This window comes from Enterococcus alishanensis (genome assembly GCF_019218635.1).
Taxonomy (GTDB): Bacteria; Bacillota; Bacilli; order Lactobacillales; family Enterococcaceae; genus Enterococcus_A; species Enterococcus_A alishanensis.
Window position 1 is genome coordinate 1 of sequence record NZ_JAHUZB010000007.1, and the last position, 57,305, is coordinate 57,305.

Annotated in this window: 64 protein-coding genes (1 of these 64 running past the window's edge); 27 read left to right on the forward strand and 37 right to left on the reverse strand. The window is 34.8% G+C overall.

Going from position 1 to position 57,305, the window contains the following annotated elements:
- Window positions 1-407 precede the first annotated feature (407 nt).
- Both KUA55_RS14815 and KUA55_RS14820 read left to right on the forward strand, forming a co-directional pair.
- Entirely contained in the window at window positions 408-1,535 is a 1,128-nt protein-coding gene (locus KUA55_RS14815; RefSeq protein ID WP_218327167.1) for an alpha/beta hydrolase, read from the forward strand.
- Between the two features lie 535 nt (window positions 1,536-2,070).
- Window positions 2,071-2,340, forward strand: coding sequence for a hypothetical protein (locus KUA55_RS14820; protein WP_218327168.1), 270 nt, complete (start codon window positions 2,071-2,073; stop codon window positions 2,338-2,340).
- A gap of 244 nt (window positions 2,341-2,584) precedes the next feature.
- On the opposite strand, the gene KUA55_RS14825 is transcribed toward KUA55_RS14820, so the two are convergent.
- The 8 genes from KUA55_RS14825 to KUA55_RS14860 form a co-directional block, all read right to left on the reverse strand.
- Window positions 2,585-3,670 (reverse strand): NlpC/P60 family protein, encoded by a 1,086-nt coding sequence (locus KUA55_RS14825; protein WP_218327169.1) that lies wholly within the window; start codon window positions 3,668-3,670, stop codon window positions 2,585-2,587.
- Window positions 3,671-4,553: 883 nt separating this feature from the next.
- Complete coding sequence (locus tag KUA55_RS14830; protein WP_218327170.1) at window positions 4,554-6,632, reverse strand: LTA synthase family protein; 2,079 nt, start codon at window positions 6,630-6,632, stop codon at window positions 4,554-4,556.
- A 340-nt stretch (window positions 6,633-6,972) separates the two neighbouring features.
- A complete protein-coding gene (locus KUA55_RS14835; protein WP_218327171.1) occupies window positions 6,973-7,608 on the reverse strand; it encodes a winged helix-turn-helix domain-containing protein in 636 nt (211 codons plus the stop codon).
- 876 nt (window positions 7,609-8,484) lie between these two features.
- Window positions 8,485-9,678, reverse strand: a complete 1,194-nt coding sequence (locus KUA55_RS14840; protein ID WP_218327172.1) for a DUF6179 domain-containing protein — start codon at window positions 9,676-9,678, stop codon at window positions 8,485-8,487.
- Window positions 9,663-10,106, reverse strand: coding sequence for a DUF6323 family protein (locus KUA55_RS14845; protein ID WP_218327173.1), 444 nt, complete (start codon window positions 10,104-10,106; stop codon window positions 9,663-9,665). Before KUA55_RS14845 ends, KUA55_RS14840 begins: the two co-directional genes overlap by 16 nt.
- A gap of 181 nt (window positions 10,107-10,287) precedes the next feature.
- A complete protein-coding gene (locus tag KUA55_RS14850; protein ID WP_218327174.1) occupies window positions 10,288-10,860 on the reverse strand; it encodes a TetR/AcrR family transcriptional regulator in 573 nt (190 codons plus the stop codon).
- Window positions 10,861-10,869: 9 nt separating this feature from the next.
- Window positions 10,870-11,538: an ABC transporter ATP-binding protein gene (locus KUA55_RS14855; RefSeq protein ID WP_218327175.1), complete on the reverse strand. Its 669-nt coding sequence runs from the start codon at window positions 11,536-11,538 to the stop codon at window positions 10,870-10,872.
- Window positions 11,539-11,553: 15 nt separating this feature from the next.
- Entirely contained in the window at window positions 11,554-12,621 is a 1,068-nt protein-coding gene (locus KUA55_RS14860) for an ABC transporter permease (RefSeq protein ID WP_218327176.1), read from the reverse strand.
- Between the two features lie 178 nt (window positions 12,622-12,799).
- Here KUA55_RS14860 and KUA55_RS14865 point away from each other — a divergent pair, with 178 nt between their 5' ends.
- The 3 genes from KUA55_RS14865 (at window position 12,800) to KUA55_RS14875 (ending at window position 14,458) form a co-directional block, all read left to right on the forward strand.
- Complete coding sequence (locus KUA55_RS14865; RefSeq protein ID WP_218327177.1) at window positions 12,800-12,958, forward strand: hypothetical protein; 159 nt, start codon at window positions 12,800-12,802, stop codon at window positions 12,956-12,958.
- 110 nt (window positions 12,959-13,068) lie between these two features.
- Window positions 13,069-13,839, forward strand: a complete 771-nt coding sequence (locus tag KUA55_RS14870) for a DeoR/GlpR family DNA-binding transcription regulator (protein ID WP_218327178.1) — start codon at window positions 13,069-13,071, stop codon at window positions 13,837-13,839.
- A complete protein-coding gene (locus KUA55_RS14875; protein WP_218327179.1) occupies window positions 13,832-14,458 on the forward strand; it encodes an HAD family hydrolase in 627 nt (208 codons plus the stop codon). The genes KUA55_RS14870 and KUA55_RS14875 overlap by 8 nt, the downstream gene beginning before the upstream one ends.
- Before the next feature lie 48 nt (window positions 14,459-14,506).
- On the opposite strand, the gene KUA55_RS14880 is transcribed toward KUA55_RS14875, so the two are convergent.
- The 5 genes from KUA55_RS14880 to KUA55_RS14900 form a co-directional block, all read right to left on the reverse strand.
- Window positions 14,507-15,148, reverse strand: coding sequence for a DUF4097 family beta strand repeat-containing protein (locus KUA55_RS14880; protein WP_218327180.1), 642 nt, complete (start codon window positions 15,146-15,148; stop codon window positions 14,507-14,509).
- 10 nt (window positions 15,149-15,158) lie between these two features.
- Entirely contained in the window at window positions 15,159-15,863 is a 705-nt protein-coding gene (locus KUA55_RS14885; protein WP_218327181.1) for an ABC transporter permease, read from the reverse strand.
- 3 nt (window positions 15,864-15,866) lie between these two features.
- Entirely contained in the window at window positions 15,867-16,778 is a 912-nt protein-coding gene (locus tag KUA55_RS14890; RefSeq protein WP_218327182.1) for an ABC transporter ATP-binding protein, read from the reverse strand.
- A 119-nt stretch (window positions 16,779-16,897) separates the two neighbouring features.
- Window positions 16,898-17,629, reverse strand: a complete 732-nt coding sequence (locus tag KUA55_RS14895; RefSeq protein ID WP_218327183.1) for a response regulator transcription factor — start codon at window positions 17,627-17,629, stop codon at window positions 16,898-16,900.
- Entirely contained in the window at window positions 17,626-18,888 is a 1,263-nt protein-coding gene (locus tag KUA55_RS14900) for a GHKL domain-containing protein (RefSeq protein ID WP_218327184.1), read from the reverse strand. Before KUA55_RS14900 ends, KUA55_RS14895 begins: the two co-directional genes overlap by 4 nt.
- A gap of 185 nt (window positions 18,889-19,073) precedes the next feature.
- Between KUA55_RS14900 and KUA55_RS14905 the strand changes: the two genes are divergently transcribed.
- Window positions 19,074-19,610 (forward strand): CDP-alcohol phosphatidyltransferase family protein, encoded by a 537-nt coding sequence (locus tag KUA55_RS14905; protein ID WP_218327185.1) that lies wholly within the window; start codon window positions 19,074-19,076, stop codon window positions 19,608-19,610.
- Window positions 19,607-20,041, forward strand: a complete 435-nt coding sequence (locus KUA55_RS14910) for a GNAT family N-acetyltransferase (RefSeq protein ID WP_218327186.1) — start codon at window positions 19,607-19,609, stop codon at window positions 20,039-20,041. Before KUA55_RS14905 ends, KUA55_RS14910 begins: the two co-directional genes overlap by 4 nt.
- Before the next feature lie 97 nt (window positions 20,042-20,138).
- Here the strand turns inward: KUA55_RS14910 and KUA55_RS14915 are convergent, their stop codons facing one another.
- A complete protein-coding gene (locus KUA55_RS14915) occupies window positions 20,139-21,584 on the reverse strand; it encodes an amino acid permease (protein WP_218327187.1) in 1,446 nt (481 codons plus the stop codon).
- A gap of 351 nt (window positions 21,585-21,935) precedes the next feature.
- On the opposite strand from KUA55_RS14915, the gene catA reads away from it, so the two are divergent.
- Window positions 21,936-22,583, forward strand: a complete 648-nt coding sequence (gene catA / locus KUA55_RS14920) for a type A chloramphenicol O-acetyltransferase (RefSeq protein WP_218327188.1) — start codon at window positions 21,936-21,938, stop codon at window positions 22,581-22,583.
- Between the two features lie 84 nt (window positions 22,584-22,667).
- On the opposite strand, the gene KUA55_RS14925 is transcribed toward catA, so the two are convergent.
- From KUA55_RS14925 to KUA55_RS14955, 7 genes are all read right to left on the reverse strand, one after another.
- Window positions 22,668-23,921, reverse strand: coding sequence for an acyl-CoA thioester hydrolase/BAAT C-terminal domain-containing protein (locus KUA55_RS14925; protein ID WP_218327189.1), 1,254 nt, complete (start codon window positions 23,919-23,921; stop codon window positions 22,668-22,670).
- Window positions 23,911-24,372 carry a MarR family winged helix-turn-helix transcriptional regulator gene (locus KUA55_RS14930; RefSeq protein WP_218327190.1) on the reverse strand — a complete coding sequence of 154 codons (462 nt, stop codon included), beginning with the start codon at window positions 24,370-24,372 and terminating at the stop codon, window positions 23,911-23,913. Before KUA55_RS14930 ends, KUA55_RS14925 begins: the two co-directional genes overlap by 11 nt.
- Window positions 24,373-24,495: 123 nt before the next feature.
- On the reverse strand, window positions 24,496-25,329 hold the full coding sequence (locus KUA55_RS14935; RefSeq protein WP_246601560.1) for an SDR family oxidoreductase: 834 nt from the start codon (window positions 25,327-25,329) through the stop codon (window positions 24,496-24,498).
- A 14-nt stretch (window positions 25,330-25,343) separates the two neighbouring features.
- The gene (locus tag KUA55_RS14940) at window positions 25,344-25,748 is read right to left on the reverse strand and encodes a MerR family transcriptional regulator (protein WP_218327192.1); all 405 of its coding nucleotides are present in this window, start codon (window positions 25,746-25,748) and stop codon (window positions 25,344-25,346) included.
- Between the two features lie 143 nt (window positions 25,749-25,891).
- Window positions 25,892-26,794 carry a LysR family transcriptional regulator gene (locus KUA55_RS14945; RefSeq protein ID WP_218327193.1) on the reverse strand — a complete coding sequence of 301 codons (903 nt, stop codon included), beginning with the start codon at window positions 26,792-26,794 and terminating at the stop codon, window positions 25,892-25,894.
- Between the two features lie 36 nt (window positions 26,795-26,830).
- Window positions 26,831-27,469 carry an NAD(P)H-binding protein gene (locus tag KUA55_RS14950; protein WP_246601561.1) on the reverse strand — a complete coding sequence of 213 codons (639 nt, stop codon included), beginning with the start codon at window positions 27,467-27,469 and terminating at the stop codon, window positions 26,831-26,833.
- 118 nt (window positions 27,470-27,587) lie between these two features.
- Window positions 27,588-28,232 (reverse strand): C39 family peptidase, encoded by a 645-nt coding sequence (locus KUA55_RS14955; RefSeq protein ID WP_218327195.1) that lies wholly within the window; start codon window positions 28,230-28,232, stop codon window positions 27,588-27,590.
- 133 nt (window positions 28,233-28,365) lie between these two features.
- Between KUA55_RS14955 and KUA55_RS14960 the strand changes: the two genes are divergently transcribed.
- The 4 genes from KUA55_RS14960 (at window position 28,366) to KUA55_RS14975 (ending at window position 31,416) form a co-directional block, all read left to right on the forward strand.
- Window positions 28,366-29,109, forward strand: a complete 744-nt coding sequence (locus KUA55_RS14960) for a class I SAM-dependent DNA methyltransferase (RefSeq protein WP_218327196.1) — start codon at window positions 28,366-28,368, stop codon at window positions 29,107-29,109.
- Between the two features lie 92 nt (window positions 29,110-29,201).
- Complete coding sequence (locus KUA55_RS14965; protein ID WP_218327197.1) at window positions 29,202-29,657, forward strand: MarR family winged helix-turn-helix transcriptional regulator; 456 nt, start codon at window positions 29,202-29,204, stop codon at window positions 29,655-29,657.
- On the forward strand, window positions 29,644-30,669 hold the full coding sequence (locus KUA55_RS14970; RefSeq protein WP_218327198.1) for a threonine aldolase family protein: 1,026 nt from the start codon (window positions 29,644-29,646) through the stop codon (window positions 30,667-30,669). Before KUA55_RS14965 ends, KUA55_RS14970 begins: the two co-directional genes overlap by 14 nt.
- A gap of 21 nt (window positions 30,670-30,690) precedes the next feature.
- The gene (locus KUA55_RS14975; RefSeq protein WP_218327199.1) at window positions 30,691-31,416 is read left to right on the forward strand and encodes an alanyl-tRNA editing protein; all 726 of its coding nucleotides are present in this window, start codon (window positions 30,691-30,693) and stop codon (window positions 31,414-31,416) included.
- Between the two features lie 35 nt (window positions 31,417-31,451).
- On the opposite strand, the gene KUA55_RS14980 is transcribed toward KUA55_RS14975, so the two are convergent.
- The 6 genes from KUA55_RS14980 to KUA55_RS15005 all read right to left on the reverse strand — a co-directional run bounded on the left by KUA55_RS14980 (window position 31,452) and on the right by KUA55_RS15005 (window position 37,936).
- Complete coding sequence (locus tag KUA55_RS14980) at window positions 31,452-31,943, reverse strand: cyclophilin-like fold protein (protein WP_218327200.1); 492 nt, start codon at window positions 31,941-31,943, stop codon at window positions 31,452-31,454.
- Window positions 31,944-31,963: 20 nt separating this feature from the next.
- Window positions 31,964-32,551, reverse strand: a complete 588-nt coding sequence (locus KUA55_RS14985; RefSeq protein ID WP_218327331.1) for a histidine phosphatase family protein — start codon at window positions 32,549-32,551, stop codon at window positions 31,964-31,966.
- Window positions 32,552-32,612: 61 nt separating this feature from the next.
- On the reverse strand, window positions 32,613-34,037 hold the full coding sequence (locus KUA55_RS14990) for a 6-phospho-beta-glucosidase (protein ID WP_218327201.1): 1,425 nt from the start codon (window positions 34,035-34,037) through the stop codon (window positions 32,613-32,615).
- A 13-nt stretch (window positions 34,038-34,050) separates the two neighbouring features.
- On the reverse strand, window positions 34,051-35,895 hold the full coding sequence (locus KUA55_RS14995; RefSeq protein WP_218327202.1) for a beta-glucoside-specific PTS transporter subunit IIABC: 1,845 nt from the start codon (window positions 35,893-35,895) through the stop codon (window positions 34,051-34,053).
- A gap of 202 nt (window positions 35,896-36,097) precedes the next feature.
- Complete coding sequence (locus KUA55_RS15000) at window positions 36,098-36,994, reverse strand: MurR/RpiR family transcriptional regulator (RefSeq protein ID WP_218327203.1); 897 nt, start codon at window positions 36,992-36,994, stop codon at window positions 36,098-36,100.
- 108 nt (window positions 36,995-37,102) lie between these two features.
- Window positions 37,103-37,936 carry a class I SAM-dependent methyltransferase gene (locus KUA55_RS15005; RefSeq protein WP_246601562.1) on the reverse strand — a complete coding sequence of 278 codons (834 nt, stop codon included), beginning with the start codon at window positions 37,934-37,936 and terminating at the stop codon, window positions 37,103-37,105.
- Between the two features lie 259 nt (window positions 37,937-38,195).
- On the opposite strand from KUA55_RS15005, the gene KUA55_RS15010 reads away from it, so the two are divergent.
- Window positions 38,196-38,390 carry a DUF4177 domain-containing protein gene (locus KUA55_RS15010; RefSeq protein WP_218327204.1) on the forward strand — a complete coding sequence of 65 codons (195 nt, stop codon included), beginning with the start codon at window positions 38,196-38,198 and terminating at the stop codon, window positions 38,388-38,390.
- Window positions 38,390-38,818, forward strand: a complete 429-nt coding sequence (locus tag KUA55_RS15015; RefSeq protein WP_246601563.1) for a VOC family protein — start codon at window positions 38,390-38,392, stop codon at window positions 38,816-38,818. The genes KUA55_RS15010 and KUA55_RS15015 overlap by 1 nt, the downstream gene beginning before the upstream one ends.
- Window positions 38,819-38,839: 21 nt before the next feature.
- Here the strand turns inward: KUA55_RS15015 and KUA55_RS15020 are convergent, their stop codons facing one another.
- Window positions 38,840-39,472 carry a pentapeptide repeat-containing protein gene (locus tag KUA55_RS15020; RefSeq protein WP_218327205.1) on the reverse strand — a complete coding sequence of 211 codons (633 nt, stop codon included), beginning with the start codon at window positions 39,470-39,472 and terminating at the stop codon, window positions 38,840-38,842.
- 375 nt (window positions 39,473-39,847) lie between these two features.
- On the opposite strand from KUA55_RS15020, the gene KUA55_RS15025 reads away from it, so the two are divergent.
- Window positions 39,848-39,994, forward strand: a complete 147-nt coding sequence (locus tag KUA55_RS15025; RefSeq protein ID WP_218327206.1) for a hypothetical protein — start codon at window positions 39,848-39,850, stop codon at window positions 39,992-39,994.
- A gap of 316 nt (window positions 39,995-40,310) precedes the next feature.
- On the opposite strand, the gene KUA55_RS18770 is transcribed toward KUA55_RS15025, so the two are convergent.
- Both KUA55_RS18770 and KUA55_RS15035 read right to left on the reverse strand, forming a co-directional pair.
- Window positions 40,311-40,484 carry a cysteine-rich KTR domain-containing protein gene (locus tag KUA55_RS18770; RefSeq protein WP_425514624.1) on the reverse strand — a complete coding sequence of 58 codons (174 nt, stop codon included), beginning with the start codon at window positions 40,482-40,484 and terminating at the stop codon, window positions 40,311-40,313.
- A 24-nt stretch (window positions 40,485-40,508) separates the two neighbouring features.
- A complete protein-coding gene (locus KUA55_RS15035) occupies window positions 40,509-40,871 on the reverse strand; it encodes a DUF1694 domain-containing protein (RefSeq protein ID WP_218327208.1) in 363 nt (120 codons plus the stop codon).
- A gap of 125 nt (window positions 40,872-40,996) precedes the next feature.
- Between KUA55_RS15035 and KUA55_RS15040 the strand changes: the two genes are divergently transcribed.
- From KUA55_RS15040 to KUA55_RS15060, 5 genes are all read left to right on the forward strand, one after another.
- The gene (locus KUA55_RS15040; RefSeq protein ID WP_218327209.1) at window positions 40,997-41,788 is read left to right on the forward strand and encodes a MerR family transcriptional regulator; all 792 of its coding nucleotides are present in this window, start codon (window positions 40,997-40,999) and stop codon (window positions 41,786-41,788) included.
- A gap of 303 nt (window positions 41,789-42,091) precedes the next feature.
- Window positions 42,092-42,280 (forward strand): hypothetical protein, encoded by a 189-nt coding sequence (locus KUA55_RS15045; RefSeq protein WP_218327210.1) that lies wholly within the window; start codon window positions 42,092-42,094, stop codon window positions 42,278-42,280.
- Between the two features lie 278 nt (window positions 42,281-42,558).
- Window positions 42,559-43,269 (forward strand): hypothetical protein, encoded by a 711-nt coding sequence (locus tag KUA55_RS15050; RefSeq protein ID WP_218327211.1) that lies wholly within the window; start codon window positions 42,559-42,561, stop codon window positions 43,267-43,269.
- Window positions 43,270-43,423: 154 nt separating this feature from the next.
- A complete protein-coding gene (locus tag KUA55_RS15055) occupies window positions 43,424-44,359 on the forward strand; it encodes a Rossmann-fold NAD(P)-binding domain-containing protein (RefSeq protein WP_218327212.1) in 936 nt (311 codons plus the stop codon).
- Window positions 44,360-44,427: 68 nt separating this feature from the next.
- Complete coding sequence (locus KUA55_RS15060; RefSeq protein WP_218327213.1) at window positions 44,428-44,673, forward strand: DUF3781 domain-containing protein; 246 nt, start codon at window positions 44,428-44,430, stop codon at window positions 44,671-44,673.
- 60 nt (window positions 44,674-44,733) lie between these two features.
- Here KUA55_RS15060 and KUA55_RS15065 read toward each other — a convergent pair whose 3' ends face one another.
- From KUA55_RS15065 to KUA55_RS15075, 3 genes are read right to left on the reverse strand one after another with little or no spacing between them, the layout of a single operon-like run.
- Window positions 44,734-45,375: a lactate utilization protein gene (locus KUA55_RS15065; protein ID WP_218327214.1), complete on the reverse strand. Its 642-nt coding sequence runs from the start codon at window positions 45,373-45,375 to the stop codon at window positions 44,734-44,736.
- Between the two features lie 54 nt (window positions 45,376-45,429).
- Window positions 45,430-46,281, reverse strand: a complete 852-nt coding sequence (locus KUA55_RS15070) for a GRP family sugar transporter (RefSeq protein ID WP_218327215.1) — start codon at window positions 46,279-46,281, stop codon at window positions 45,430-45,432.
- A 12-nt stretch (window positions 46,282-46,293) separates the two neighbouring features.
- Window positions 46,294-47,079, reverse strand: a complete 786-nt coding sequence (locus tag KUA55_RS15075) for a glucose-1-dehydrogenase (protein ID WP_218327216.1) — start codon at window positions 47,077-47,079, stop codon at window positions 46,294-46,296.
- Window positions 47,080-47,346: 267 nt separating this feature from the next.
- On the opposite strand from KUA55_RS15075, the gene KUA55_RS15080 reads away from it, so the two are divergent.
- The gene (locus KUA55_RS15080; protein WP_218327217.1) at window positions 47,347-47,895 is read left to right on the forward strand and encodes a VanZ family protein; all 549 of its coding nucleotides are present in this window, start codon (window positions 47,347-47,349) and stop codon (window positions 47,893-47,895) included.
- Window positions 47,896-47,959: 64 nt separating this feature from the next.
- Window positions 47,960-48,259, forward strand: coding sequence for a hypothetical protein (locus KUA55_RS15085; protein ID WP_218327218.1), 300 nt, complete (start codon window positions 47,960-47,962; stop codon window positions 48,257-48,259).
- Window positions 48,260-48,302: 43 nt separating this feature from the next.
- Here KUA55_RS15085 and KUA55_RS15090 read toward each other — a convergent pair whose 3' ends face one another.
- On the reverse strand, window positions 48,303-49,139 hold the full coding sequence (locus tag KUA55_RS15090) for an HAD family hydrolase (RefSeq protein WP_218327219.1): 837 nt from the start codon (window positions 49,137-49,139) through the stop codon (window positions 48,303-48,305).
- A gap of 144 nt (window positions 49,140-49,283) precedes the next feature.
- Here KUA55_RS15090 and KUA55_RS15095 point away from each other — a divergent pair, with 144 nt between their 5' ends.
- Complete coding sequence (locus tag KUA55_RS15095; RefSeq protein WP_218327220.1) at window positions 49,284-49,712, forward strand: hypothetical protein; 429 nt, start codon at window positions 49,284-49,286, stop codon at window positions 49,710-49,712.
- 32 nt (window positions 49,713-49,744) lie between these two features.
- On the opposite strand, the gene KUA55_RS15100 is transcribed toward KUA55_RS15095, so the two are convergent.
- The gene (locus KUA55_RS15100; RefSeq protein ID WP_218327221.1) at window positions 49,745-50,374 is read right to left on the reverse strand and encodes a FadR/GntR family transcriptional regulator; all 630 of its coding nucleotides are present in this window, start codon (window positions 50,372-50,374) and stop codon (window positions 49,745-49,747) included.
- Between the two features lie 164 nt (window positions 50,375-50,538).
- Here KUA55_RS15100 and KUA55_RS15105 point away from each other — a divergent pair, with 164 nt between their 5' ends.
- Genes KUA55_RS15105 through KUA55_RS15115 form a run of 3 tightly spaced genes read left to right on the forward strand, consistent with a single transcriptional unit; the run spans window position 50,539 to window position 52,549 of the window.
- Window positions 50,539-51,201 carry a type 1 glutamine amidotransferase gene (locus tag KUA55_RS15105; RefSeq protein WP_218327222.1) on the forward strand — a complete coding sequence of 221 codons (663 nt, stop codon included), beginning with the start codon at window positions 50,539-50,541 and terminating at the stop codon, window positions 51,199-51,201.
- Window positions 51,202-51,211: 10 nt separating this feature from the next.
- Window positions 51,212-52,363 carry an MFS transporter gene (locus KUA55_RS15110; protein WP_218327223.1) on the forward strand — a complete coding sequence of 384 codons (1,152 nt, stop codon included), beginning with the start codon at window positions 51,212-51,214 and terminating at the stop codon, window positions 52,361-52,363.
- Between the two features lie 42 nt (window positions 52,364-52,405).
- Window positions 52,406-52,549 carry a hypothetical protein gene (locus KUA55_RS15115; RefSeq protein ID WP_218327224.1) on the forward strand — a complete coding sequence of 48 codons (144 nt, stop codon included), beginning with the start codon at window positions 52,406-52,408 and terminating at the stop codon, window positions 52,547-52,549.
- A gap of 41 nt (window positions 52,550-52,590) precedes the next feature.
- On the opposite strand, the gene KUA55_RS15120 is transcribed toward KUA55_RS15115, so the two are convergent.
- The gene (locus KUA55_RS15120; protein ID WP_218327225.1) at window positions 52,591-53,412 is read right to left on the reverse strand and encodes a DNA-formamidopyrimidine glycosylase family protein; all 822 of its coding nucleotides are present in this window, start codon (window positions 53,410-53,412) and stop codon (window positions 52,591-52,593) included.
- 119 nt (window positions 53,413-53,531) lie between these two features.
- Complete coding sequence (locus KUA55_RS15125; RefSeq protein ID WP_218327226.1) at window positions 53,532-56,138, reverse strand: cation-translocating P-type ATPase; 2,607 nt, start codon at window positions 56,136-56,138, stop codon at window positions 53,532-53,534.
- A gap of 302 nt (window positions 56,139-56,440) precedes the next feature.
- Between KUA55_RS15125 and KUA55_RS15130 the strand changes: the two genes are divergently transcribed.
- On the forward strand, window positions 56,441-57,305 hold the 5' portion of the coding sequence (locus KUA55_RS15130) for a L,D-transpeptidase family protein (protein WP_218327227.1). Its footprint extends 314 nt past the window's final position; 865 of the gene's 1,179 nt are visible here — the first part of the coding sequence; its start codon is at window positions 56,441-56,443; its stop codon lies off the right edge, out of view.

The following is a 57,305-nucleotide window of genomic DNA, read 5'->3' on the forward strand; positions in this document are numbered from 1 at the left end:
TTTAAACCTACACATTCCCGCCAAATAGAATATGATGTCCGCTAAGCATTGATGTAGAGCCTTTTCTACTGACGCTTAGCGGATTTTTTTTGAAGGTCTTTTGAACACCCTTTGATTATTTCAATTTATTAATTTCTTTTAACTCGTAACTTACCCAAAAAAATATCTACCCAATTGATATAAGTTTGAGATAGGAAAGGCAGCGGATGTTTTTAATACGCTATCCATTAGAACGGTCATTCTAAATTTTTATCTAAAAAATAAAAAGTTGCCGTAACGTTACGGTAATTTTTTCCATTGTTCTTGTAAGCGCTATCTGATAAATTTTTTATAACGATCTAGATACTCGAAACTTTTAATTTTGATTGATTAAGAAATTAATAATTAAAAAAAGGATTGGTGATGTTATGAAAAAAGGAATGTTTTTTTGCCTCGCTGTTTGTAGTTTATTCTTTATTAACGGCTCAAATGCCCAAGCTACCGAAGATTTCTCACTGGATAATCGCGAAGAAATCATTAATGATTTTGAAGAAGAATTGTCAGAAGCAGAAGAAAATATTATTCAAGGTACCACATTATCTGAACAAGAAGCCCCTTCTATTGTAGCAAATTTGATGTTTCGAGTTATTTTTGAATCAGATATTCCAATTATGAATTTATTTGATGATTTAAAAATTAAAGAGAATCCCGAAATAGACAGTGTTGACTGGTATGTAAAAAATTGGTATGAAAAGTTAGAAAATACTAGCGATCGAACAATCACTACAACAGAAACATATCGAAAAGAAAATGGCGAAGAAGTAAGCAATCCAATAACGCTCCGAGGTCGTTATATTGATAACGGTTCTGATAAAACTGTTATCTTACATCATGGTTATCGTGCATTAAAATATGAGTTGATAAAACAAGCCAAATTCTTTTCAGAAGAAGGATTTAATGTCCTATTAATTAGCAGTCGCGCAGTAAACGGAAGCGATGGTAAATATATTACTTTTGGATACTACGAAAAAGATGATTTAAATATGTGGATTAATGATGAAGTCAATCGAACCAATAGCGATCAAAAAATCGTATTAATGGGCGTTTCGATGGGAGCATCCACCACGGTACTGTCACAAAATGTTCCACATCCTAATGTTGTTGCATATATTGAAGATTGTGGGTATGCTGATTTGCATGAGGAAATGCTACAAGCTTTTTCTTGGTTTTCAGAATTATTACCTATAATAAAAAATGTTGATTTTAAACAATTAGTAAATCAAATCAGTCAAAGAACTGAGTCTAGATTAGGTTTTAGTATCGATCAAATTTCTCCAATAGAAAGTGCTAAAAATACAGATGTTCCAAAATTATTCATTCATGGTGGTGCGGATGATTTTATACCTATTAGCCACATGGAAGACATGTATAATGCCAGTCCTGGATACAAAGAAAAACTAGTAGTTGATGGCGCTATCCATGGCAAATCATTTGATACGAATCCAGAAATATACACTGAAGGTTTACGACATTTTTTAAACAACGTCTTTCAATGATTTAGATTGTTGATTAAAATAAGTTATCTTCCCTTATTGTTATCCGTTTATATCATGGTTTCTCTTTTAAACTTAGTTTAATTGTTTATTGTAAAAAAACACTCGACGAACCTAATTCTACAAACGGAAACGCTCAAGCAATTAGCTTGGGCGTTTTAATATATTTCTTCTGTAAGACCTGAACCTTTATCTCCCAATTAAAAAATTTAGTTTTAACTAGAATTCCACATTACAGACAAACATAATTATACTCTCAAAAAATACGCTTAGAACTGTTTTATTAGGACGTCTAAATGCTTTTTTCGTCAAAATTATCAATATAATGTTTTTCAAAATATATTAAATAACAAAATTAAAACAACTTAAATCCTATTGCATATCTATTTTATATTCTTTCGTATCTATATAAAAACCATATAATAGTGATATTTACATATTAAAATAACTGATATTATTTTTTAATTTTTTTAAAAAAAACGTCTTATTACTTCAAAAAAATATTCTCATATTATAGAATAATTGACGAGGTGGAAATATGAAAAATTACGTTGGATTACTCACAAATGTCGAAATACGAGATTCTCTAGCAAGATTCACTTTAGAAACAGAATCTGGGACAATTAAGTGTGTCATCGGTAATTTTTTTGTCAGCATGAAATTTTTAATGTTGCATAATAACAAATATTTGATTTCTGTAAAAGGGTCTTTCGATCCTTCCAATGATGAAAACCATTTAATCGTCAAAGATTTTAAAATTATTAACGAAGATGAATTTGTTAGAGAACTAGATATTCGTATGCAATAAAAAGCCCAATTGTGGGCTTTTTATTGTACTCATTTATGACTGATGATTTTTTACATTTATTCGACAGACTGACAATTCCTGTTACTAGCACTACTAATCTCAAATCGGTCATCTTACTAGCTTTTTGATGTCCAATGATTCCTTTTTTCATTTTATCGAGCATAATTAAAACCTCTAAACAGGACGCAGTGAGTGCATCCTATTTTAGAGGCTTAAAAATTCGAGGACTTCTTTTTTTAATCTCTTATTGTAAAGAACGAACCGCATACCAAGCAGTTCCTTCATCTCTCCAACCTAAGCGAACCAAATTATTTTTTTCGCCAGCATTGGTTGTGTAAACATGACTATCCTGACTACCGGTTGCATTTGGATTGTATACACGATATACAGGAACGCTTCCGCCAGAATTCCATGACACACCTTCACTCTTCCAACCAACTGTTACTAACCAATCTCGTTCTGAAGCACTTAATGTATAGAAATGACGACCATTGTTTGGATTGTACAAACGGTAAACGGTATCGCCAGTCGTTGGTGCAGCCCAGCCAACACCTTCATAGTTCCAGCCAACATTTTGTAAATTCGTTGCTTCACCTAAATCTTGTGTGTAATGATGGTTGCCTTCGTAACCATTGTATAATCTGAAAACATATCTTTCATTTGCTTGTTGCCCATCTATACTTGGACGCTTTTTCGGTGTATCTGTCAAAACTCTCTTAGCAAAATCAGGTCGATACCAAGCAATTTGTCCAACTTTCACTGTTTGACCTGGTCCCGGCGAATGAATATATTGACCATTGTCAATATAGATGGCAACATTAGTAGAATTTCCTTTGTTCCCCCAGAACAATAAATCTCCTGGTTGTAAGGCGTTCATACTAACATCTCTACTAACTCTTTCTTGGGATGTAGTCGGAGCTGGAACGCTCATGTTAACCGCATTTTTAAAAACATATTGTACAAGGCCAGACGCGTCAAATGCATTTGGTCCAACAGCTCCCCAGCCAAAAGGTTTACCCACTTGTGCTTGAGCCATATTAACAACTTTTTGTTGATCGGTCGCTGCTGCTCGAGTAGTAGCAGAAAAAACTTGAGCGGTTGAATCTGAAGCAAAATCAGGTATTGCCATGATTGCTTCGAACTGTTCCAAAGTATAACCAGCTGTTAAAGCTTCCTGTTTCTCTTGTTCATAATTGCTTTGATTTTCTGTAATTTGTGGTTGTTGCTCGCTTGTAACTTCACTTGCATATGATTGAACTGCTCCCACTTGTACTTGTAATCCAACTAAACAAAGCCCGACTAATAAACCACTTTTCATTCCTAATCGCATAAAAATCTTCCTCTCTCCTATCTTATTTGATGCTTTAGTCACATCAATGAAATAATTGTAATCTAAATGTCATATTTCGTCTAGTCTTTTCTGAGATAAAAAGCTAATTCCGGGAATTTCTAATTTAAAATCATGAAATAGTCTATTTTTATTCACAATTAAACAAAATATACATATTATTTGAAACTTTTGTATTTTTCAAAGGTAAGTAATATTAGTAACAAAAGAAATACTTCTGACTTATAAAAAACTAGGCTGATAAAGTTTTGTCAATTATTTAGAAATTTAGCTTCTTCTTTAGGAGAATACAGTTACGTTTTTGTTTATTAGATCTAAAGCTATTTTTTCAATCCGATTGACCTATTCAAATGGAATCAATTGAATGATTGACTTATTGAGCTAATTTCCCTTCATCCAAAAATATATAAATTGAATACAAAAAAAGACAGCTTCAATTAAGAAGCTGTCCGAACCTACAGTTTGTTTTTGTAACGAAACAACAGGAGGCTTCTGTTATAATATGATATCTTTTAAAAAAAATCCAGTAAAACACTCAACAAATTACAATAACGAAAAAAAATTATTAACGATCCCTTAGAATTTTTTTTTATTCTGAAATGATCTCTATTTTTTAGTAATTATTCATTGAAGAATTACTAATTATTTCCTATGTACAAAAGATAAATTCTAAAAATTATAGCGTCAGCAAAAAATGTATTTATCTGTAAGGAAACTTATCACCAACAAACAATACTTCTATTATAAAAAAACGTTTATGTTTATTTATAATCTAATTTACAGAATAGTTATTTCTTTTTCCAAAAAAACTATATTGTTTTTTATTAAAAAATCAGCCTTTTATTCAAAGGCTGATTTAGCTATATTATTCTTCAGTACTATTATCTGTTGGATATAAATTAATAGTCGTCTGATCATTATTCTCAGAAAATATACTGGTGGATTTTGCGCCAAGCTGTTTTTCCTTGTCTTCATTTTGTTGATCTAGATTCTTGTAATTATAGGATTTAGGATCAACTGCTGTAAATCCTTCTGGTGTATAAAATCGTAACAAGTTTTCTTCATTTAACTTATCAGAAAGTTCTAGTTCTTTTTTGACATTTTGTTGCTCATTTTGGATCTCAGTTTCAATACCTGCAGCTTGTGAATCGATCAATTCGCCAGTATTGGTATCATAAGTTTTCCCACCTAGCTCAGTATATTGAGGCGTTACAAAATCCCCATTTCTAAAAGCAACAACTTGATCATGATTTTCAGAAAGCAAATCGCTCCCAAATTGAACATAATTTTTTGTATCAACACCAACTAAATGCAATAAAGTTGGCAACACATCAATTTCTCCACCATATTGGTGTTGAACACCTCCACCTGTATAGCCAGGTATATGAAACATCAAAGGCACTCTTTGCAACATTGCATTATCATAACTATCCCAGCTTGCTTTATCTTTACCCAAAGTTTCAGCTAAATCAGGGTTGTTCGTATCCGAAATTCCGTAATGGTCACCATAAATCATGAAAATTGATTTTTGATAAATTCCGGAAGCTTTTAAATACGTAAAAAATTGTTCTAAACTTTGATCAAGATAATGAGCCGTTCGTACATAATTATCGACTACCTCATCGCCAGTATTTAATGATGGAAAATCAAAATTACTATTATCGGTTAAATACGGTGTATGATTAGTGACTGTTAAAAATTTCGTATAAAAAGGTTGTTGTAAATGCTCAAGATGAGACACACTTTCCCGCAACAAGTCTTTATCTAAAATACCATAACCTAATGTTTCATCATCCGAACTAAAATAAGATTTATCAAAGAAGTTTTGGTAACCTAGATTTTTATAAACATCTTCCCGATTCCAAAAACTGCCAACATTTCCATGAAAAACTGCACTAGAATAACCTTCCGTTTGATTCAGAATGGCTGGTGCCGCTTGGAAAGTATTGTCAGAACCTAGCTGAGTAAATAATGAACCTTGTGTTAAGCCATAGGTACCAGTTTCCAACATGTTTTCTGCGTCACTAGTTTTCCCTTGTCCAACTTGATTGAAAAAGTTATCAAAAGACAACGTTTGTTGATCATCATTGTAGAGACTATTTAAAAACGGTGTAACTTCATGGCCATCAACCTTCATATTAATCAAAAACTGTTGGAAACTTTCTAAATGCAATACGATGATATTGCGGTTTTTAGCAATCCCAAATTTACTTTCATCTGGAGCAGCATAATGACTTTTCGTATAATTCAATACATCATTGATATCACCAGAAGATGCGTTAGCTCTCACTTCATTGGCTTTTGCTGTGTTAAAACCATCAACGGCTGTAAAAGTATCTAAACCTAAATATTTCACCAGATAATTTCGATCAAAAGTTCGTTGTAAAAGCTGAGGTCGATTGGCTTCGCTAACTGATAAATTAACTGTAAAAAACAATACTGAAAAGATACTTACTGCAACTGCGGCTGTTTTTTTGACTGGTTTTGATGTGATATCTACTTTTTTAACAAATAAATAAATAATTCCTGCTAATAATAGAAAAATATCTAACCAATAGAAAATATCGTGAATGCGCATCAAAGCTAAAGAACTACCCGATATTCCCTCAGAAACTTTCGAAAACCCTAAAATTGACTTAATTGTCACAAAATCAGTAAATTCACGATAATAAATAATATTGATGTACAACACCAAGGTATTCAATAAATCTGCTAGCCACAATACAATTAAAGCTGGTTTCAATTTTTTTATATATAAAAAACTACTAAATAGTAACAACATCGTGGCGATTGGATTAATCCATAAGATTGCCGTCTGAATCCAACCTTCGACACCTAAAGAAAAGTCAATATAATAAGCCAAAATTGTTTTAGCCCAAAAATAAATGCCGGCAATTAATAAAATATTCCAACGATTCTTTAAGCCTTGTTTGATTCGATTCACGTAAAACCACTTCTTTCTGCGATAGTATTCGAATGCCAAAATAACTATACCAGAAGTCATAAAAAAATCACTAATTTGGATCAACGAACACTAATTTTTAACTAAAATTCCTTAAATCTTTGCATATAAAATTTTCCATAACTTTTACCACTATAAAATCAAGCTTTTGCCTCTATACCAATACCAATTATTTTAGAAAAAATTCATACTTTCGTCATAGAATTTACGATGAAGTTTTAAAATAACAAAAAAAACTCGGGCAATACCCGAGATTCTTCGATTTATTTTATTAAAATAACTACTGATTTTTTACTACAACACATCTTTAACAAATTTACATTCAACTTGATCGTAACACATAACCTTCCCCACGAGCTGTTTGTAATAATGAGCTGTCGAAACCAGCATACTCCATCTTGTCCCTGATTTTTCTGATTAAAGTAGACATTTGGCATTTTGCTGAATTGTCTAACTGTTCTTTGTTCCAAATTTGATGTGCCAATTCTTCTTGTGAGAGAACTTTATTTTCAGCTCGAACTAATTCTTGTAGCAATTTTTGCTCTCGTTTAGTCAATGATAATTGTTGGAGAATTTCTTGACCACTTGGATAATTATTTTTTTTACTTTCTCCTAGATGAAGCATCTCTCGGACCTCCTCTAATGGTGCATTTGGCGAAAGGTAAGCAGTCACAGCAGATTTTTTTTGTTCCGCTTGATGATTTTTTTCACTTAGTTGAACAATTAAACTCGCTTTGTTTTGCAATTTTTCTACCACGGCAAAATTTTCACCATTGGTAATGGATTCGCTCAGCAAAACAATCTGAAATTCTTGTAAAAAACATTCTGGCAAACGTTCTTGCAGAATAGACTTTAATAAGCTTGTGCTAGATAGCACTTCATGTCCCAACTGACGGATTTTTTCTTCTAATTCTTGTTCAGCGAAGACACACTTGGTTAATAATAAAATTCGGCACATATCGGCCACCTACTTTCGTTTTTTTTAAAGGGCAGTTAAAATTACCCTCAAGTAATAAATACGCATTATTTTCCGTAAAGCGCGATTTTTTTTGATAATTACCCAAAATTAATTAATCAATTTATTGCAACTTTTCCCAATACATGATGATGACTGCCGGTATCACTGAAATTAAGATTGAAATTCGATAAATAGGATTATTTGATTAGCTGAAGCCCTCTCCTTCTTTTTATCAACCAGATTGAATGACCTACTTCAAATTTGGCTTGATTCATTGTGAAGAAACGCTCTCATGAATTTAGGTTATACCATCCGTAAATAATTTACCTTGTAAAAATACTCTCTTTCAAAATTATGACTAATGTTTCTATTATCCACATCAACTAGCACATTCAGAGCAAGTTTAAGTGAAATATTTTCACCAGTTGTAAATTTTTATTTGATAGATGCAGTTACAAACAGATGAACTGAATTGACAAAAAAACTGAACTTGCTACACTGATTAACTGACAATTTCAATCAAAGGACAAAAAAACAAGCTATTATTCCACAATATAATTCTAAAGCAAAACTAATAAATCCTTAATAAAAGCAAGCTAAAAAATGTATGCGTTATCATTTGTAATTTATTATAACACCTGTAATTAGTAAAAAACAGTGTTTTAATAAGAATATTTTCAAAAAATAAAATAAATATTTAAAATTTCGGAATATTAAAATTTATTTCCAAAATTTAAAATGGAAATCTGACAAATAAATATTTTACCACTAAAAATATTTATTCAGAGCTAACTTTTACTTGATCATTTCTCAAAAAAAAAGATTAAGGGCAACTTTCTCCCTTAACCTTTTAACAGAATGAGTAAAACAATTATTTTAATTAAAATCAGTCATATCTAATTCAAATTTTTGTAAGATTATCGTTAATCCCTCTACTTCCTCTAATTCTAGTTTTTCTGCTCGTGATTTTATACCGAGAGTAATTGTATCAATGTCTAACAGCTTTCGTAAATCAACTATGGTATGCCAATCTTGACGTTCTTTTTTCCGAATCAGTAAGACAAAAGCTGCAAATAAAGGAAAAGCAATTTCATTTATCAATGCAATTATATTTTTAGGAGAAATCGTTTCATCTTCTACCAGCTCCAATAAATCATAAGGACTTTCTAGAAAATTTGCTATTTCTTTTGTCGCTATACCTTTTTTTATTTTTTCTTGTAATTGATTGTATTTCACAGCGGACATCGGTGGATTAACCGATAACGTATTAGTTTCGGTTGGTAGTGTGATGAATAAATTTCCTAAAGCTGTTTCATTTTGCAAGCCAGTAATGAAAGCAACGAATTTTTCAAACACAAAGAAATAATATTCGTTATTTATTTCTTCCAAAAAAAGACGACTATTTAACAGAAAACTACTTTTATTCCCCCACAGATAGGCTATTTCAAATGAACTTAACAAAAATGAAGATTGATTCCCGACAAATTTTTTAGCTAAGAATTGGAAGAAGACCAACTCAAACAAATTGTTGACGTCAATTTGATAGTCGTAATCCAATTGGTGACTAGCTGTTTGAAATAGTAACAAAAGTCGCTCTTTGGGAAACTTATTTAAGAAATCAGCTTCTATGTTAAATCTTGTCAGGTAGTTTTCTACAAAATCAATTCCTTGATAGGTCTGATCATCAACTGGTTGCGCCAGCAAATAATCTAAAGATAGTCCATTGACTTGATGTGCTGTAAAATCTAGTTGGTACTGTTTAAAAAAATCAGCAAAACTCATGAGTGATTCTCTGATTGCCAAGACACCATAGTCTTCAAGATTCTCCATTATGTGCTTGTATAACTTTTCAGTGTCGGTGATTTTTCGCTGTAGTTCATTTTTACCTGATTCAAATTGTTGTTTTAAACTGTTTGACAATTCAACTTTACTTAAAACAAAATTTAAGGACATTTGAATATTTTGAATCTCCTCAATCGGTAAGACCGTCGAGCCACTTAATCGTTTCATGATTAATTCTTTTAATAAATCCTGATGTTCTTGGTCTTGGCGAACTAATCCATTTCCCATGACTCACCCTCCACTTCTAAAAAAGAATGGTCTTCAAAATAACCTTTTACACGATCCATATTTCCTTCATAAAAGGCTGCGACTTTACCAATGCCCTCAATTAATTCATCATCTGAGATAGACTGATTTTCGTTGCCTCTCAGATAATAAAAAATCTCCATTACGTCAGCTAATTTCTCTAAAAAATCACGCTTACCCCAGACTTCTTCTCTTAAAATTTCTTCAGCCAAATAAATCACATTGTCTAAGCCAAAATCAATCAGATGGTTTTCTAAAAAAAGTTGATTTCTTTCTACCAATAAGTTCTCTACCTCGGCTGCCTGAAGTGCAAAACCTTTTTTTACCGTTAATTGATTTAATTCGTCTTCAACTTTTTTAATAGTTACTGGCAAAACCTGATTAAATAACGTGATATCAAAATTCCCCATCTATCATCCCCCCATTCTACAGACTAAATATCATAAAACAAGAATTTATACAATCTTGAAATTCGGACAAAAATATGTTAATATAAAAGAGCAGAGAAGAAGATTTTATATTTTTCTTTACCTTTTCTTAATTATTAAAATAAAAACCGACCATCTATTAATAACAGATGGTCGGTTCTTTTTAGCTTTCAATAATACCGTGGAGAAAAAGGTCAACAATCGTCTGGCTAGATAAACCTTCATCAATAGCCTGCTCTTTTTGCGTGATATACGGAGATAGGACAAAGAAGAAATGTCTCGCCGCTAGCTCTGGTGAAATTTGGCTACGCATCTCGTGACCATACCTTTGAAACAAGTCTTCAAAAGGTTGGCGATAATTTTCTTTCCATAATGAGAAAATCTGGTAACGGGTAACTGGTGTGATATATTTCGCCAAATCCTGTAGCATCCGATTTAAATCGAAATAATGGGTAGTCATCAAATAATTCGCCATCGCTTCTAAGGATTGTTGAAAATCTAAATGTTGCTGGAGAATTCCGCTTAAATCTTCTCCTACTTCAGTCAATAATTTTTCAATTACTGCAACATACAAGGTTTCCTTGTCTTTAAAATAATGGTACAAATTCGGTTGAGTTATTCCAGCAGCTTTGGCAATTTGCCGGGTTGAGGTTGCATAATAGCCCTGCTCCATGAAAAGTTCGTTGCCTACCGCCAAAATTTTTTGTTCTGTATCTTTATTATATTTTTGAACCATCGTTTCCACTCACTTTTTCTCGGTTAAAACACCGTCTTTCATCACAAATACTTTATCACATTTTTCAATCAAACGGGTATCATGAGTAACCATTAAAGTTGCTTTATTTTTTTCTTTGGTTTCTTGTGCCAAAATATCTACGACTTCAAAGGCTTTTTCCGAATCTAAACTAGCAGTGGGTTCATCTGCTAAAATAATTGAAGGATCATTGTACAATGCTCGAACAATCGCTACACGTTGACGTTCTCCACCGGAAAGCTCTTCTGGATACTTATTTTTCAGCGAAGCAATCCCTAGTTGTTCAAACATTTTTTCACCAACCGAAATTTGACTAGCTTTATTAACTTTATCGACTAAAACTAATTGTTTTTTGACAGTTAAAAAAGGAACCAAATTTGAGGCTTGTAAAATGAAGCCAATTTCTTTAAAACGTAATTTCGCTCGTTCCTTTTCTTTCGTGTCGCTGAAGGCTGCGTCATTAATTAAGACTTCACCCTTTGAAGGTGTTTGTAGGCCACCTGCTAGAGTTAAAAACGTACTTTTACCAGAGCCAGAAGGTCCGATAATACCTACAAATTCGCCTTTTTCTACTTGAAAATTAGTTTCTTTTAAGGCTTCAATTTCTTGATCACCATCTTGAAATTTTTTCTCAACATTTTTAAATGTTATTGCTGCCATATTTTTTCGTCTCCTTTACCCGATCGCTTTTAGCGGATCAATTTTAACAATCGTTCGGACCGAGAAAAAGGCCCCCAGGATTGCTACTAATAACATCATCAAACTAATGCCGCCATAAAAGAGCCAATTTCCTTGAAATGGAACGGCTGTTGGTAATACTAATGATGTACCGACTGTACCTAATAATCCTAGCGCCACACCGACAAAAGCTAAGATAAAGGTTTGCGCCACCACCGAACGAGCAATAAATCCACTGGAAATTCCTTGCGCTTTTAAAACTCCGAAAATATTAATTTTTTGCATTGTTAAAACATAAATAAAAATCCCAATCACGATTGCCGCAATCACAATCAGAAAACCGATCATAAAGCCGAAAGTCAATACTTGTGCACTGTATCCTGGTAGATCATTGATAAAAGTACTCATTTTAACTTTTTCCAAATCATCCGGTAAATTTTTAACTTCTCCACGAGTCACAATCGCATTGACTCGCGGATTGTCACTAACGCCACTGGTTTCGAAACGAATCTCTTGATAAGCGGGAATCGTCGTATAAACCACAGGTGCTACATTAAATTTTGCATTGTCGGTAAATCCAACAATTTTTAATTTCTTATCATTACCTGAAAGCTTAATCGTGTCCCCTAGTTTGACATTGTATTCCTCTTTCAAACTAATATCAGCAACAGCTTGATTGTCGCCAGAGAAAGCTTTTCCGCTAACAATATTCGGCATCAGGAATTGATCCTTATTGATTCCAAAAAAACTAACATCAATTTTGTCTGCATTACTTCCCACCACACTTACAACTCCTGCGGTTTGCGTCAAAATTGCTGTTTTACCCGCTTCGACTTTTTCCGCCTCTTCTTGTGGAATCATCGACATTGCCAAAGTTCCATTGGCATCCTTTGCCAAAACAATTTCATCCGCCTGCCATTTATCTGCAGCGGTTCGATTATCTTGAGCTAATCCATAAGCCAATCCTGTTAGGAAAAAAACTAGATAAGCGATTAAAAACATCACACCGATTACTAAACCATACCGTAACTTGGCATGTCTAATTTCATTAATTGCTAAAAACATAAATATCCCCTCTTTAATCAAAAATTTATCACTCGATAAATTTAATATAACACTACCTTAAAAAAATCAATAAAGAATTGCTCATTACTAACAATCGCATTTTTCTGATGGAAAAAAATTGTGATTGTATCATAAATAAATTTCCGATAAAATTAAAAAAATAGAAGGGAGTTTTTTCATGCAAGTATACTTAGTAGAGAGTACCTGGGGTTCCAGTCGCTTAAACGTAAAAATAAATGAGGCGTTAAAAGAAATAGACACCCAGGGATTTGAAATTGTCGATATTAAATATCAACACAGTTTTTGGGGTTATTCGGCAATGATTCAATATAAATAATCAGCTTTTAATACTACATAACGTGTGTAGTATTTTTTTGTATCTTTTTAAGCTATTTTAGTTTATTATAAAAATATACTTAAATTAACTTAATAGAGATGGTGAATTTTATGAACCAGCAAAAAAGATTACAACTCATCATGGATCAATTGGTAAAAGAAAAATCATTGAGTTTACAAGACATTATTTCGCTGACTGGTGCTTCTCGTGATACCACCCGCCGAGACATGATTAAGCTTGCTGATAATCAATTAGTTACCAGAAACTACGGCGGAATTAGCCTAAAAGATTCCTTCAACAAAATCGACAGCTTTTTAGATCGCACCAACAATTTGACTCAAATAAAAAAAGAGATTGCCAAAAAAGCTGTAACATTCATCACTCAAAATCAAACTCTTTTTTTTGATGTCTCCACAACCGTTTCTTTAATGCCTCAGTTTCTACCTACAAAAAAAGAGTTGTACACTCTTACAAACGGGCTAGATATTTCCGATCAATTACTACGCAATACTCTCTATCAAACGACAATGCTAGGGGGAAAGCTTAATCGTGAAACACGGGCTGTTACTGGCGGGCTACCTCTTTTAGAACTATCGAAATATACAATTGAGGTCGCCTTTCTTAGTTGTGCCGGAATCGACGAAAAAGGCATTTATTATGCCCATGATGAAGACATTGCGATGAAAACCTTGATTCGCCAGCAAGCTAAAACAATCGTACTTCTTTGTGACCATACCAAAATTGGTTTGACCCATAACTTTTTAGTCTATCCTTTTAAAGAAATTGATTTTCTAGTGACCGATCAAAAAATCTCTAGAGAATTAGCAGAAAAAATTGGCAAAAATAAAATTATCTATACGAAGGAGTCGGAAAATGTTTAAAACTATCTTATTCGATGTTGATGGTACCTTGATTGATACTGCTTATGTTATGACCCATTCCCTGCAAAAAACCTTACTGGAAGAAATGCAACTGTCAGTAGAGATTGAAGATTTAAACTATATTTTAGGAATTCCTGGAAGAGCTGCTTTGGAAGAATTTACCGCTGATGAAGCAGAATTGGAAAAGCTGTTAAAAGCATGGAATAAAAATGTCTTATTGTACGCTGAACACGTGTCTGTTTATCCTGAGATTGAAGAAATTTTAAAAAAATTAAAAGCTGCAGGAATTAAAATGGGGGTTGTTACCTCTAAAACCAGTAACGAAATGAAAACTGAATTTGATATTTTTAATTTGAATCACTATTTTGATGTTTTTATCACGGCATCTGATACTGAAAATCACAAACCTCATCCTGAACCGATCCAAAAAGCGATTGATTTGTTGTCCGTCGAAAAAGGTGAAACGATTTATATTGGTGATTCGTTATATGATATGAAAAGTGCCAAAGCTTATGGGATAAAATTTGCTGTTGCTAATTGGGGGGCATTGGATTTAGCGATGTTCACAGAAGCAGATTACTTTTTAAAAAAACCATCCGATTTATTAAATTTAATATAGATAAAAGATCACAAAAAGTCAGCTAAACAATTGACTTTTTGTGGTCTTTTAATAGATGGTCATCGTTCCGTCAGGACAACGCAAATCTAATTGTTGTTTGCCTGAGTTAAAATCGTTCAAATCCTGTTCAGTATCAAGAAACTCAGCAGAAGTCTTTAATTTTAAATCAGTTGGCTTGGTTTTAAAAGACAAATCGATGTCGCCATTTTTGGTCTCGATGCTGGCATTTTCGTGTGCACTAATTTTATTTAAATAAATATCACCAGTGGAACTTTCAATCTTGGACTTAGCTAAATTGACTCGATTCAAAGAAATATCACCTGATTGAGTAGTCACTTGATAATTTTTATAATTATTCACAGGTATTTCGACAGTTAGCTGACTATTATTTTTAAAACTGAAACCACCGAATAAGCCATTTTTTGATGTTCCTTGTTGAATTTTCAAGGTGCCATCGACTAATTTCGCTTTTGCCCCGTCACCGTGATTTAAGTTTTCGGCTGAAACTTTGATTTGTTGGCTATTTGTTTCGACTAAATTTACATCCCACTCTTCCGTATCAATTGAGATCATTTCAACCTCAGATAAATTAAAAATATCATTTTCTTGTGAAGATGACACTTGATTCCAAACGAAAAAGCCGGCTACAATCATTAAAATCCCACTGATTATTAACATCTTTTTATTCATTGTCTTCCTCCTATAAAATATCTTGGTTATTGATTTGTCGAAATGACAAATAAGCAATCAATAATCCTACACAAGCTAGTATCACTGGTACCACCAGCATTTGCCCTAAATTCACCGTAGAACTACCATCAGACACTGTCGCATTCACTAATAATCCAATAATGACACCCCACGTAATTGTGGTAGAAGTGGATTTTTTCTTCATGCCAAAATATAAAGGAATCAGACTCAAACAAGCAGTCATTAATGAAACTAACGCCAGACTTGGAATTGTTTCTACGATATCCTGGCTGGTCATAGCTTTTGGAAATAATTCTAAAGTTGGATTTAACAATAAAGTCAGACAACTGATCACCAACGTCGCAAATAAAATACTGAGAAAGCAAAAGCCAACAATTAAATATAATTTACTTTGCATTACCTTCAGACGATTAACCGGATAAGTAAATAGAACTTGAATGGTCTTATTTTTGTATTCATCCACTACTAAACGAGACAATAAAACCGCTGAGAAAATCACAAATACTACTCTAATGATAATATTTACAAAAGACATATAAGTTGTAAAATCAGTGAACATTAACTCCGACTGATTTTTTGAAACAATCGCCATAAAAGCCGTAACTGCAAAAATCACAATTGTGCTGATCACGGTTGTTTTAATATATTTTGCCAAATGATTTTTCTGCCATTCTAGTTTCATTATTTTTATCATTTTTTATTTCCCCTTACCAATCATATTTAAGAAGTATTCTTCCAGAGATTCTTGATTTTGTTCTATTTTCAAAATACGGATATCTGCTTTAACTAACATTTGAGTGACTAGTGATTGATCGACTTGCTGGTCATAGATTTGGATCCTGCTATGTGTTTGTTGCATATCTTGAATACCTAACTTTGTTTGTAGGATTTCTAATGCTTTTTCTGGTTGATCGACTTCTACCATCAAATGAGAGGTATTTTGTGCCCGTATATCTGACATTCTGACTTCTTTTAATAGCTGACCTTGATCAATCACACCAATCGTATCAGCAATCCATTCAATCTCAGATACAATATGACTAGAGATTAAAATAGTCATCCCCTTTTCTTGCTTTAAATACAATAACAATTCACGAATCTCCTTGATACCAATCGGATCTAGACCGTTAATTGGCTCATCTAAGATCAATATTTTCGGTTCAGTTAAAATTGCACGGGCGATTCCAAGACGTTGGCGCATTCCTAATGAAAATTCTGTGACTAACTTATTTCTTACTTGTTCTAAGCCAACAATTTTTAAAACTTCTGAAATCTTGGCGGAAGAAGTTTTACCCATGTATTCTGCGTGAAGAGATAGATTTTCCTCAGCCGTTAATTGCTGGTAAAAAACCGGTGTCTCGATAATATTGCCAATATTTTTGAGATACTGATAAGAGTTTTTCTGAATCAATTCATTTTCTACCCGAATTTCTCCTGTGGTAGGTTTAATTAAATTCAAAATCATTTTCATGATGGTGGTTTTACCCGCGCCATTTGGTCCTAAGAAACCGTAAATTTCTCCTTCTTTAATAGTCATATTGACTCGAGAAACTACTTGTGTAGCTTTAAAATTTTTACTCACTTGATTAATTTGAATCATGCCTGTCATTTTTTCTCCTCCTCTTGCTTGAACCTAGCATAGCTAAGAAGTATTAGAGAAAATAGCTTACTTCATAAACGGTCAGTCAACTTGCCTGAACAGCAAAAAACCAGCAAAGTTTTTCAACTTTACTGGCTGATTTTCTGAGCAACTTCTTTCATCAAACGGCGTGATACAAGGCATTCATCCCCATTTGGAAATAACACCGTTTTATTGCTGCGGTCAAAAGATACGACATTAGCTAAATTAATAATAAAAGCCCGGTGGCAACGCATTAAACGCTGATCCATGGCCTCAATCTCTGCTAATTCTCCATAAAATTCAAGCATTTTTTTTGCCGTCACTAGCCGTAATTTATGAGACGTCCCTGTCGTTTCAAAATAATAAATATCTGAATAAGGTACTTGTAGATTACTGTATTTGTTTTTAAGAATAAAAGCATCATCACTGACACTTTTTTCGATCCTTTCCTCAGCAAGTAGTAAACATTCTCGAATCTCATTTCTAATGTCTACAGCGGATTGGTCCTTTTCAATAAAATCTAAAGCTGAAACCTTATAAGAAAAAGTCAGCGGTGCCATTTCAGAATGAGTTGTTATGAAAACAATCGTTCCAAAAGGATCCTTCTTGCGGATAGCTTGGGCGACTTCTAAGCCGGTTTCTTTATGGTCTTCAATCTCCATATCTAAAAAATAAAGATTATGGCGACTAGCTAAGGCAATTTTTTCTAGTATGATTTCTGGCTTTGCAGTGACAATCAGATGCTGATAGACAATTCTTTCTTGTTGGCACAGTTCTTTAATGGTTCGTTGTAGGTTTTGTTGCTGAATTAAATCATCTTCTAAAATAAATATATTCACTTTTTGTCCCCCATAATTTTTAACACTTGTGAAAACTTCATCGTTTCACTGCTAGTTTCTAGCCAAACATAAGGAGTTTCAGCCAGTAACATTTTTACAGTGTATAAACCAATCCCGCGATTCATTCCTTTAGAAGAGTAACCTTTGTCGGCAATTTTTTTAATATTCACCATCTCAGGACTACTATTTTCGATTACAATAATTTGTGTGTCATCCTCTTCAAAAATTGCTAACTTCAACCAAGGATTTTCAGTTAACTCTGCGGCTTCAATCCCATTATCCAATAAAATTGATATTATTCGAATCAAAGACAATAAATCCATATTAAATTCGGTAATTGGTGCCACCACTTCGATTTGCACCTCAATATTTTGCTGTTTGGCCAGCAATAGTTTGGCTGAAAGTAAGCTTTTAATTTCTGGAACTAGAATATTACTCAAGCGAGCAATCATAAAGTGATTATTTTGGAAATTTTGCTTAGTTGGCGCAATCACAGTCCGATAAGTTTGCGTAATTTTTTTCATATTTTTTTCTCTGATACCGTCATCCAAGCTACTTAAAATATTGATATAATCATGCTTGAAATGATTCATTTCTTCATATAATGCTTCGATGTGTTTGGTGTATTCTTGCAATTGGCTCAATTGTACTTCTTTTAAGGCGTGAATTTCTTGTTTTCTTTGCCGTTGATAAAAGGTATTTAACAAAAGTAGTGAAAAAATCACCACCATAAATAAACTCATAATAATTAAGTTGTTCCACCAAGTACCTGCTTGATTCTGATTTTCCACCGTCAAAATTGTGTATAGTAAGCCAGTTACCGAAGCTAAAATTAAAGTCAAAATTCCCATCGCAAAATTACTCACTTGCCGTAAAGACTTAATGGCATACTCTGGCAGCCAATGATTTAAAGCCGCCAATATCAAATAATTTAAAATTGCTGGGGTAACTGCAACTGACAAATACAAGAAGTCTCGCGGTAAAAAATCCAAAGTCGAAAATAAATACTCAAAAGGTTGGGCAACGATATAACCTAAAAAAGAATTCATCAGTAAAGCATATAATGCGTAAAAAACAATAATAAACTGAAACTTCCCTTCTTTTTTTAAGCCAATCAAAATAAACAGCACAAAAAAAAGCAAGGCGCTCCAAACACCGAATCTATTACTAAAAATCAAACCTAAACCAATCATCATTAAAGGATAAATAATGAATTCTCCAATGGTAAATGAATAAGCCGAAACTTTTTTAAAAATCAAAAAGAAACTTACAATCTGAATACAGACAATCAAGCTATAAATTTTCCCAACCTCCCCTCGCTACTTTCAGTTAAGTATAGCAGATAAAAACAATCCCTTCATTTTTCTGCATTTTTTTACAGTTAATACAAGATAGTTTTAAGGGGCTACGTTATACTGAAGATAATTATTTTAAAGGAGTCTTTATGAAAAATTTGCCAAATATTTTAACTATCAGCAGAATAATATTAACCATTCCATTATTCGGACTGCCTTTTTTTAGTGTCACTTGGCTGATACTTTATTATCTTTGTGGTCTGACAGATATGGTAGATGGTTGGATGGCTCGAAGGTTTGACTTCATTTCTGAAAAAGGGGCTATATTAGATAGCTTAGCCGATTTCATTTTTGTCTGTTCTTTACTGCTGATGGTCATCACACAAGCTTTGTTTCCAATAAATTTTCTACTATTTTTATTGCCAACTTTTTTTGTTAAAATTTTATCACTTCTTATTGGGTTTTATAAGTTTAAAACTTTGGCATTTTTACATACTTATCTAAACAAACTAATGGGTCTAACAATTTTTATGCTATTTCCTTTTTCTCTAAAATATGCGACAATTTTCTATAGTTTAGCTCTTTTAAGCGTAGTTCCAGCAATCGAAGAGTTATTTATTTTAATTAAATCAAAAAAACTTGATTTAAATAGCAAATCTATCTTTCAAAAGGAGAATAAAATATGACTTTAACTTGGCGTTTAGCTGAAAAAAATGATGAAGCAGCCTTAATCAATTTATGGCGGGACTCCGTCAGAGCCACCCATGATTTTTTATCAGAAACAGATCAAAGAACCATCGAAAAAAATTTGCCCCACTATTTCGAACATGTTCAATTAAAAGTTTGGCAGGAAGAAAATCAGTTGATTGGTTTTTCTGGAACTGCTGAAAATAGTTTAGAAATGCTATTTCTATCACCAGAATACTTTGGACGAGGATATGGTAACCAAATTTTGCAACAACTAATGGAAGATGATGGTATCACCAAAATTGATGTCAACGAAGACAATCCGCGGGCGTTACGTTTTTATCAAAAAAATGGTTTTAAGGTAGCTAGTCGTTCGCCACTTGATGATGATGGACGACCTTATCCGATTTTACATCTTGAAAAAGCATGAATGAAGTAACAGCTTCATTCATGCTTTCTTTTTTTGGAGATCCCAATGCAGCTATTACTAAAAAAGCTACCCAACATTTTTGTTGAGTAGCTTAATTTTATTCGATTCCTTTTGCTCGTTCGCGTTTGGCAATCATTGGTAAAATCATCCCTAAAGCGATTAAAACAAATGGCGTAATAATATTTGAAGCTAATTGGAACATCCAAGAACCTGGGTTTGCAGCGTATTCGATTTTTGGAATCATTCCTAAAATACAAGCAAGTGCTGTAAATAAGAAACACCAAAGACCAACGACAAAGGCAATTTTCGGATTCTTAATGAATTTGTATTCAGAGTTGAATTTTTTCGCTTGTTTAACCAACATCATGTAGGCGAAGAATACCCAAACGTAACGCATTGGCATCACAACTGAGTTTAAGTTGGTCAACCATTTAACCAATTCACTCATGTTTTCAATACCAAAGATTGGCAAGATGATGATAATAATTACTAAGACACCCGTTAGTAAATATCCATTGACTAGAGTACCTTTGGCATTCCGTTTTCTTAACCAACGAGGAACAAATTCTGGATCGGCATCATTTAATAAAATTTTCAATGGTGCATCGATTGAGAAGGCTAACGCAGCAGATTGTCCAGCTGCATTTGCCAAACCATAAATAATCATAAATAAGTTACCGACACCAAAGTAATTTCCTAAGATTTGGAAAGCGCTATATGCCCCGTTTGCCATTAAATCATCGGGAATATTGTTGCTGTCAAACAACATAGCCATTGCTACTGAGCCTAGAATAGCACTGATCGCAATCATTAATGCCATAAAAATCATGGCTTTCGGGAAATTTCTAGCGGGACGATCAATTGCATTTACATAAGGTGAAATCTTTTCAGCCCCACCAACCGCAAATACCAGCATCGAAATCGTTGCGAAATAACCTAAGTTAAAATCTGGTATATAGGTGCTGGCGCTAGTCAAATCTGGCGTAGCTGCTTCAAAACCTGGAGTAATGAATGGTACAGCTACTGCTAAAATGATAAATAGAATTGACATCACCAACATTGCTGTACCGGCCAAACTTCCGATAAATTTCAAGGTATTCAAACCTTTTGTTGATAGAAATAGGAAAATTAAAAATATAACTAAAGAAATAATTGCTACGGTTTGGACGCTCATATTAGTCGCCACATTGCCGTTGCCTCTAAATACCCAACCTAACGCGATTAACACTGATTGCGGTTTTTGCGCTAAATAAGTGATGTGCACCACCCAATAAGTCCAAGCCGCATAATAAGCCAACCTTTTCTTACCAGTCGTTTCTTTTACCCACGAGCTTACCCCGCCAGAACTGTCTTTGAATGTAGAACCTAATTGTCCGACAATCAACGCATAAGGAATAAAGTAAAGTACCATGATTAAAATCCATGATGTGACTACCGAAGTACCTTGTTGCGCATAGTTGTTTACGACATTACCAAAGCCCCATACCATACTAAAGGCAATCATTGATACCGTAAACCACTTGATCCGTTTGTTCTCCTCCATTGTCCATACTCCAATCTAATGTTTGTATTTTCACATGAATCTCCTGAAACCGCTTACCACACTGGCACCTCCCTCTTCTCATCATAATTCTAGTATAATTCTTTTTGATACCGTTTTCTGAAACTTATAGATTTTTCATCAAATATTTCTTTAAAATTCATAAAAAAATCAGAGTAATTTTGCCGTTTTTCCATTATCACTGTTTCTAATGGCCAAAACGCTAGTTATCTTTTGTATGATTTGACCACGGAAATTTTGTGCTCCGCCTGCTGTTTAGTTCAAAATTTTGCTACAATCAAAGTAAATAGTACACAACTACAAATTTTGATTTAAAAATTAGGAGGTTTTATCATGGCATTTATTCCTATCGACATAAAAAACTGGGATCGCAAAGAAATTTTTGACTATTATTTCCAACAGCAAACTACTTTCAGTTTGACCAAAGAAATTGACGTAACTCCCTTATATCGCTATCTAAAAAAACACGAATTTTCTTTTTATGCTGGTTTTCTTTTTTTAATCATTAAGATTGCCAATCAAAAAGAGAATTTTAGAATGGCATTGAACTCTAAGGGAGAACTGGGTTATTACGAAACGGTAAATCCAATGTATACTTTATTTAATAAAGAAACGACAAAGTTTTCATGCTTGTTAAGTGAGTACTCTGGAGACTTTAAAGAGTTCCATCGGCAATACCAAGCTGACGTAGCAAAATATGGCAACAGTAAAAAACTTTTCCCACAATCAGACCGAGCTGAGAATGTCATTAATCTTTCGATGATTCCTTGGACCAGCTTTTCTAGTTTTAATTTAAATATCGGTAACAATCCTGATTATCTGTTGCCGATTGTTACAGCGGGACAGTTCATTTTTTCTGCTGATAAAGTTTATTTGCCGATTGCTTTACAAGTTCATCATGCAGTTTGTGACGGCTATCATGCCGCAGAATTTTTAAATATTTTTACTGAAATGGCAAGCAGGCCGAAGGAATATTTATAAGTAGTAGCACAGTATAAGAAAAGTTATTCAATAAGAAACCCCATCAATCGCGAAATTGATGGGGTATTTTTGTAAAGCTTTTATTTAGAGGTTTTCTTTGAAAAAATCAACGGTCTTTTGCCAAGCGTCCAGCGTCTCTTCCATGACTATGACATTGTTTTTCTTTTTATAACGATTATTAGGCTGAAACGGCAGTGTTAACATATGTCCGCTATTGGGATAAAGCGCTAATTCAAATTTATATGGAAACTGATTCAAGTTTAAACGATTTTGAATCATCAGACTCGCCGAATATGCCGGCCAAATTTCATCTTTTATAGCGGAAATTAACAGGATATTACCTTTGATTTTTTCTACTGGAATTTCTGACTCCATCTTTTTAGTGTTGTCTGGATAGTCTTTTCCCTTAATTTTTGCAAGAATTGCACTACCAAATTTAAAAGGGACATACTGAATTGGCATTGTTTGAAAAGTCCAGCTAGATTTTTTTGCTGGTAAATGTTGCTTAATTCCTTCGTAAACTACATTTGTGGGAGAATTTGCTACGACACATTTAATTTTTGCGAAATAGCTAGCTGCCAAAAGTGCCAACTCTGCCCCTTTTGATCGACCGTAAATCCCGATTCGATCTTTATTCACTTCCTCTTGCAACGCTAAAAAATTAAGCGCTTCTTCAATTATTTCTAGCGGTATTTCAGCTAAATTAACGGCTAGTTCATCTAGTCCAAAATAACTAATAGCCAGTGTTGCAAAACCATGACCAGCTAGTAATTGTGCGATAGCTTGAGCTTTTTCAATACCGCCCTCACTACCACTTACAACAATTATTGCAGGTAAATTGGTTGCCTCTTTAGGATAAAAATATCTTCCTTTACTAGCAGAAAAAGCGACTTGCTTAAAAGCTATTTTTTCATTCATAAAATATCGTTCAATCACATATGAATCAATTGGAATTTTGTCTAAATAAACTTCTAGTTTGATTGAAAAGGCTGCATTCAATGAAATATTATCTAAATTAGTTTCTTTCTTTTGCTTAATGATTTTCTTTGCTGACAAAAAAGACAGACATCCCATAGGGGAAACACCTTGATAGCTTCCAGAAATAGCTGGAGCTGTATTTAGATCTAAATTACCTTTTTCATCACTCAAATATTTATTTTCGGCAATCCACTTAGTTTCAGTCGAATAGTTTAAAGGTGCATTAATACAATAATAAGGACCCTTTGTTTCTGTTCGAATCATCATTTCTGTACAGGATGGCAAATCTTTCAGCTTCAAATTTATTATTGCATCAGCCGCTGAACTAGTTTCAGTTATCAAAAAATGCTTATTTTCCATTTACTTTACCTTCATTGATCCAAGGAAGTTCGGTCCAGACTTTTTCAACGTTCTTCATAAAATCAATAATTACTTGCAATTGTTCCTCACTGTATTGCTTAAAAACATCGTTTAGTTTTTCCTCTAGATAATGCTGTTGCGCTTGATGGGTAGCGTATATTTCTTCACCTTTGGGAGTCAAAGATAGGCGAACGGCTTTATTATTTTTCTCCGTTGTCTTACGTTGCAGAAATCCTTTTGTCTCCAATTTTTTTGTCAATTGAGAAGCGGCACTGCGAGAAATTTCTCTTAAAAGTGCTAAATTGTTCACATTGATTTCCGGTTGCTTACCAATCAAGACAATGGTGTGGATTTCTGCCAAATTCAAATCTGAAATAACATGTTGTGTTTTCTCCAATTCTTTATACGCAGTCATCAAATGATTAAATTGCTGTAATAATTCTGTATTCATTTCTTCTCCTTATTGTTAAGTTGCTTTACAATAAGTTATCATAATTATTTTTAATGTCAATCTTTGATTTTATTAATCTACTCTATTTCATCAAAAAAACTGAGGAGAATCTCCTCAGTTTAGTTACTCCACAATATCTGTTGACGCGGCTAGTTCTCTTTGTGCTTCAAAGTCTGCGATTCTTTTTTCCAAAACTTTAATCGTATCATTTAATGCTTGGGAACCTAACATTAATCGCAAAGGTGCTGGTGTGACTTCGACACTTTCAATCATTCGACGGACCATTTTTTTCGGATCGCCCACTGCCAAACCATTATTTTTATCTAACATCGACAAAAAAGCATGAGCAGGATTACCATTGTATTCTGTCATTAAATTAGCCACCTGGGCACTACCATAACGAAATTCTGTTCGAGCACCACCTGGTTCCACAATAGTCATTCCAACATTAAAAGGCGCCATTTCTTGGGCAACAGATTCTACAAAACCTTCAATCCCCCATTTTGCGGCATGATACATTGAATTGCCAGCAAAAGCGACCTGTCCGCCATAGCTTGAGATTTGAATGATACGTCCAAATCCTTGTTTACGAAAATAGGGTAACACTGCTCGAATCAAATAAATTGAACCAACTAAATCAGTATTTAAAATTTTATCTACTTCATCATCTGTCAACTCTTCAGCAGCCCCAAAGAGTCCATAACCTGCATTACTGACAATCACATCAATTTGACCTAATTTATCAAAAACTTTTTGAACTAAAGCTTGGACTGCTTTCGTATCAGTCACATCTAAAAACTTACGAAAAAAAGTATCTGGATACTTATTCATCAATTCCTTCACATTTCTATCATTTCGAACGGTTCCGACAACCGTATCGCCTTTTTCCAATAATTGTTTGGTCATTTCCAAACCAAAACCGCTGCTTACTCCTGTGATTAACCATGTTTTACTCATTATTATTCCTCCAATTAAGATGCCACACATTGACTAGGATCAAAGCAAGGCAATTTTTCTTCTATTTTTTCAACAAATTCTTGATGATGATCAATTCGTTCCGATAAAAAATTTAATGTGGTAGTTAGTTCGTCAATTTTATCCACTAATAACTTTTTCTGTTGTTGCAATATTTCTTTACGCTCAATTTCTGTGTCTTCATGTTTCCGATATAAGGCAATATAATTTAAAATACTATCAATCGATAATCCTGCTTGCCGTAAATCTTTCGTAAATAAAATCCACTGCAAATGATTTTGGTTAAAATCACGAATCCCTCCACTGGTTCGCGTAATCGGTGGAATCAACCCGATTTTTTCATAATACCTTAACGTATCAGCGGTTAAAGCTGTTTTTTGACTGACTTCTTTTATATTCATTTTGACTCCTTCCTTGGATAAAAAGATCAAATTCATTAGCTATTCTGATTGACTACTCTTAGTATTTTACCTGTTTTATTTGATCAAACAATTTCGAATACTAATCTCATGGATAAGTATAACTAATGCAAAAAAAGAAGCCTTTAAAAGACTTCTTCATTCGTAATGATTAATTTTTTCAATATTGCAGCGAATTCTTCGATAAAATAATTGGTTCGCTCTTTTTTCCAAAAGGCACAATAATTCCGCACTACAGCTTGATGGTTTTTTTCTAAGGGAATACGTCTAATGGAGATTTCGGTTGGAGTCAAGGTACCCACGCTTTCGATTGGTAAAAATCCTTGATTCCCTGCCACCATTAAACGGCCTTCAGCTAAATTCTCGGCAAATAAAAATTTGCCACTGAAGCCTAATGTATCCCGGTAAAAATTTTCTTCATGGCTTTGCTGCTCTTTTGAAGTAATTAAAATACAGGGCAATTGTGCCAATTCATTTATTTCAGTTTTGTCTTGCTGACTTAAAGGATTTCTAGCAGAAATTTCCACAAAGGTTTTGGGCTGAATCAATTCAAAATTCACGTACTCTTCCGAAAAGGCTCGGCGTTGATCACTTAAAACAATGTCTACCGTATTTTGTCGTAGCTCTTGATATAATTCTTCATGGGTTCCATTAATTATATTAATGGCGATCTCTGGATAAATTTCGTTGAATTCGGCGATTGCTTGATGTAATTCTTGGCCTCCATAAACTCTTAAATAACCCACCCGCAATTGGGTTTCGGGATCTTCACCAATCATTTTAGTTTCTTTAACCACTCGATCGAGCTGTGTTAATAATTGTTGACTTTCCTGATAAAAATGCTGACCTGCTGGTGTCAAAGAAAATTTGCGGTGTTGCCGAACGAACAAAGCTACTCCCAACTCTTCTTCTAATGCTCGAATCTGTTGAGAGATAGCAGACTGGGAAATAAATTCTTCAGCAGCTGCTTCAGTAAAACTATTATGATTGACAACTGAAACAAAATACCGCATTTGTTTAAACAACATGACCTCACCTCTTTTGTTTCATTATAGCAAAATCAATTAATAAAAAGAGGGTTTAGCAAAATCAGTATTTGGTTCACTGACGCCTAAGCTAGTTTTTCGATATTTATTTGGGTCAGATACAATATCCAAGATTAATTGAGTAACTGCTTCACGAGAAACTTGAGCACCAATAAATGGTTCACCTTTTTGGGTAATCATATAATTCAAATTACCGACTTCATTATATAACCAAGTCAGACGAAGTAAACTATAATCCAAACCGGATTTTTCAACAATTTGAGCTGATCTTTTGTGGCGATTGGTTCCTGTTTGACCGACCATTCGCGCATTCCATTTGCCAAAAGGACCGGCTACTTCATCATAAATTCCTAAGATAGTCGCACCAATTAAGAATGGTTGTTCAGCTTGTTCAGCAGCTTTGACGATTGCCTCCGTCGCTTCAAGGGAATTCATATCATTTAAATAAATGAAATCTGCGTCCTTCATAGCTTCAACTAATTTTGCTTCTTCATTAAAATCACCATCTACAATCTTTACACGATTTTCATCAGGATTTTTTAATCGATTTGTTGCATTTCGGGCATATAATACTAATTCAGCATCGCTTTCTTGAATCAATCTGGTAGTCAACATTCTGGCAATTTGACCTGCCGCTCCTAAAATGATTATTTTCATCATATTTCCTCCAATTTCTTAATTAAAATTAGCATATCACCTGGAGTAAACTCCAAGTCAATCATCTTTTTTTAATTCAAAAAAAGTGCCTGCTGGCCCATTTGCTGATAAATACTGGCTAAATCTTGATAACTGATTGCACGATTTTTTCACCATATGGGTCATTAAGATAGACTGTTTGACTGCTTTCATCAAATCCAGTCACCACTATCGCATGAATCAGTGGCGTGACCGTCAACTCGGCCTCGGCTGTCGGCCATGGTAGAAAGTCTGATGCCGTTGGTACCTGTAAATCAACCGTTGCCAGCATCCAAACTGGATTGCCTTGTGCAACCTGATTCAAAACTTTATCAAAAGACAAATCACCATTACTAGTAATAATTTTTTCGTCAGTCACAACTTTTTTTGCCAATTCTTCAATCGGCTCTACAAAAACACCCATGGCTTGTCGACCTTCCTTAATATTACCTACAAATCCTAAATGAGGATTGCCATACTGATTACTACCAGTTCTAAAAGATTGATAAGTCAGTTGATCGGCCAATTGATTTTTATTGACGCCGTAACCATAATAATTTAACAGCATTGACAAAGCAGTAACTTCGCAACCATTTTGTAACCTTTCGCCTTCAAATTGATTTTCCAGTGGTACATCTAATAAAACCTGTTGAGAATTGATTGGATTTTTGATAGTTGTTTGTTGACTCTTTGTCGTATTGGAATAAACTTGTTGAAAATTTCCGCTTAAAGCTACCAATATCAATGGTAAACTTAGTAAAATTATTTTTTTTATACTACTCAGCTCTTCTCGATTTTTTTTGAGTTTACACCTTCGAGCTAACTTTAAGTCAAGTAAAAATAAAAAAAATGTTATAATTTGAAAAAGAGGTGGTTGGATGAAAGATTTATATCAAAATTTTGCCCAGGATTATGACGAATTTGGCGAAATTAGTGGGTACTTAGGAGCAGAAGAGCTGTTCTTTGAAAAATTATTTACTGAAAATCAAGTGGAGACCGTTTTAGATTGTGCTTGTGGAACGGGTCAGCATCTTTATATGTTGAATAAGCTAGGTTTTCAAATGATGGGTTCAGACTATTCACCAGCTATGTTGGCAGTAGCCAGTAAAAATTTAACCGAGCGTAAAACAAAAATCCCATTGCGCCAAGCCGATTTTCGTTTTTTAGAGGATGCTTTTAATGAAACTTTTGACAGTATTATTTGCTTAACCACTTCCCTGCCTCATCTTCACAGCGATGAAGATTTACTTACAGCCTTAAAATCTATGTATCAACGATTAAATCCAAATGGTTTATTGGTTTTAACCCAAGGAATGACCGATTTCACCTTAGCTTTGCCACCAGTTGAAGTCGTCGTTAATCGACCTGATTTTTCTCGAATATTTATAAAAAGTCATGATGAAAATTTCCAAAAAATTCAAGTATTAGATTTATATCACAGTCCTGAAAGATTAGAAGAAAATCAATATGACATTATTTACAAAATTATTTTAGCTGCTGATTATCGCAAATTATTACGTCAAGCTGGGTATTCAGATGTCCAAATTTATGGTGATTACCAAAAAACAGCTTATGATAAAAATAGCCCTCGAATGATTGTTGTGGCACGGAAGAAAGATTGAAACATTTTGTTTCAATCTTTTTTAGTTGACAATGGAAACTTTCTACTTTATATTTAGTTGACAAAGTAAACTATTTAGAAAGGAGTTTTCTTTTGGAGACTGAAGAAATTAGAAGATTTAATCGTTACTATACAAGAATCCTCGGCGTTTTCGACAAAAATGTTTTTGATTTGGATTATTCGATGTTAGAAATGCGGATTATTGGAGAAATTGGTCGGAATATTGGTATCACGGCAAATGAATTAACCAAATGTTTGAATATTAACAAAAGTTATTTGAGCCGAATTTTAAGTAAATTAGAGAAAGCTGGTTATTTAAAACGCGAAAAGGATGCTCAAGATAGCCGGATCTTTCACCTATATTTAAATGATCAAGGGTTAGAATTAAATCAATATGTTGAGGCCCAATCTGATCAAAAGGTCATTGACTTATTAACGCCACTACCTGAAAAAGATATTTCGGAATTAAAAGCTGCTATGAAAAAAATTGAAGAAATCCTATATCAAGTTGTGCCAAATGAATTGGAGGAAAAGAATGATTTCATTTGAAAATGATTATTTAGAGGGTGCTCACGAAAGAATTTTGCATCGTTTAATTGCAACAAACATGATTCAAGAAGCTGGTTATGGTGAAGATGATTTTTCTGCACAAGCAGCTGAAAAAATTAAATCAGCTATCGCATGTCCAGATGCAACGATTCGATTTTTAGTTGGTGGAACACAAACCAATCAAATAGTTATTGATTCGGTATTACAACCATATGAAGGAGTTATTGCAGCCGAAACCGGTCACATAAGTACACATGAAGCAGGTGCCATAGAGTTTAGTGGTCACAAAGTTTTGAGTTTACCAGCTAAAGAAGGAAAGATTAAGGCTGAGGACGTTGATAATTTGGTGGAAACATTCTATCAAGATGCCAATTATCAACATATGGTCTTTCCTGGAATGGTATACATTTCTTATCCAACCGAATACGGTACTTTGTACAGTAAAAAAGAACTAGAAGCTTTAGCAGCTGTCTGCCAAAAACACAAGATACCTTTATATTTAGACGGTGCACGCTTAGGGTACGGTTTAGCAAGTCCTTCAGCAGATGTTACGATTCAAGATATTGCTAGACTTTGCGACATATTTTATATTGGTGGAACAAAAATTGGTGCTCTTTGCGGTGAAGCAATTGTTTTTACTAAAAATAATGAACCAAAAAATTTTACTACTTTAATTAAACAACACGGTGCATTACTAGCTAAAGGTCGTTTAATTGGCATTCAGTTTTTGGAATTATTTTCGGATAATTTATATTTTGACATTAGTCAACACGCCATTGATATGGCAATGAAATTAAAGACGGGAATGTTAGCTAAAGGCTATCAACAATATTTAGATTCTCCTACCAATCAACAGTTTTTCGTAATGCCTAATGAAAAAATCAATGAACTACAAGAAAAAATTAAATTTGCTCGTTGGGAAAAATACGACGACACACGACAAATCGTTCGCTTTGCTACTTGCTGGGCAACAAAGGAAGAAAATATAGATGCATTACTAGCTCTACTATAAATTTTTACCAAAGGAGAAAAAATGACGACCGAACTTTATTTAACAGATAGTTACCAAATGACTTGTCCAAGCGAGATTATCTTTATCAGTCCTGATCGGAAAACCGTCGCACTAAATCAAACGATTATTTATCCTGGCGGAGGTGGACAACCAAGAGATATTGCTTCACTATGGATTGATGACGCCGAATATCCGATTGAAGATATTACTAGAGATCAAGATTATAGCTATCTATATCATTTGGCTGAGGCTTTACCTGAAAACGTGCAAGAAGTAACAATAAAAATTGATGCTGCTTACCGCTTAAAAAACATGCGGTACCACACTCTCTTACACTTAACTTCTGGATATTTTTACAAACATTATGGTGCTTTAGCTACTAGTAATCAAATTGAAGAAGACCATGCCCGTTTAGAAATCAAATTTCCCGAAGAAACTGTGCCTGAGAAATTAGAAAAAGAATTTTTACAAGCAGAACTGGAAAAATTAATTCAAGCAGATTACCCTGTGACGATTGAACATACCACCCGCGAAAAATTGACTGAAAATCACGACTTGGTGCGCACTTACGTTAATTTAGTGCCAGAATTTATTACGGATATTCGCTTAGTCAAAATTGCAGATGTCGATGTGCAAACTTGCGCTGGAACACATGTAACTAGTACCAAAGAAGTTGGTCAAATTTCTGTCGAGCAACTTAAAAATAAAGGTCGTTTGAAAAAAAGAATCAAAGTTACTTTAATTTAAAAAACAACCACCGAAAAAAATTTTCGGTGGTTGTTTCATTCATTCAATTGTGAAAAGGTAATCTCAACATTTTGGTTCAAATTCCTTAACATATCTGCGCCTTGATCAATTTCACCTAAAATAACTAAACCTTCTCCGTATCTAAAATCTTGATAAAAAATTGCTAAATTCTCCCAAGGTGCATAATAAGCTAGCTGTCCTGACTGAGCTGCTGCTCCGCTGGGTGAACCGTCAATTCGTAAACTTTTTGGTAAGTCAGCCACCTTTTCAGTCTGATTAAAGTCTGACAAAGTTAAATCAAGTGGCATCATTTGATAAAAATCTATTGCCGCCTGAGAATTATTTAAGGAGATGGTATAATTCTGCTCGTTTATTGTTAGCAAAAGTCGCATTACATTTTCCTCCAAATTATTTCGTGATTGAATCGTTCCTGTTTGAGATGTACTCTCCTCAATATTTTCATAGGTATTTTGATTGACAGTACAACCTGACAATAGTAAAAACATAAGTAAGAATAACCTTTTCAAATAGTGACCACCTTTCTGACTTACTTTTTAAGTGCTAACAATTGTTCTTGGTGAGAAATGATTTCAGTCAAATGAAATATCTCTGCCTCAAATTGATAGATAAAAATACAACAATTGTCGATAGTCGCCACTTTTCTTTCTGTCAAACTATGGGTCTGCCAATATTCTCGAAATCTGCCACAAAAAGCACCGTGACTAACAATTAGGATCTGCTCTCCATCTTTTTGCATAATCTTTTGACATATTTCAATTGCTCGTTGCTGAAATGCTGTTTGTGACTCGCCTCCGTAAGAAACAAAAAAATCATTATAGGGTAAAGGTGGATTAATCCGCTCGTTCTCTCCTTCTAGCCTACCAAAATGCCATTCCCGCAAATCTTTTAAACAAGTAGAAGGCTGATCCGTTATGAGTGCCAACGTATCACGCGCTCTTTCAGAAGTGGACGAATAAGCTTTATCAAAAGTCAGCTGTCTTTTAGCAAAATAATTTTTTACCGTTAATGCTTGCTGAATACCTTTTTCAGTCAAAGGGGCATCACACCAACCTTGGATTTTATTTTGCTGATTAAATAAGGTTTCACCGTGACGTACTAGATATAAAGTTTTTATTTAAAACACTCCTTTAACAAAAAGGTTGTACCTTAAATTTAAGATACAACCTAATCTGTTTTTATAAAACTTCTCCATTTGAGGCAATTACTTGGCGATACCAGTCAAATGATTTTTTCTTTGAACGTTTCAAAGTACCGGATCCATCATCTTGTCGATCGACATAAATCATGCCATATCTTTTACTCATTTGTCCTGTGCTCGCTGAGATTAAATCAATGCAACCCCAAGTGGTATAACCCATTAGCTCAACCCCATCAATTTCAACGGCAGCTTTAAACGCTTCAATATGTTTTTTTAAATAATCAATCCGATAATCATCTTCAACATAGCCGTTTTCATCTGGTGTATCGATAGCCCCCAGACCATTTTCTACAATAAATAATGGTTTTTGATAGCGATCGTATAATTGATTCAATGAATTGCGTAATCCTAAGGGATCAATTTGCCAACCCCACTCAGTCGACGCTAAGTTATCGTTTTTAATTGATGCAAAAATATTTCCAGTTGCTTGCTCATAATCTTCAGAATGGGCACTGACAGTTCGTGAACAATAGTAAGAAAAAGTCACAAAATCAACTGGTGCAGCTGCTAAAATTTCAGTGTCTTCTACTGCCATTTGAATATTCAACTTCTCTTGCTCAAATTTTTTCAGTGCATAATTCGGGTATTTCCCACGAGCCTGCACATCAATGAAAAAGTATCCTTCACGGTCTCGTCTAATCGCTTCTTGATAATCTTCTGGCCGACAAGTATATGGATAATGACTACCACCTGCCAACATACAACCCACTTGATTTTCTGAATCCACCTCATGAGCTATTTTGGTCACTAATGCGCTGGCAACTAATTGATGGTGGGCCGCTTGATATTTTATTTCTTCTTTATTATCGCCTTCTTTAAAAACAATCCCACCGCCAACGAAAGGTTGATGGAGTAATATGTTGATTTCATTGATAGTCAACCAATATTTTACTAATCCTTGGTAACGTTTTAAGACAGTTTCAGCATAACGGGTATAGAAATCTATCAATTGACGATTTTTCCAGCCACCATATTCTTTCACTAAATGAATCGGAACATCAAAGTGTGCAATTGTTACTAACGGTTCAATCTTGTGTTTTCTTAGTTCTTTAAATATTTCTTCATAGAAAACTAAGCCAGCCTCATTTGGTTCTAGCTCATCTCCATTTGGAAAAATGCGTGACCAAGACAACGACATCCGATACACTTTAAAGCCCATTTCAGCAAATAATTGAATATCTTCCATATAACGATGATACATATCAATCGCTTCTTGCGCTGGATAATAATAATCTTCTTGCCATTCCAACATCTCTAATTCGCCTAAACCGACTGCTTTACGATCTTCGCCGTAAGGTAACAAATCGATATTAGAAAGTTTGCGTCCACCTTCTAAGACACCACCCTCAACTTGATTCGCAGCAGTTGCGCCACCCCATAAAAAGTTTTTATCTAAAGCCATTGTTTTCATCTCCTTAAACTTTCACAGCTAAAATAGCTTGATTACAATCGGTTAGTCCTATTGAGATTGTTTCAACTGATGCATATTGTGGACTGTTAGTAACTACGACTGGCACTTGTGTTTCATAACCAGCAGCTTGAATTTTTTCTAAGTCAAAGTATAATAATGGTTGTCCTTTTTTTACCACATCATCTGCTTCGACTAATGCATCAAAATATTGACCATTTAATTCAACGGTGTTTAAACCAACATGGATCAAAACTTCCACTCCAGTATCGGAAACTAAACCAATAGCATGTTTGGTTGGGAAAATAGCAACGACTTTCCCATCAAATGGTGCGACAACTTTTCCTTCAATCGGTTCAATAGCAAAGCCTTTTCCTAAAGCTTCAGAAGCAAATGCTTCATCCTTTACTTCACTTAAGGGAATCACTTCCCCTTTTAACGGACTAACAACTAAAGTATCTTCTAAAATGATTTCCTTTATTTCTGGTAGCTCATTTTTTTCAAACTTAAAACTTAAAACATACGTTAAAACAGCTGAAACAGCGGCTGAAATAATCAATGCAATCACGATATTCCAGAAAAAACGCATCGAATTATCACCAATATAAAGTAAAATTGCCGGCAAACCTGAAGAGCCCGTGGCAAAACGATGAGTGTTCGTTAGTCCCGCATATAAACCACCGGCGGCTCCACCAATCATTGCGGCTACTAAAGGATATTTTTTAGGAAGGTTAACACCATATAAAGTTGGTTCAGTAATGCCCATGTATGCTGTGATCGCACCTGAGGTTGCAATTTGACGCAATTTTTTATCCTTCGTACGAAAAGCGACAACAGTTGACGCCGATGCTTGTGCAATATTTGAACACACACAACCTGGACCAAAAATACTGTCATAGCCGAGTTCAGCCATCTGCATCACGCCTAAAGGAGCTACACCGTTGTGTAAACCAAACATCACCATGATTGGTAGCAATCCACCCACTAAAACTGCTGGTAACCAGCTGCCATTAACACTTAGGAAAGTAAAGAACGTCGCTAAATAGCCTCCTAAAACACTGCCAATCGGTCCTAACACTGCAAATGCTAAAGTTCCCATAATTAAAAATGTTAGCATAGGTACAAAAACTAGTTCGACAGCCTTTGGAATGATTCGATTTAAGAACCTTTCAACATATGACTGTACAAATATAACTAATAAAATTGGGATGACTGATCCGGTATAAGTCGCTAAAGTAAATGGAATAATTTCAAAAAAATGAACTGGTTCTCCCGCGCTGACTAAAGCACCCCAGTTTGGATGCATCATAATTGCCGCTACAGAAGCTGCCAAAATCGGATTACAGCGTAACTTCTGTGCTTCCGTAAAGGCTAAAATAATCGGTAGAAAGAAGAAGACGCCATCTGCGAACATATTTAATAAATAATAGGTTTGTGAATCTGTCGAAATCACTTGGAAAACGACTAGTAAAGCTAACACTGCTTTGACCATCCCTGCACCTGATAAGGCGGGAATTACTGGTTGAAAAGCTCCAGCGACAAATTCAATAATCGAGGTGATGATACTTTTCTTTTCAGTTTCTACCTGTTTATTTGGATCAACATCAATATTTTTTTCGATTTCTTCAAATACATCTTTTACATGCGTACCAATCACCACTTGATGAACACCAGCATTAAAAATATATTTAGTCACACCGTCTAAAGCTTCCAATCCTTTGACATCAATTTTTGAATCATCCACAACTTTAAAACGCAAACGTGTCTGACAATGATAACCATCAGTAATGTTATCTTTGCCTCCTAATTTTTCAACGATGTCATGAGCTAGGGCTTGATATTTCTTACTCATGGTGTACCCCTTTCCAATTACAAGATGCTTTATTTGAATCAACCGGTTATTCTTATCTTGTCTATGGCTAAACTTTAGCATGAATAGTTAGCGTTTCCAATAGCTTCAGAACAGCTCGAAACAGATTCCACTTTTTTTGATCAATCATTTATTTAAATGGAATTTATTCCACTAAAAAAGTATCTAGGAATTTCCCAGATACTTATTTAAAGTCTTCTTCCAAATCCTTAAAGGTAGCTTTTCTTTTAGATTCTAGGACTGTTGAGTTACTAATTTTTTTAGTTTTGTTTGCTTCATAATCCAAAGCAAATAATTTTGCAAATAAGGCATCTAAAATCAGCAATATCGACTCTTGAGTAGCAAAATTAGCTATTTTCGAATAAAGCTTTTCTTTACTAGAGATATTTAGAACCAAGTCGGAATAGTCGCGTAAATAATTTTGTCCGCCACTAGTAATACTGATAATTGGGACACCATTTTGTTTTAAGATCTTGACGTTGCTGATAGGATTTTCATCCGGATTGTTCCCTGAATAGGAAATAAAAATTGCCAGATCATGTTCACCTAGTGTATGTGAGATAATGCCAGTTTCTCCAGATTTTGCCATGAAAGCTTTCTTATGCACTGTTAACAAATTGCGTTTAAATAATTCACCATAATAAAGATTAGGGCTGGTCCCATAAATAACAATATTTTCAGCATTTTGAAGCATTTCTGCTGCTCTATTCAAATCCTCCATTGCTAATAGTGAGACGGTATCTTTAATACTCTGCATTTTTAAATTAACTAAATTTCCCACAATTTCTAGTGAATCATCGTTTGCTACAAAAGGAAAATTGGGATCAACGTCATGATAGGCGGTGTCATCATGGTAGGCGACTTCATGGGTGAAAGCATACAAAAATTCTTTCCAACCTGAATAATCAAAATATTTAGCAAATCGGACCAGAGTAGGTTTAGAAGTAAAGGTTCGCTTCGCAATTTCATCCATCGAATACTCTTGCAAATGATCGCGATTCTCTAAAATAAATTCACCAATTACCCGCCGAGCATCATTTTTCTTAAAAACAGCTTCTTCAATTCGCTGAAATAGATACATGATCCAATCCTCTTCTCAGTTTCAAATTTTTCTTCTATTATACATGAAGGATTAGAATCATGGGTTTGAATATAAAAATAGTCGGAGAAATCTCCGACTATCAATCAACTATTTTTTCGCAACAAAACACATGGTTTCAGAATGTTGCTTAAGTTTTTCACCACGGATATCACTATATATTTCGATCTGACTAAAGCCAGCTTCAGATAATGCTGCTTTTATCTGCTGTTGATTAAAGACACTTTCCCAAATAAAAAATTCTTTATGATGATCTGGATAAAGTAAATAATGTTGAGCAAGATAAGTTTGCTTGTCTGGATAGCGTTTGTTCGCCTCTAAATGCAGACAACTTTCGACAGTCCAAAAATTATCTTCTTCAATTGACCATGTTTTAGTAGGAACAAAATTTTGATATTTCTCAGAAGTAAAGACGTCAAAAATAAACTGTCCACCATCAGCTAAAGATTCATATACTTGCTTTAACAATTTTTTGCGACTTTCTGGGGCTAGAACGCCAAAATCACAATAAATTAGTAACACCAGCTGATAGTTCTCCTTAGAAAAATTCGTTTGTAAATAATTTCCCACTTGATAATCAATCAACAAATTTTTTTCTGCCGCCTTCTTTTGTGCATAGGCAATACTATTCGCTGAAAAATCGATACCGGTCACTTGATAACCAGCCTCAGCCAAACGCTGACTGTAAATACCTGGTCCACAGCCTAAATCCAAAACTTTTGTAAATTGTTTCACCGGAAATTTTTTCTTCAACCACTGAAGCGATGCCTCCACAAATGCTAAGTTGCGAGTCGCACCATCACCTTTAATATCCAAGTGGGCCATCAACATCTGCTGAGCAATATGCGGATCTAACCAAATAGAATCGCGACTTTGACTAAATACTGGGACCTCTTCTTTAATAAATTCAAACAGGTTACTCATCTATAACTCCTGACTGGAAAATCCGCTAGAAGTTTATACGGAACTTCACGACTTGCGTAATTTCCCGTTTTTTTATCGATTATTTCACCGATATTTCGCGCTCTTAGCGCTTTTTAGCTGATCTGTTCGGTTAAACAGTTCGCTATCGAGTCATTGGATTTCCTCCTTAAATTGCCAATTTGATGAAATTATATTAAAATTTTACATAAGAAGGAAAGCGTTGTCAATTTGCTTTGCCTTTAAAAAAGGAGGAATTTTTATGTATCAATACGAATTTGTTACTATCAATGCCGAAGCAAAAAAATTAGTAATGGGAACAATAACAGAACATCAAGAAATCATCAACGACTATGGCAAAAAAGGCTATCGTTTTGTGACAGCAATTCCAGTAGAAACCAATACTAACGGTTATCCTCGCAAATTTGATTTGGTTTTTGAAAAAGAAGACAAATAATGTTCACCTTCCATCACTTACAAGTAACTGTGCCGGATGTTTATCAAGTAGAAGATTTTTATGACGAACTTTTTGGTTTATTAGGGTTTGACGTTAGTAAAAAATTCAAAGGCTACTTGCCACATGCCGAGATGGATGTAATTGAATACTTGAGTCCAACCTTTGATTTCGGAATTTGTTCCCCTAAAAAAGTTTTTGCTCATGACACAGTCGATTCCCGCAAACCTGGTGCTCTACAACATCTTGCTTTTAAAGCCGATAGCCGCGAAGCTATTGATCAGATTTTTTTGCAAATCAAACAGTTAGATGTCAACATTTTGCATAATGAACCACGGGAATACAAAGAAAAAATTGCGCCCAATTATTACGCACTATTTTTTGAAACCCCCGACAAATTACGCTTTGAAATTTTTCATTATCCAGATTAGAGAATGATTGCGGTCATTCTCTTATTTTATTCGTACTCCTAACAATTGATTCGCTAAAAAAACCGCCTGCGATTGATTAATTGTCGCACCTCGCAAATCTTCTTGGGTCACTGATAGTTTTTCAAATTCACAATCACTCAAATCAATTCCTTTTAATTTGGTTCCCCAAAAATTACTATCTTCTAGCTGACAACGAGAAAATTTTAGCTGCTTTGTGGTTAAACCCGCTAACTCCGTCTTAGTCATTTGATTGTCCTCAAAGCTTACAACTTTCAAACTCCCATCATTAAAATTAGCAAAATCCAGACGTGACTCTTGAATAACCACATTTCCTAAATAAGCTTCAATCAATTGGGTCCCCAATAATTTGCAATTGATAAAAACAACCCGATGAATGGCTGCTTGAGACAAATCACAATTAGAGAAATCACAATTTCTAAAAATACAATCGGTAAATTCTCCTCGTGAAAAATCACTATTGTTAAATACCGTTTTCTCAATCACGCAACGATCTAAAAATAGATGTGGTAGCTTCTGATCCTCTACTACTTCCCCACTAATTTTCAAATCAGCCAAAGAAAATTCCTCACTATCGTATATTTCAAAGAAACTTCCAGACTTTAATTGCTCTTCATTTACTTTTGGTTGTAACATTTTCATCACTCCTCTTCTTCATTGTGCCTGTTTTCAAAAAATTTGCATGAGAAAAAAATGAGGAGTTTTGCGACCTTCTTCGACCACGATAGTTCCTCAAATAAACGAAAACACCGTAGAATCCTCCTCAGCGAACATCAATCAAAGAAATCCTCATTAAATTATTATTCAAAATAATCTTGATAAACAATTTATACTTGCATTTATTAGAGGAGTGAATTTAATGAACAAAAAATATACAAAAATTGACCCTGTAAACTGGTCCAGACGAAAGTATTTTTATTACTTCACCAAAATGAATCCGATGAGTTTTAATTAGACAGCAAATTTGAATATCACTCAATCTATCATTACGCAAAGAAGTATGGCTATCAGATGCCTTTGTCATTTACAACGTCGCATGCAGTAACTGATGGTTTTCACGTCAGCCGCTTTTTTGAAGAATTACAACAAGCCTTTGATCAGCCAGAAATTTATTTGGGAAATGAGACAAAAAAAGGGCCTGCTAGTTTGGAGGACTAGCAGGCTAGGAGTTAAAAATGAAAAAGTGTTAGGGTTGTTTGTTGGTATGTATATAATATAGCAGGCTTTTATGAATTTAGTTTGAACAAAATGCAGGGAAATTATAAAACTTTTTCTTTTCAAATAAAAAAGGGCCTGCCAGTTGGGGGACTGACAGGCTAGGAGTTAAAAATGAAAAAGTGTTAGGGTTGTTTGTTGGTATGTATATAATATAGCAAGTGTTTATGAATTTAGTTTGAACAAAATAGCAGGAATCTATAAACAATTATTAAGGAAATCTAAAAAAACAAGCAACTAAAAGCTGCTTGTTAGTGGACTATTTTGAATGGCTGATGGCGGTGATTTTACAATCACATAAATCGATCAGAAAGGATTTTTGGCATTTGGTGCAGTAAAGTGGGTATTGGTACAATTTGACTGAGTTTTCAATGATTAATTTCGTTGGTTCACTACATTGTGGACAGCAGATATTTGTCGTCTTTTGCATCATGCTCACCTCGTTATCTTTTAATTTTTATTCAGTTTCTTCTATAATAACAGCCAAGTCTTGGGCTTTATTGACATCATCAGTAATTGATAAATTGTAGCCGTCATTTACCACCACGATAAATTGACGATTTTGGATTTGAGACAGTTTAATTAATTTTGAAATCACTGTCTGAGTTAAATTACCGTTGATAACTAGATTGCCTTTGACATTGGCTAGGATTTCTCTGGTTTTTTCCAAAGAGTTTTCGACATTTTGATTGAATTCCTCACAGGTGACAAAGTGACAGATTGCTTGCTTCTTACTTCCTAACAAAATCGCTTGTTCACTGGGACATTTCTTTTCAGTAAAGCGTCGCAACAAATAATTTAACAACTTTTTCAAATTCATGATTTCACCTCTAACACTTATTTACGTTTTTATTTCACATCTCACGAAATTTTTTTATTGTTCCGCTGAAATATGCTACCATTAGTTATAAACTATCCCTTCAAGGGAAGGTCAAGGAGATTATGATGTTTGATAAGAAATTTCTCACAATCGGTAAACTATCCGAAGCTTCCGGGGTTCACGTCAAAGCTTTGCGCTATTATGATCGGATTGGTGTTTTACCGCCAGCTTATGTGAATCCAGAAAATGGCTACCGCTATTATTCCGAATCTCATATTTATTTAGTAGAAATGATTCGTTTGTGTGCTGAATTGAGTATTCCTTTAAAAAAATTAAAAGACTTTATGACAGCTGACGGAGAAATTGTCGATGTCGAGCAAATTATTGATGAAGGTATTCGCATGGTCGAAACCAAAATTGAACTATATCAAAAGCATCGACTTTTTTTAGCGGATTTAAAAAATGAAATGCAGCGTGGTGAAACGCTGAAAAAAGGTCTGCAGGAATTAACCTTGACCCTGGAAGCAACCGATTATTGGCTGGAGCCTTTTGATGGGGCGCTTGGCTCGGAGGAATTTCACCGGGGTCTAACAAAATTAATTAAGAAAGTATTTTCATTGGGCTTAGATGTCATTTATGAAATGGGGACACTATATTTGTTTCGTGAAGGTGCCTACCAATCTTATTTATTTCTGACTTTGACTCCAAATGAAAAAAACGCCCAGCATCCAGAAGTTTTGCAACTACCTAAAACGACTTATCTAACAAAATTAACAAACCATGCTAAAATCGACGAAGCAGTTAAGGACTACCCTGGTCTTACCGAAAATGAGCCGCCAATCTTTTTCGAATTAGATATTTTAACAGGAAAAAGCGGATTAGGTGCTAACCTATTTGAATTGAGAAAATCCCTTTAAGTTATCGCGAATCAGCGATAGCTTTTTTTTAATCTTTTTTTTATAGGTTCCCCGTCTATTCATCTTTCATCACTATCAAAAAATAATTTAATCACTTCGAATAACGAAACCCTTTCATTTTTTAAAGACTAAAAAAATAGAATAAATGTTCGAAAATGAAAATACCATCGACATTACCGACAAGATTTCTTTATTCGCTGCACCAAATGCTGAGACTGTTAAAAAAGTCAGCGAAGAGGATGCCGCTTTGAAATAGATCCTGCTGATGATTTTATGAAAACATCCGTTAAGATGAGAAACGTCATGTATGAAATCACGATTGAGAATACTTCTTCTGGCGATTTTGAAACACTATTTTCTTCTGGCGTCTGGGCTGTAACCGATATGGAAGAAAAAAGTTTTGACCATACTGCTTCAGAAGCCCTTTCTACTTTAGCAACTTCTGGAAAGAGAGCTGATCTTTACCACATGGTTGAAAAAGATATGGAATAGCCTCCTAAAACACAAGTGTCTATACTCCCAATCTGTGCTGTTTGTATTTTATTGAAAGATTCTTTACCCTTTCTTTATAACTGATATTCCATGGCAAATTTACTCAGCTAATTCATTTTTTATGGCAAAATTCGCACGATTCAGTCGAACAAATTAATAAAAACAAAACAATGACTATTGTTATTTTAATTGTGAAATTCAATTAATTGCCTAAACCATTTTTTCGGCATAAACTACAAAACGAATTGAAATATAAAAATTATCTAGGAGATGTTATTATGTTTAAAAAAGTATTAATCGGAGGTATTACATTAGCTGGGATGACTGTTTTACTTGCGGCTTGTGGCACAAACGATTCAAACTCTGGCTCGAGTGCAAGCAGTTCAGACAAAACCAGTCAATCAGCAAAATCTAGTTCTGAAAAATCTGATAAAGAAAAATATGGTCAAATCATTGGTAAAGATACTAGCGAAGACAAATCAGCGAAAGAAATCACTAAACCTGGTGATTCAGTAAACTTTGAAGTTCCTGCATCAAGCAATGAAGAATATTTACACTTTGCATTCATGCACGCAGCATCAGGTGCTATGGGTTGGTATTTTGCCCCAGCAGCGGAAAGTGGCGTAGCATTATCTAAATCAATGTTTGAAGACGATAAAACAGTTGATATCACGGACCAAATCGCTTTATTTGAAGCACCAAATCAAACTACTTCAATGGCAGTCACTGAAGACAACGGCTCATTAAAATATGGTGAATCTAGTGACTTCATGAAAGTAACTGTTACTAAAGAAGATAATATGTACAAAATAACTATCGAAAACACTTCATCTGGCGATTTTGAAACACCGTTCTCTTCAGGCGTATGGTCAGTTTCAGATTCTAAAGATAAAGCTTTTGATCACACTGCTTCACAAGAACTTTCAACTTTAGCAACTTCTGGTAAACGAGCAGACCTTTACAACGAAGTTAAAGATGAAATGAAATAAATTTATGAATAAAAAAAGCAATCGCTAAAATAATTTTTAGCGGTTGTTTTTTTTATTGAATTTAAACGGGTAATAAAGTAGTCCAGGCATGTTACACTTAATTTGAGACGACTTTGCTGGTTCCTATATTTTTTAAACAGAAAAGAGGATTAAAATGAAATTAGGTTTGATAAAATCAAATTTTCCCAATGAACGCCGTTTGCCTCTCCTACCAAAAGATATTCATAAATTTGAAAACGCTATCTTTATTGAATCAGGTTTTGGCAGTGATTTAGATATTGATGATGCAGCCTATTGGAATGCTGGTTGTACAATTTTGTCTCGACCAGAGATTTTTGCGGAATGCGATGCTATTTTTTCTTTAAAGATTATTCAACCGACTGATTATAAGTTGATTCGACCTAACCAAATTATTATCGGCTGGACCCATCCATTAGGTTCTGGCAAAGATTTTATGAAAACCCAGGCCATTCTGAAAAATTTATATGTTTTGGATTTAGACAATCGCCGACCGACGATGTTCTATCAAGGAAAATCTTATCCTAGTAAAATCATTCCCAGAAATTATATTTACCAAAATAGTTTTTATGCTGGCTATGCCGGCACCCTTCATGCCCTTTTGAATTATGGACTGCTGCCTGATAATGACAATTCTGTTGCGATACTAGGTGCTGGCAATACAGCCCAGGGTGCATTTCATGCAGTTTCAAAAATGACCCCAACGGTGCGAATGTTTACTCGCAGAACCATGCCAGAATTTAAAGAACCTTTACCAGAGTATTCGATTGTCATTAATGGGATTGAAGTTGGCGATGAGGCTGAGCCAATCATGACTTTAGCTGAACAGGCACAATTGAAAAAAGGTAGTTTGATTATTGACATTGCTGCCGATGCAGGTAACGCGATTGAAGGCAATCATTTTACTACAGTTGACCAACCGATATATCAGGAAAATGGACTTTATTATTATACCTTGCCTAATACACCAATTTTTGCCTATCGTAATATCAGCAAAGTTTTAAGTAAACAATTTAGCCACTATATTTTTAAAGAAGATCTTACTCGATTGATTGACGAAATAAACGAATAATGATGTATCATTAATGGCAATTACTATTTTTATACTATAAATTAGGCGTCTTAACAGAAAGGATACTTATGAAAACAAAAATTCTCACCTCTCTTTGTTACACTGAATTGGTTTATCAACGAATCAATAAGAAGCTACAATTGCAGTTAACACCTCCTGAAATCGAAACTTTCATCTATCAAACAATTGCCAAACCAGATAGTATTATCGAGAAAAAAGGTAAAAATTTTTATATATCAAATTCGACTTTGAAAGTCAGAGTAACAGTGAACTCACATAATTATCGGGTGATTACCGCAGATAAATTATTGTAGACTGCCCATCCTTCAATAGAGTATCAAAGCAAAAAAAAGAAAGCATTGCTGCTTACTTTTTTAAAGTCCAACTTCTTCTAGAATTAAATAAATAGTGATTCTACCCTTTTGCCATGAGCGTCTAGTCACAGCAACTGTATTACAAATACATTCTTCTTGCAGACAGTCTCCGCAGATGCCCTTTTTAGCACAAGGCGTATTTTTCAAATCCCAACGATGGGCATTCATCGGCGAAGTTTGTCCTCGTACCATTTTAATCGTCGTTTCCAAGTCACCATAAACTTTATTGATACCGACAAAAGCCAACACTTTATCTGGACCATAAGTAATGGCCGCCACGCGGTTGCCGACATTATCGACATTCACTAAATGACCATCTTCAGAGATACCATTGATACTGGTCAAAAAAACATCCGCCGTTAGCGCTTGTTTCATTATTTGATGCCGTTCAGTTAAATTCTTGGCTTTTTCACGATCAATCATTGTTTGTCCCCGTTTATAAAGTGCATCAAAAATACCTGATTGGACTAATGTTTGCGATCCACCAAAAGCAACAGTTTTATTTAATGGAATCATCTCTAAGGCTTTTTCTTTGGCCTCAGCTAATGTCTGACAAATTTCCACATCAAAATTTCTACGGGACAACTTCTTACTTAAATTTTCAGCAGCAACTTGGTAAAAATGAATTTTATATGGCTCCATTGATCTCGCTCCTTTTTAACTTTATTGTCCGTTAAAAATAAGCATTTGACAAGCCTAAATAAAGCCTGTGATAATGCTACCTACCACAATCAAAACTAGACCAGCAATAGTGAAACGAAATTCTCGCGGCGATTTTTTCTCCTTCAATATCAACATGCCGCCTAAAGTTGCGACAATCACATTTAATTGTGTGAACACAAAAGCCGTCGCTACACCATTTTCTTGGGCAGAAAAGATATAAATTAAAGCTGAAATGGCAAAAACAATACCGACAATCGTCGTCAGCCAACTTTTTTTCTCAGTAATCACTTGACGGTCATGAGTCAGCACATAAATCAATGCCCCTAAAAAGACCCCCAACATTTGTGGAAAGAAAATTGATAAACCAGAAGCGTCTACCATTTTAGGTAACGCACTGTAGACCCAGTAACCGATACTAGTTGGTAACAATACCATGATGCCTTTAATGACTTGACTGTTACCTGATTTATTATCATTAATCGAAGTTAAATAAGCACCAATAATTAACAAAATCAGTGCACCGACACCAATTAATTTATTGGTTGTTCCTGGCCATTCACCAAATGCTAAAACACCAATCACGGAAGTTCCGATTAGTTGAAAACCTGTCGTAATCGGCATCGTTTCAGATACGCCCATAATTTCAAAAGAACGATATTGTCCCGTTTGACCGATGACCCAAAAAGCGCCTGAGGCTAAACTAATCAAGAAAACTGGCCAAGAAATACTACTAGTTGAAAAAGCAAAATGAACTACCAACCCAACAATTAAAGAACCAATTCCTGTTCCTAAAATTTGATTGGTTCGTTCTCCGCCAATTTTTCCAATTAAGATTGGCATAATTCCCCAACCTAATGCAGGAAGTAACGCGATAAAAATTCCCATCATTATTTCCTCCTAACCTTTACCATCTTGGAAAGCCGGATATAAAGTCATGCCGCCATCTACAAATAAAGTAATGCCTGTCACATAACTTGATTCAGCTGACGCCAACCAAGCTGCTGCCGCGGCAACTTCTTCTGGCTCTCCAATTTTTTTCATTGGAACCATCGCAGTTGTCGCTGCTAGTTGTTCAGGATCAGCGAATTTTTTCGCATTAATCGGTGTATTGATTGCTCCTGGTCCGATATTATTCACTCGAATATTTTTTTCAGCATATTCCATGGCAATTGTTTCGGTAAATAATTTTACGCCACCTTTTGATGCCGCATAGTGGGCAAATGTTGGCCAAGGAATTTGTTGATGAACAGATGACATATTGATGATATTGCCTTTTTTATTTTTTTCAACGAAGTAAGCTAAGGCTGTTTTCGCTCCTAAAAAGACCCCTGTCAAATTCACATTGATGACTTTGTTCCAATCTTCCAACGATAGTTCATGAGTTTCATGACTGTTTTCCATGCCGGCATTATTGACCCATAAATCTAAATCGCCAAATTTATCGATAGCTTGGTTCAATAATAATTGGTTACCTTCTTCCGTTTCTACATCTGCTTGAACGGCAATCCCGTCCCCACCATTTTCTTTAATGATTGCAACGGTTTCTTGGGCACCTGTTTCATCTGAATGGTAATTAACCACGACTTTCATTTTTTCTTTACCGAAGCGTTCTGCAATCGCTGTTCCGATTCCTTTAGATGCTCCTGTAATCACGGCGACTTTATTTTCTAAATCTTGGTACATAATCATTCCCACCTTTTTGAAAATTTCATTTTATTTCCAAATAAGTGTACCGCCTTTCACTTCTATTAGGAAAATAGAAGGTTTCATCATTTTTTTCTTAAATAGACAGTTTTTGATTGGTCTTAAACAAATCCTAGAGAAATTATTCTTTTCCTAAACATCTTCACAGCTTCTTCCTAATTATTCTGATAAAGGTCTCAGAATATTTCCGGTTACTAAAGATTCCTCACCTATACTGAGCTTAGTTACAAAACAGGAGGTGAAATCATGGATGTTGCTATTTATATGGGCGTCTGGGGTACTTATTTAATTCTTGAAAGAAAACGAATCAATCTCCACTATTTTATTTGGAGCCTGTTGCTTATTTTTTATTTGATTGCAGCCATCGGCTATTTAGTCGGATTTCCAGATTTGACAGAATGGACCGAAATGTGGAAAATCAATCAGTCAATCTTTCACCCGAATTTTAATTTGATCCCGTTTCAAAAGATCATTGATGGTTCCACGCTACTGAATATTTTATTTTTTATACCATTAGGTGTTGCTTTACCAGTTATGTGGCCACAATTCAAACGTCTTCCTAATACTTTGCTATATGGTTTCCTTTTTTCATTAACGATTGAGATAAGTCAGATGTTTACTTTCAGCCGAATTACTGATGTCAATGACTTGATGATGAATACCCTAGGAACATTAATTGGTTGGTTAATTGTACATTATTTATTCCATTGGCAAGCTTATGCTGATGGTCAACGAATGAATCGAGACTATATTATTTATCCAGCTATTGTCATGTTTTGTTGTTTCTTAATTTAGTTGGAAAATTAAACTTGAATGGTTTTTTATAAATATACTTTGAATGATAGAAAGGATGATTATTATGACGGAACAAAGAAAATCACTTTATTTTATTGAAGAAACAGAAAGAATCGAAGGCGCTTATGTGGAGATTAACACTCTTTATGTGATAGATAATGAATCAAAAGCCAAAGAAATTTATCAAACATTATTGACTCAAGAGAAGAAATTTCTCGGTTTACTCTTAAGTGAATACGTTGTTGAAGCCGACGATCATTTTTTTAATCGTATTTTAAAAGCTTGGCGTGATTTGCCGGCAGAATTTTATCGCCGTATGAAAGTCATTACTTATCAAGCCGTTTTAGAGTATCAACCGATTTAAAAATAAAAAATGCCCAATCTGACAATTCAGATTGGGCATTTATTTATGCTAATTGTAGTTTCTCAAAAGCCTGCGCCACACCATGTTCATCATTTGAAACTGTCAAATGACTAGCTTTTGCTAAAATTGTTGGATGACTATTAGCCATGGCAAAGCTCATATCAGCAGCTTCGATCATTTCTAAATCATTCAAGCTATCACCAATTGCGACCGTCATAGGATTATGAAATTGATAATGTTGTGTAATTTTTGTAAAGGCCAAGGCTTTTGAAACGTCCCCAGCAATAATTTCTATATTGTCCTCTGCTGATTCTGTTGCGTTGATGCCTTCAATTTGATTCAATTTTTTCATCGCGGCTTGTTTTAAAGAAATACTTGGTAAATAAACGAAAAATTTATAAACTTTCATTTGTTTATTTTGGTAAATTTCATTAATACTTTCAAAAATGGTTCCTTTGCTAGTATTTTCATATTTCAATAAATATTTCAAACTGTTTTCAGGGAAATCAGCTGCATTTTGTTGATACAATTCGGTTGCCTTTTTTACATAATCAGCGCATTCATACTTTTTCTCATTAGTATAAACTTTGAGCGGAAAGTCAGCAATCACTTGATGAATCGCTTGTACGTCTGCTTGCGAAATTTCGCGATCGTACAATAGTTCTCCTTTATCATAAGCAACGGCTCCATTTAAAGCCACCATCGGCATCTCTAAATTAACGGTTTGCAATAATCTTTGAATATCACCTAGTTCTCTTCCCGAACAAATAAACGGAAATACATCTTCTGACACTTGGCTAATCGCGGCAGCATTTTCCTGACTAATCTTTTGTGACGAGTTCAACAACGTTCCATCTAAATCAATTCCAACAATTTTCAAGCAAATTTCTCCTTTGTTTTCATAATTGTTACCCATAGTGTAGCATAAATCCACGAAAATTAAATGTAAATTGACTGATATCAGCCTTTAGTCGGAAGATTTCTCGATTTAGTCTGTTATACTTTTACAAAGGAGGCTAACAAAATGAAAAAGAATATGTTATTAGGGCTACTTTTTACTGTTGGTTTATTTCTGACAGGCTGTTCGGCAACAATCGTCAATGAGACAGTCGATTCAGATACGCAAAAAAATCTTGCTATTGCTACTAAACAAGACACTGGTGTGGGGAATTTTCAATTGTTGACAGATACCATTACAACTGAAGATAATCAGCTGACTTTTCGTAGCCAAGACATTGATGAGCAAAAAACAACTTATGTTTATGTCGCCAATCACCAAGTCTTTTCGCAAAAAATTAAGAATAATAAAATTTATGCTTTAGATATTGAAGGCTTAAGAGAAGCTCATCAAATCAACTATTCACCTAAAGTCCAATTTGTACAGTACAAAGAAGACAAAGAAAATGACGATATCAGTATGTTTAAACAAGCTCGTTACAAAGTAAAAGAATAAAAAATCGCGACCTACTTCAAGGTCGCGATTTTTTAATTTGCCTGACTAATTTCAATCAACGCTGCTCGAGCTTTTTCCGGATTTTTTTCGATAATTCCTTCATATACTTGATTATGCAAAACAATCGTATCCTGAAAAGCATCAATTTTTAAGATTTGACTACTTAATAACGTGATCAAATCTGGATATATTTCGTTATACCATTTAAGTAAAAAAGGATTTCCCGACAATTCCACCATTTGCAAATGAAAAGCCAAATCACTCAAAATATATTTTGAGAACTCCCCTTCCTCTAAATGTTTATTCCGTTCAAATAATTTTTCCTTCAAAATAATCAACCGTTCAGCCGGTAAATCTGCGGCTGCTGCTAATTCGGCGGCTTGAATCTCTAACATGGTTTTCACTGTCATTAAATTTTCATCCGTATATTCAGTCGTTAACTGGCGGCTTTTTACATAAGTTCCTGAACCTTGTTTGACTTCCAGCACACCAGAATAAACTAAGATCTTGACCGCTTCCCGCAAAGTAGAACGACCGACTTTTAACATTTCAACGAGTTGGGGTTCAGTGGGCATCTTTGCTCCAATAGCTAAATCATTTTCTGCGATATAATTCAATAAAGCTTCAATCGTTTCGTTCACAAGATTTCTTTGATTTTTCATGGCGGCCTCCAATATTCATCAGATGTTTTCTATTTACATTTAGTTATAATACAAAATTCAGTAAAATACAACTAAATTATCGTGATTTCCCTCTTGACTTCCACGAAAATAAATCATATGATGTTTTTAAATTCATCAGATGAATTAACTGGAGGAAATTATTAATGCGGATAAATGTTCTACAACACACCCCAAATGAAGGACCCGGATCAATCCAATCTTGGTCACAAAAACATCATCATCAAATGTTTATTTATCATCCCTATCAATATAATATATTGCCAAGTGCTGCAGAAACCGATCTTTTAATTATTTTAGGCGGCCCCATGAGTCCCAACGATTCCACTGAATGGATTTTGCGAGAGCGAGAATTAATTGCTCAGCTATTAGAAAATGAAACTCCAATTTTTGGGGCTTGTTTCGGTGCTCAGCAAATTGCTAAAACCTTGGGATATCAAATTACTAAAGGGCCCAAAGAAGTTGGTTTTGCTCCAGTCTATTTAAAATCTAAAACGATTCCTCATTTACCAGCTGAATTGTTGGCTCTTCATTGGCATGAAGAAACTTTTGAAATTCCAGCAGGTGCTGATTTACTTTTTTCTAGTGACTTATTGGAAAATCAAGGTTTTGTTATGAATCATCGTGTGATTGGTTTACAATTTCACTTTGAACCACAGGCAGATGATTTAAGAGAGATCGTCATCAATGACGGCAACTATACGAAAGATAATCTTTTAAACCAAACAGCAGAAGATATTTTGAAAACTCCTGTCCCGATTGAAAATAAAGCAGTGATGTTTCAATTATTAGATTATATTACAGAGTGAGGCGAAGATTTTGAATTATAAAAAATATACTTATTTATTAGCTACCGGACATTTATTTGCAGACTTTACTCAAGGAGCGGTAGCGGCACTTTTGCCTTTTTTAATCGCGGAACATCATTATGCTTATGCAGTGGCAGCTGGTTTGATTTTTGCTATGAATTTAGTTTCTTCGATTATTCAGCCATTGTTTGGTTTTTTATCGGATAAATACCGGACGACCTGGATTTTGCCGGTTGCTGTTTTATTGGTGGGCATCGGTTTTAGTTTATTAGGGATTGCGAATTCCTATAATGCCTTAATTTTTTGGGTAACTATTTGTGGGATCGGGATTGCCGCTTATCATCCTGATGCAGCAAAATTAACAAACACTCTTTCCTTAACTAAAAAAGGACAAGGCATGAGTATTTTTACTTTTGGAGGAAATATTGGTTTTGCCATTGGTCCAATTACAGCGACAGCTTTAGTCAATCTTTGGGGCATTCGCGGTGTTTTAGTAGTATTAATTCCAACAGCAATTTTAACTCTTATCTTCACCTTAACTTTACCGAAATTAAATCGTATTGCCGAAGAATTTACTTTTTCAGGAAGTGTTAGTACAGAACCAAAAGAAAAAGATGATTGGAAAATGTTTGGTGTTTTGACAGTTGTTTTGATTGGGCGTTCGATTGCTTTTTATGGCTTAAATACTTTTCTAGCTTTATACTGGGTCAACACTTTACAACAAAGTACTTCTAGCGGTAGTTTTGCATTGAGTTTGATGTTCATTGTCGGCGCGACTGGCACATTAATCGGTGGACGCTTGGCTGATTATTACGGGCATAAAAAAATTATTGTCTGGAGTTTTTTAGCAGTTCCTCTACTACTGTTTGCTTTAGGCATGACTAGAAATGTCGCGCTGGCCTTTATTTTAGTTGTTCCCATCGGTTTATTACTATTTATTCCTTACAGTTCCATGGTCATTCTAGGACAAAAATACTTGCCAAATAAAATGGGCCTAGCTTCCGGTGTAACCTTAGGACTAGCTGTCAGTGTCGGTGGGATCACTTCACCAATACTTGGAAAAATTGCTGATGTTTCCAGTTTATCAATGGTTATTTTTGTCTTAGCAGCAGTGATGATCCCAGCAGTTATTTGTTCCTTCCTATTAAAAGATAAAAAATAATTTCAACAACTCATTGATTTGAGTTGTTTTTTTGGGTGACACATGAATAAACAATCATATATTTTAGAGGATACAAATGAAAATAAAGTTTTACTGGAAAACACAAAAAGCCAGCGCCAGTTTAAAAATGCTCATGGACTTTCTTGGTTACTTTCACTTAATCAACAAAGTTTCTTTTTGATGTAAAAAAAACCACTTTAGCAGATTTCTGACTAAAGTGGTTTTAATTATTTTTGACAGCCTTCACAATAGTAAACAGTTCCACCTAAAAAGCTGACTTTTTGAATCTCGTTACCACAACGGGGACACGGATTTTTCCAAGTTTTGCTGGAAAGAATTGTTTGGTAGCCACCAGGTTGTCCATAAAAATCTTTTTCCATATTCCGACCTCCCTGTGTCACCATTTTTGCCAAAACCGTTTTCATACTTTGATACAATTCAGTGATATCTTCAGGAGATAATGTATTCAGCTTCCGCTTAGGTAATAACTTTGCCGTAAAAAAGATATCATGGAGACTGCCATTGCCAAGTCCTGGAATCCGTTGTTCAGTTCCCATGAAACCTTTTAAACTAATAGTTAGCTTGGTTTCAGCTACTAATTTTTGAAAGTATGCCTGATTGAAATCTTCACTCAGTGGACTGGGTTTTTCTACCGCCACTTGAAAATATTCGTTTCCTGGCAGTGCCTCATTTTGCAACATCATAGCGCCATACATACTAACTGAGCAAGCTAAAATATAACCATCAGAAAAAGTGAGGGAAAATTGATACTTTTTCGGTAATTTTTCTCCTGCTGATAGCCAATAAAAATTCAAGCCTTCACTAAAAGACAAACGACAATCTGCTAATTCCAATAAAACATAATTGCCAACACTGGAAACTTGTTCAACCTTCTTACCCACAAGCCACAAATCATAAGTCTCTTCTTCTGTCGAAAAAAAAGCAAAACGATGGGGCGAGTTACCAAAGGATACCTGACTAATGGTTTTGCCCACTAGTTCTTTTTTCATTTGTTGCGACAAAACTTGTGCTTCTGCGATTTCAATCATTGCTTCACTTCCTTTTTCCTTTAATCATACCATCTTTATAAAACACAAAAAACCCGCGAATGATCTTCTCACCCCTTTAAACTTTTTAGGATGAAAAATCCTCATTCACGAGTTATCAATTAGCTTACTTTATAAGATTTTCCTAAATTCAGATTCTTTTCTTTTTGACCAAACAATCCTAAGCGTTTCTTCACTTCCACATATACCAGCGGCATAATTGAAAGTATAGCGACTAAAATCCAGCTTAATCCAGATATATTGGTTAATCCGAAAACACTGCCGACACTTGGCGTAATAACTACTAGCATCAGAATAATTGAACCGGCAATTGTGGTCGTTAACAACAGTTTATTACTTAAAATACCTAGTTTAAAAATGGATCGTTTACTTCGGCAATTATACATATGAACAATCGTTGTCAAACCAAGCACTAAGAAAATCATGCTATTATTTCCAGCAAACAAGTTGGTATATTTGGCTGCCACCACAGCAATCAAACTTAACACTGTAAAGACAATCGAAATATCGACAATATTTTTCAACAAGCCACCAGCAAAAATACTGGTGCCTTTTTTGATTGGTTGACGTGTCATAATATCATCATCAGCCGGTTCCACACACAAACTAAAACCAGGAATGCCGTCTGCCACCACTTTAATCAATAATAACTGGATCGCTGTTACCGGCGCTCCCCAACCAGCTAATAGAGAAATCAATACAATCGACAAGGCAGAAATATTACAACCCAGCATCGCATAAAGTGATTTACGTATATTACTATAGACCCGACGTCCTTCTTTAATCGCATCAACAATTGTCGCGAAGTTATCATCCAATAAAACCATATCGGCTGCTTCTTTCGCAACCTCTGTTCCGCCACCCATAGCGATACCAACATCAGCTGCTTTTAAAGCGGGCGCATCATTTACACCGTCGCCAGTCATTCCCACTACTTCATTATTTTGTTGTAAGGCTTTAACGATTCGAATTTTATCTTCTGGTGATGTTCGAGCAAAAACACTGTATTGATCAATTTGTTGATTTAGATCTTCGTCAGATAGCTTTGCCAAATCGGCCCCAGTCATGGCTTTTTGGCCATCGGTTAAAATATTGACTTGACGAGCGATTTTTTTAGCAGTAAGCAAATGGTCGCCGGTAATCATAATTGTCCGAATACCAGCTTTTTTAGCCATTGCAACTGCGGGGGCGCTTTCTGCTCTGGCAGGATCGATAATACCAATAAACCCACCAAAAGTTAGCTCATTTTCTAATTGATCAGTTGTGAAATCTTGTGGATTGGTTGACCAAAATTTATAGCCTAAAGCCAATACTCGGTAAGCATCAGCCGCTAATTCATCGTGGATAGCCACAGCTTCTTGCGGCTGATCTTGAAATTTCAGCCGGTCAAAAGCACCTTTGGTAATCGATAGGAAACCGTCATCGACTTGATAAACCACCGTCATTTGCTTACGACTGGAATCAAAAGGAACTTCTTTAATTTTTTGGTAATCCGCCATAAAGGTTTCCACTTCGGAATAAGTAAATTGATTTTGCGTTAATTTGTTAATGGCTAATTCAGTCGGATTGCCAGTTTCTCGATCACTAGCTAAATAGAAATATTGGATTAATTTTTTTTCGTCAGCTGATAAAGTTTCGTCAACTTTTTTAAGTCCCCCATCTGGCAGCCAAACTTTTTTTACGGTCATTTTATTTTGTGTAATCGTACCGGTTTTATCTGAACAAATAACTGATAAGTTTCCGACAGTTTCAACTGCCATTGGTGTGCGAACGATAGTATTTTTCTTAGCCATATTGCTCATACCGTAAGATAAAGAAATCGTAACCACGACCGGTAAAACTTCCGGAATTGCCGCCACAGACATAGAAATAGCAATCATCAAAATTTCTGTCAAAGGATAACCACGCAACAAACCAATCACTATCGCTAATAAGCCGGCAAAAATAGCAACCGCACCTAAGATTTTTCCTAGCTTTTGCATTCTGACTTGTAATGGAGCTGGTTTTACTTCTTCTGTTTGTAGTAAATTAGAAATTTTTCCGATTTCCGTTTTATCAGCAGTTTCAGTAACAATCATTTCCGCCTTGCCGCTAGTTACCAGTGAGCCGGAAAACACGCGGTCCTTACGATCACCTAAAGACGCATCAGCTGCTGAAAATTGATTTGGATTTTTTTCGCTAGGCTCGCTTTCTCCAGTTAAGAAAGATTCATCAACTAAAAAGTCCGTAGCCGAAACTAAAACGCCATCGGCTGGTACGCGATCGCCGACTCCTAAAAGAACAATATCACCGGGAACAATTTTAGTACTGTCGATTGTTTCCGTTCCCTCTACTCGTTTGACTTTTGCTTGCGGAATACTGAATGATTTTAATTTATCCATCGATTTTTCGGCTTTTTTTTGTTGATTAATCGATAGATATAAGTTTAATAAGACAATCCCGAAAATAACAATCGGTTCGGTTAAATCATCAGGATGATTGGTGAGCGCCACGTAAGTCGATAGGGCTGTCGCAATCAGTAAAATGATAATCGTGATGTCTTTTAAAGCATCAATTAAATATTGCAGGAAGGACTTAGGCTGTTTTTCCGGCAGACGGTTTTCACCATATTCAGCGAGCCTATTTTCGACATCGGCTTGACTGAGTCCGTTAGCGACCTTCGTTTGATACTGACTTTCATAAGTCAGAATTTTTTTAGCAATTTCCATGTTAAAAAACTCCTGTAATAAATATTTACTAAATAAAAAAGGCCAGGGAAATCAACCTTAAAGCCTAGGGTTGATCTCTCTGACCGTAATTGAAACTCTTCCGGCGAACAGTTTCAAGTCATCTATTTAGTATGTGCCACTATTATTAGCACAGATTTTTGAGGGAGTCAAATTATTTCAAAAAAATCTCGACTCTCACAAATAGTGATTTACCCTCCGCTGATTTTGTGGTAACGTTTTTGTAGGTGTGTTTTAATTAGGATCAATAGTTACAATTAATATTTTAGGAAGGAATTGATGATTTGAAAAAAATATTATTGAGTGTTTTTGGTATCTTAGCAGCAATAAGTTGCTTTAGCTCTTCAGCATCAGCTGCCAACCAGGGCAGTCAAAAAATGTATCGGATGTATAATCCAAATTCAGGCGAACATTTTTATACAGCCAACTTAGGGGAACGAGATAATTTAGTGAATCTCGGCTGGAATTATGAAGGCATCGGTTGGGTTGCCCCACAAGCGAGTGATCAACCAGTTTATCGGATGTACAATGAAAATGCCAGCGATCATCATTATACTTTATCCCGCGGAGAAGCAGATTATTTAGTTGAACAAGGTTGGAAAGATGAAGGCATCGGTTGGTATTCTTCGGAAACAGAAGAATTAGCCATTTATCGTGCCTATAACCCAAATGCTGTATCTGGCTCCCACCATTATACTTATGATAAAAATGAAATTAATTCTTTAGTTGATGTTGGATGGAAGGATGAAGCAATTGGCTGGTATGGTATCAGTGAACCAACCTATGATGGAGAAAGCATCCATAGTATCAATCGTTTAACTAACCGACACGGTCGTGTGTCTAACACAGACATTTTAAATGCAGCTCAAACTGGCAATTCAAGTGTCGTTGGCAATACCGCAAATTATGCCAATTTAGTAGCTACTTTAAAAACAGAAGTAAAAACTAACTATGGCACCTATTACGAAATTGCTTTTCCTGATACAGCGATTGGTTGGGTCGAAGCTAGTGCAATTACTGAGGTAAAAGATTACTGGCGCTATACAACCGGCGGACCTTATCCTAGTTTAGCTGTGCCGAATTTGAATATTGAAGTCTCTTATAATAACAAACGGACATATATCAAATCAGGCGCTGACGTAATTTACA

Bases quoted from the DNA above. Each gene is read 5' to 3' on its own strand.
- KUA55_RS14815 (WP_218327167.1), top strand. From the start codon at position 408: ATGAAAAAAGGAATGTTTTTTTGCCTCGCTGTTTGTAGTTTATTCTTT.
- KUA55_RS14820 (WP_218327168.1), top strand. From the start codon at position 2,071: ATGAAAAATTACGTTGGATTACTCACAAATGTCGAAATACGAGATTCT.
- KUA55_RS14825 (WP_218327169.1), bottom strand. From the start codon at position 3,670: ATGCGATTAGGAATGAAAAGTGGTTTATTAGTCGGGCTTTGTTTAGTT.
- KUA55_RS14835 (WP_218327171.1), bottom strand. From the start codon at position 7,608: ATGTGCCGAATTTTATTATTAACCAAGTGTGTCTTCGCTGAACAAGAA.
- KUA55_RS14840 (WP_218327172.1), bottom strand. From the start codon at position 9,678: ATGGGAAATGGATTAGTTCGCCAAGACCAAGAACATCAGGATTTATTA.
- KUA55_RS14845 (WP_218327173.1), bottom strand. From the start codon at position 10,106: ATGGGGAATTTTGATATCACGTTATTTAATCAGGTTTTGCCAGTAACT.
- KUA55_RS14850 (WP_218327174.1), bottom strand. From the start codon at position 10,860: ATGGTTCAAAAATATAATAAAGATACAGAACAAAAAATTTTGGCGGTA.
- KUA55_RS14855 (WP_218327175.1), bottom strand. From the start codon at position 11,538: ATGGCAGCAATAACATTTAAAAATGTTGAGAAAAAATTTCAAGATGGT.
- KUA55_RS14860 (WP_218327176.1), bottom strand. From the start codon at position 12,621: ATGTTTTTAGCAATTAATGAAATTAGACATGCCAAGTTACGGTATGGT.
- KUA55_RS14865 (WP_218327177.1), top strand. From the start codon at position 12,800: ATGCAAGTATACTTAGTAGAGAGTACCTGGGGTTCCAGTCGCTTAAAC.
- KUA55_RS14870 (WP_218327178.1), top strand. From the start codon at position 13,069: ATGAACCAGCAAAAAAGATTACAACTCATCATGGATCAATTGGTAAAA.
- KUA55_RS14875 (WP_218327179.1), top strand. From the start codon at position 13,832: ATGTTTAAAACTATCTTATTCGATGTTGATGGTACCTTGATTGATACT.
- KUA55_RS14880 (WP_218327180.1), bottom strand. From the start codon at position 15,148: ATGAATAAAAAGATGTTAATAATCAGTGGGATTTTAATGATTGTAGCC.
- KUA55_RS14885 (WP_218327181.1), bottom strand. From the start codon at position 15,863: ATGATAAAAATAATGAAACTAGAATGGCAGAAAAATCATTTGGCAAAA.
- KUA55_RS14890 (WP_218327182.1), bottom strand. From the start codon at position 16,778: ATGACAGGCATGATTCAAATTAATCAAGTGAGTAAAAATTTTAAAGCT.
- KUA55_RS14905 (WP_218327185.1), top strand. From the start codon at position 19,074: ATGAAAAATTTGCCAAATATTTTAACTATCAGCAGAATAATATTAACC.
- KUA55_RS14910 (WP_218327186.1), top strand. From the start codon at position 19,607: ATGACTTTAACTTGGCGTTTAGCTGAAAAAAATGATGAAGCAGCCTTA.
- KUA55_RS14915 (WP_218327187.1), bottom strand. From the start codon at position 21,584: ATGGAGGAGAACAAACGGATCAAGTGGTTTACGGTATCAATGATTGCC.
- catA (WP_218327188.1), top strand. From the start codon at position 21,936: ATGGCATTTATTCCTATCGACATAAAAAACTGGGATCGCAAAGAAATT.
- KUA55_RS14925 (WP_218327189.1), bottom strand. From the start codon at position 23,921: ATGGAAAATAAGCATTTTTTGATAACTGAAACTAGTTCAGCGGCTGAT.
- KUA55_RS14930 (WP_218327190.1), bottom strand. From the start codon at position 24,372: ATGAATACAGAATTATTACAGCAATTTAATCATTTGATGACTGCGTAT.
- KUA55_RS14935 (WP_246601560.1), bottom strand. From the start codon at position 25,329: ATGAGTAAAACATGGTTAATCACAGGAGTAAGCAGCGGTTTTGGTTTG.
- KUA55_RS14940 (WP_218327192.1), bottom strand. From the start codon at position 25,748: ATGAATATAAAAGAAGTCAGTCAAAAAACAGCTTTAACCGCTGATACG.
- KUA55_RS14945 (WP_218327193.1), bottom strand. From the start codon at position 26,794: ATGTTGTTTAAACAAATGCGGTATTTTGTTTCAGTTGTCAATCATAAT.
- KUA55_RS14950 (WP_246601561.1), bottom strand. From the start codon at position 27,469: ATGAAAATAATCATTTTAGGAGCGGCAGGTCAAATTGCCAGAATGTTG.
- KUA55_RS14960 (WP_218327196.1), top strand. From the start codon at position 28,366: ATGAAAGATTTATATCAAAATTTTGCCCAGGATTATGACGAATTTGGC.
- KUA55_RS14970 (WP_218327198.1), top strand. From the start codon at position 29,644: ATGATTTCATTTGAAAATGATTATTTAGAGGGTGCTCACGAAAGAATT.
- KUA55_RS14975 (WP_218327199.1), top strand. From the start codon at position 30,691: ATGACGACCGAACTTTATTTAACAGATAGTTACCAAATGACTTGTCCA.
- KUA55_RS14990 (WP_218327201.1), bottom strand. From the start codon at position 34,037: ATGGCTTTAGATAAAAACTTTTTATGGGGTGGCGCAACTGCTGCGAAT.
- KUA55_RS14995 (WP_218327202.1), bottom strand. From the start codon at position 35,895: ATGAGTAAGAAATATCAAGCCCTAGCTCATGACATCGTTGAAAAATTA.
- KUA55_RS15000 (WP_218327203.1), bottom strand. From the start codon at position 36,994: ATGTATCTATTTCAGCGAATTGAAGAAGCTGTTTTTAAGAAAAATGAT.
- KUA55_RS15005 (WP_246601562.1), bottom strand. From the start codon at position 37,936: ATGAGTAACCTGTTTGAATTTATTAAAGAAGAGGTCCCAGTATTTAGT.
- KUA55_RS15010 (WP_218327204.1), top strand. From the start codon at position 38,196: ATGTATCAATACGAATTTGTTACTATCAATGCCGAAGCAAAAAAATTA.
- KUA55_RS15015 (WP_246601563.1), top strand. From the start codon at position 38,390: ATGTTCACCTTCCATCACTTACAAGTAACTGTGCCGGATGTTTATCAA.
- KUA55_RS15020 (WP_218327205.1), bottom strand. From the start codon at position 39,472: ATGTTACAACCAAAAGTAAATGAAGAGCAATTAAAGTCTGGAAGTTTC.
- KUA55_RS15025 (WP_218327206.1), top strand. From the start codon at position 39,848: ATGCCTTTGTCATTTACAACGTCGCATGCAGTAACTGATGGTTTTCAC.
- KUA55_RS18770 (WP_425514624.1), bottom strand. From the start codon at position 40,484: ATGATGCAAAAGACGACAAATATCTGCTGTCCACAATGTAGTGAACCA.
- KUA55_RS15035 (WP_218327208.1), bottom strand. From the start codon at position 40,871: ATGAATTTGAAAAAGTTGTTAAATTATTTGTTGCGACGCTTTACTGAA.
- KUA55_RS15040 (WP_218327209.1), top strand. From the start codon at position 40,997: ATGTTTGATAAGAAATTTCTCACAATCGGTAAACTATCCGAAGCTTCC.
- KUA55_RS15045 (WP_218327210.1), top strand. From the start codon at position 42,092: ATGTATGAAATCACGATTGAGAATACTTCTTCTGGCGATTTTGAAACA.
- KUA55_RS15050 (WP_218327211.1), top strand. From the start codon at position 42,559: ATGTTTAAAAAAGTATTAATCGGAGGTATTACATTAGCTGGGATGACT.
- KUA55_RS15055 (WP_218327212.1), top strand. From the start codon at position 43,424: ATGAAATTAGGTTTGATAAAATCAAATTTTCCCAATGAACGCCGTTTG.
- KUA55_RS15060 (WP_218327213.1), top strand. From the start codon at position 44,428: ATGAAAACAAAAATTCTCACCTCTCTTTGTTACACTGAATTGGTTTAT.
- KUA55_RS15065 (WP_218327214.1), bottom strand. From the start codon at position 45,375: ATGGAGCCATATAAAATTCATTTTTACCAAGTTGCTGCTGAAAATTTA.
- KUA55_RS15070 (WP_218327215.1), bottom strand. From the start codon at position 46,281: ATGGGAATTTTTATCGCGTTACTTCCTGCATTAGGTTGGGGAATTATG.
- KUA55_RS15075 (WP_218327216.1), bottom strand. From the start codon at position 47,079: ATGTACCAAGATTTAGAAAATAAAGTCGCCGTGATTACAGGAGCATCT.
- KUA55_RS15080 (WP_218327217.1), top strand. From the start codon at position 47,347: ATGGATGTTGCTATTTATATGGGCGTCTGGGGTACTTATTTAATTCTT.
- KUA55_RS15085 (WP_218327218.1), top strand. From the start codon at position 47,960: ATGACGGAACAAAGAAAATCACTTTATTTTATTGAAGAAACAGAAAGA.
- KUA55_RS15095 (WP_218327220.1), top strand. From the start codon at position 49,284: ATGAAAAAGAATATGTTATTAGGGCTACTTTTTACTGTTGGTTTATTT.
- KUA55_RS15100 (WP_218327221.1), bottom strand. From the start codon at position 50,374: ATGAAAAATCAAAGAAATCTTGTGAACGAAACGATTGAAGCTTTATTG.
- KUA55_RS15105 (WP_218327222.1), top strand. From the start codon at position 50,539: ATGCGGATAAATGTTCTACAACACACCCCAAATGAAGGACCCGGATCA.
- KUA55_RS15115 (WP_218327224.1), top strand. From the start codon at position 52,406: ATGAATAAACAATCATATATTTTAGAGGATACAAATGAAAATAAAGTT.
- KUA55_RS15120 (WP_218327225.1), bottom strand. From the start codon at position 53,412: ATGATTGAAATCGCAGAAGCACAAGTTTTGTCGCAACAAATGAAAAAA.
- KUA55_RS15125 (WP_218327226.1), bottom strand. From the start codon at position 56,138: ATGGAAATTGCTAAAAAAATTCTGACTTATGAAAGTCAGTATCAAACG.